This window comes from Kluyvera ascorbata ATCC 33433, assembly GCF_000735365.1.
Lineage (GTDB): Bacteria > Pseudomonadota > Gammaproteobacteria > Enterobacterales > Enterobacteriaceae > Kluyvera > Kluyvera ascorbata.
The window spans coordinates 1-57,671 of the sequence record NZ_JMPL01000011.1 but is presented as its reverse complement, the minus strand read 5'-3'; the positions used below and the strand labels follow the sequence as shown (position 1 = coordinate 57,671).

General features: G+C 53.6%; 49 protein-coding genes. 30 read left to right on the top strand and 19 right to left on the bottom strand.

Going from position 1 to position 57,671, the window contains the following annotated elements; genetic code table 11:
- Positions 1-75: 75 nt before the first annotated feature.
- Positions 76-1,749: a 30S ribosomal protein S1 gene (gene rpsA, locus GKAS_RS05160; RefSeq protein WP_035892436.1), complete on the top strand. Its 1,674-nt coding sequence runs from the start codon at positions 76-78 to the stop codon at positions 1,747-1,749.
- Positions 1,750-1,901: 152 nt separating this feature from the next.
- Complete coding sequence (gene ihfB / locus GKAS_RS05155) at positions 1,902-2,186, top strand: integration host factor subunit beta (RefSeq protein ID WP_015965094.1); 285 nt, start codon at positions 1,902-1,904, stop codon at positions 2,184-2,186.
- 60 nt (positions 2,187-2,246) lie between these two features.
- Here ihfB and GKAS_RS25075 read toward each other — a convergent pair whose 3' ends face one another.
- On the bottom strand, positions 2,247-2,501 hold the full coding sequence (locus tag GKAS_RS25075) for a hypothetical protein (protein ID WP_167540401.1): 255 nt from the start codon (positions 2,499-2,501) through the stop codon (positions 2,247-2,249).
- Between GKAS_RS25075 and GKAS_RS05150 the strand changes: the two genes are divergently transcribed.
- The 7 genes from GKAS_RS05150 (at position 2,416) to GKAS_RS05120 (ending at position 10,723) form a co-directional block, all read left to right on the top strand.
- On the top strand, positions 2,416-4,677 hold the full coding sequence (locus GKAS_RS05150; RefSeq protein ID WP_035892434.1) for a ComEC family protein: 2,262 nt from the start codon (positions 2,416-2,418) through the stop codon (positions 4,675-4,677). The genes GKAS_RS25075 and GKAS_RS05150 overlap by 86 nt on opposite strands.
- Positions 4,678-4,713: 36 nt before the next feature.
- A complete protein-coding gene (gene msbA / locus GKAS_RS05145) occupies positions 4,714-6,462 on the top strand; it encodes a lipid A ABC transporter ATP-binding protein/permease MsbA (protein ID WP_035892433.1) in 1,749 nt (582 codons plus the stop codon).
- Entirely contained in the window at positions 6,459-7,439 is a 981-nt protein-coding gene (lpxK, locus tag GKAS_RS05140; RefSeq protein ID WP_035892432.1) for a tetraacyldisaccharide 4'-kinase, read from the top strand. Before msbA ends, lpxK begins: the two co-directional genes overlap by 4 nt.
- A gap of 30 nt (positions 7,440-7,469) precedes the next feature.
- Positions 7,470-8,702, top strand: a complete 1,233-nt coding sequence (locus GKAS_RS05135; RefSeq protein ID WP_035892431.1) for a winged helix-turn-helix domain-containing protein — start codon at positions 7,470-7,472, stop codon at positions 8,700-8,702.
- Between the two features lie 51 nt (positions 8,703-8,753).
- Positions 8,754-8,936 (top strand): protein YcaR, encoded by a 183-nt coding sequence (ycaR, locus tag GKAS_RS05130; RefSeq protein ID WP_035892430.1) that lies wholly within the window; start codon positions 8,754-8,756, stop codon positions 8,934-8,936.
- Positions 8,933-9,679, top strand: a complete 747-nt coding sequence (gene kdsB, locus GKAS_RS05125; protein WP_035892428.1) for a 3-deoxy-manno-octulosonate cytidylyltransferase — start codon at positions 8,933-8,935, stop codon at positions 9,677-9,679. Before ycaR ends, kdsB begins: the two co-directional genes overlap by 4 nt.
- Positions 9,680-9,829: 150 nt before the next feature.
- Positions 9,830-10,723, top strand: coding sequence for a YcbJ family phosphotransferase (locus GKAS_RS05120; protein WP_035892427.1), 894 nt, complete (start codon positions 9,830-9,832; stop codon positions 10,721-10,723).
- Here GKAS_RS05120 and elyC read toward each other — a convergent pair.
- Positions 10,700-11,479, bottom strand: a complete 780-nt coding sequence (elyC, locus tag GKAS_RS05115; protein WP_035892426.1) for an envelope biogenesis factor ElyC — start codon at positions 11,477-11,479, stop codon at positions 10,700-10,702. The genes GKAS_RS05120 and elyC overlap by 24 nt on opposite strands.
- A gap of 124 nt (positions 11,480-11,603) precedes the next feature.
- Between elyC and cmoM the strand changes: the two genes are divergently transcribed.
- From cmoM to GKAS_RS05080, 7 genes are all read left to right on the top strand, one after another.
- Entirely contained in the window at positions 11,604-12,398 is a 795-nt protein-coding gene (cmoM, locus tag GKAS_RS05110) for a tRNA uridine 5-oxyacetic acid(34) methyltransferase CmoM (protein ID WP_035892425.1), read from the top strand.
- Entirely contained in the window at positions 12,391-13,713 is a 1,323-nt protein-coding gene (mukF, locus tag GKAS_RS05105; protein ID WP_035892424.1) for a chromosome partition protein MukF, read from the top strand. The genes cmoM and mukF overlap by 8 nt, the downstream gene beginning before the upstream one ends.
- Positions 13,694-14,398, top strand: a complete 705-nt coding sequence (gene mukE, locus GKAS_RS05100) for a chromosome partition protein MukE (RefSeq protein WP_035892423.1) — start codon at positions 13,694-13,696, stop codon at positions 14,396-14,398. The genes mukF and mukE overlap by 20 nt, the downstream gene beginning before the upstream one ends.
- Complete coding sequence (gene mukB / locus GKAS_RS05095) at positions 14,398-18,846, top strand: chromosome partition protein MukB (protein WP_035892421.1); 4,449 nt, start codon at positions 14,398-14,400, stop codon at positions 18,844-18,846. The genes mukE and mukB overlap by 1 nt, the downstream gene beginning before the upstream one ends.
- A gap of 229 nt (positions 18,847-19,075) precedes the next feature.
- Positions 19,076-20,860, top strand: a complete 1,785-nt coding sequence (gene ldtD, locus GKAS_RS05090) for a L,D-transpeptidase (protein WP_035892420.1) — start codon at positions 19,076-19,078, stop codon at positions 20,858-20,860.
- 184 nt (positions 20,861-21,044) lie between these two features.
- Positions 21,045-21,596, top strand: coding sequence for a peptidoglycan L,D-endopeptidase MepK (mepK, locus tag GKAS_RS05085; protein WP_035892419.1), 552 nt, complete (start codon positions 21,045-21,047; stop codon positions 21,594-21,596).
- Between the two features lie 65 nt (positions 21,597-21,661).
- Complete coding sequence (locus tag GKAS_RS05080; protein WP_035892418.1) at positions 21,662-22,309, top strand: MBL fold metallo-hydrolase; 648 nt, start codon at positions 21,662-21,664, stop codon at positions 22,307-22,309.
- Positions 22,310-22,393: 84 nt separating this feature from the next.
- Here GKAS_RS05080 and GKAS_RS05075 read toward each other — a convergent pair whose 3' ends face one another.
- The 4 genes from GKAS_RS05075 to pncB form a co-directional block, all read right to left on the bottom strand.
- Entirely contained in the window at positions 22,394-23,584 is a 1,191-nt protein-coding gene (locus GKAS_RS05075; protein ID WP_035892417.1) for an amino acid aminotransferase, read from the bottom strand.
- Positions 23,585-23,767: 183 nt separating this feature from the next.
- Complete coding sequence (locus GKAS_RS05070) at positions 23,768-24,946, bottom strand: porin (protein WP_035892416.1); 1,179 nt, start codon at positions 24,944-24,946, stop codon at positions 23,768-23,770.
- A 611-nt stretch (positions 24,947-25,557) separates the two neighbouring features.
- The gene (asnS, locus tag GKAS_RS05065; RefSeq protein WP_035892415.1) at positions 25,558-26,958 is read right to left on the bottom strand and encodes an asparagine--tRNA ligase; all 1,401 of its coding nucleotides are present in this window, start codon (positions 26,956-26,958) and stop codon (positions 25,558-25,560) included.
- Between the two features lie 167 nt (positions 26,959-27,125).
- Positions 27,126-28,328: a nicotinate phosphoribosyltransferase gene (gene pncB / locus GKAS_RS05060; RefSeq protein WP_035892414.1), complete on the bottom strand. Its 1,203-nt coding sequence runs from the start codon at positions 28,326-28,328 to the stop codon at positions 27,126-27,128.
- A 264-nt stretch (positions 28,329-28,592) separates the two neighbouring features.
- Between pncB and pepN the strand changes: the two genes are divergently transcribed.
- Positions 28,593-31,205, top strand: coding sequence for an aminopeptidase N (pepN, locus tag GKAS_RS05055; RefSeq protein ID WP_035892413.1), 2,613 nt, complete (start codon positions 28,593-28,595; stop codon positions 31,203-31,205).
- 124 nt (positions 31,206-31,329) lie between these two features.
- Here the strand turns inward: pepN and ssuE are convergent, their stop codons facing one another.
- Positions 31,330-31,905: an NADPH-dependent FMN reductase gene (gene ssuE, locus GKAS_RS05050; protein WP_035892412.1), complete on the bottom strand. Its 576-nt coding sequence runs from the start codon at positions 31,903-31,905 to the stop codon at positions 31,330-31,332.
- Between the two features lie 251 nt (positions 31,906-32,156).
- On the opposite strand from ssuE, the gene pyrD reads away from it, so the two are divergent.
- Entirely contained in the window at positions 32,157-33,167 is a 1,011-nt protein-coding gene (gene pyrD / locus GKAS_RS05045) for a quinone-dependent dihydroorotate dehydrogenase (RefSeq protein ID WP_035892411.1), read from the top strand.
- 164 nt (positions 33,168-33,331) lie between these two features.
- Entirely contained in the window at positions 33,332-33,874 is a 543-nt protein-coding gene (zapC, locus tag GKAS_RS05040; RefSeq protein WP_035892410.1) for a cell division protein ZapC, read from the top strand.
- Here zapC and GKAS_RS05035 read toward each other — a convergent pair.
- Positions 33,871-34,980 (bottom strand): YcbX family protein, encoded by a 1,110-nt coding sequence (locus tag GKAS_RS05035; RefSeq protein WP_035892408.1) that lies wholly within the window; start codon positions 34,978-34,980, stop codon positions 33,871-33,873. The two genes, zapC and GKAS_RS05035, sit on opposite strands and share 4 nt — an antisense overlap.
- A 98-nt stretch (positions 34,981-35,078) precedes the next feature.
- On the opposite strand from GKAS_RS05035, the gene rlmKL reads away from it, so the two are divergent.
- From rlmKL to rmf, 6 genes are all read left to right on the top strand, one after another.
- Complete coding sequence (gene rlmKL / locus GKAS_RS05030; RefSeq protein ID WP_035892407.1) at positions 35,079-37,184, top strand: bifunctional 23S rRNA (guanine(2069)-N(7))-methyltransferase RlmK/23S rRNA (guanine(2445)-N(2))-methyltransferase RlmL; 2,106 nt, start codon at positions 35,079-35,081, stop codon at positions 37,182-37,184.
- Between the two features lie 12 nt (positions 37,185-37,196).
- Entirely contained in the window at positions 37,197-39,104 is a 1,908-nt protein-coding gene (locus GKAS_RS05025; RefSeq protein WP_035892406.1) for an ABC transporter ATP-binding protein, read from the top strand.
- A 13-nt stretch (positions 39,105-39,117) separates the two neighbouring features.
- Positions 39,118-40,377: a membrane integrity-associated transporter subunit PqiA gene (gene pqiA / locus GKAS_RS05020; protein ID WP_035892405.1), complete on the top strand. Its 1,260-nt coding sequence runs from the start codon at positions 39,118-39,120 to the stop codon at positions 40,375-40,377.
- Positions 40,378-40,381: 4 nt separating this feature from the next.
- Positions 40,382-42,019, top strand: a complete 1,638-nt coding sequence (gene pqiB, locus GKAS_RS05015) for an intermembrane transport protein PqiB (protein ID WP_035892404.1) — start codon at positions 40,382-40,384, stop codon at positions 42,017-42,019.
- Positions 42,019-42,573, top strand: coding sequence for a membrane integrity-associated transporter subunit PqiC (gene pqiC, locus GKAS_RS05010; RefSeq protein WP_035892403.1), 555 nt, complete (start codon positions 42,019-42,021; stop codon positions 42,571-42,573). The genes pqiB and pqiC overlap by 1 nt, the downstream gene beginning before the upstream one ends.
- A 261-nt stretch (positions 42,574-42,834) precedes the next feature.
- Positions 42,835-43,002 carry a ribosome modulation factor gene (gene rmf, locus GKAS_RS05005; RefSeq protein WP_035892402.1) on the top strand — a complete coding sequence of 56 codons (168 nt, stop codon included), beginning with the start codon at positions 42,835-42,837 and terminating at the stop codon, positions 43,000-43,002.
- Between the two features lie 96 nt (positions 43,003-43,098).
- Here rmf and fabA read toward each other — a convergent pair whose 3' ends face one another.
- Positions 43,099-43,617 carry a bifunctional 3-hydroxydecanoyl-ACP dehydratase/trans-2-decenoyl-ACP isomerase gene (fabA, locus tag GKAS_RS05000; protein ID WP_035892401.1) on the bottom strand — a complete coding sequence of 173 codons (519 nt, stop codon included), beginning with the start codon at positions 43,615-43,617 and terminating at the stop codon, positions 43,099-43,101.
- 69 nt (positions 43,618-43,686) lie between these two features.
- Complete coding sequence (locus GKAS_RS04995; RefSeq protein ID WP_035892400.1) at positions 43,687-45,447, bottom strand: AAA family ATPase; 1,761 nt, start codon at positions 45,445-45,447, stop codon at positions 43,687-43,689.
- A gap of 184 nt (positions 45,448-45,631) precedes the next feature.
- Here GKAS_RS04995 and matP point away from each other — a divergent pair, with 184 nt between their 5' ends.
- Positions 45,632-46,087 (top strand): macrodomain Ter protein MatP, encoded by a 456-nt coding sequence (gene matP, locus GKAS_RS04990; RefSeq protein WP_035892399.1) that lies wholly within the window; start codon positions 45,632-45,634, stop codon positions 46,085-46,087.
- Positions 46,088-46,172: 85 nt separating this feature from the next.
- Here the strand turns inward: matP and ompA are convergent, their stop codons facing one another.
- Positions 46,173-47,228, bottom strand: coding sequence for a porin OmpA (gene ompA / locus GKAS_RS04985; RefSeq protein WP_035892398.1), 1,056 nt, complete (start codon positions 47,226-47,228; stop codon positions 46,173-46,175).
- Positions 47,229-47,582: 354 nt separating this feature from the next.
- Complete coding sequence (sulA, locus tag GKAS_RS04980) at positions 47,583-48,092, bottom strand: SOS-induced cell division inhibitor SulA (protein ID WP_035892397.1); 510 nt, start codon at positions 48,090-48,092, stop codon at positions 47,583-47,585.
- A gap of 218 nt (positions 48,093-48,310) precedes the next feature.
- Between sulA and GKAS_RS04975 the strand changes: the two genes are divergently transcribed.
- Positions 48,311-48,928: a TfoX/Sxy family DNA transformation protein gene (locus GKAS_RS04975; RefSeq protein ID WP_035892396.1), complete on the top strand. Its 618-nt coding sequence runs from the start codon at positions 48,311-48,313 to the stop codon at positions 48,926-48,928.
- On the opposite strand, the gene yccS is transcribed toward GKAS_RS04975, so the two are convergent.
- A complete protein-coding gene (yccS, locus tag GKAS_RS04970; RefSeq protein WP_035892394.1) occupies positions 48,918-51,044 on the bottom strand; it encodes a YccS family putative transporter in 2,127 nt (708 codons plus the stop codon). The two genes, GKAS_RS04975 and yccS, sit on opposite strands and share 11 nt — an antisense overlap.
- Before the next feature lie 18 nt (positions 51,045-51,062).
- Positions 51,063-51,509: a YccF domain-containing protein gene (locus tag GKAS_RS04965; protein ID WP_035892393.1), complete on the bottom strand. Its 447-nt coding sequence runs from the start codon at positions 51,507-51,509 to the stop codon at positions 51,063-51,065.
- A 122-nt stretch (positions 51,510-51,631) separates the two neighbouring features.
- Here GKAS_RS04965 and helD point away from each other — a divergent pair, with 122 nt between their 5' ends.
- Complete coding sequence (gene helD / locus GKAS_RS04960; protein WP_035892392.1) at positions 51,632-53,686, top strand: DNA helicase IV; 2,055 nt, start codon at positions 51,632-51,634, stop codon at positions 53,684-53,686.
- Positions 53,687-53,724: 38 nt separating this feature from the next.
- On the opposite strand, the gene mgsA is transcribed toward helD, so the two are convergent.
- Positions 53,725-54,183, bottom strand: a complete 459-nt coding sequence (gene mgsA / locus GKAS_RS04955) for a methylglyoxal synthase (RefSeq protein ID WP_035892391.1) — start codon at positions 54,181-54,183, stop codon at positions 53,725-53,727.
- A gap of 133 nt (positions 54,184-54,316) precedes the next feature.
- Here mgsA and GKAS_RS04950 point away from each other — a divergent pair, with 133 nt between their 5' ends.
- Complete coding sequence (locus GKAS_RS04950; protein ID WP_035892390.1) at positions 54,317-54,730, top strand: CoA-binding protein; 414 nt, start codon at positions 54,317-54,319, stop codon at positions 54,728-54,730.
- Between the two features lie 105 nt (positions 54,731-54,835).
- Here the strand turns inward: GKAS_RS04950 and hspQ are convergent, their stop codons facing one another.
- Positions 54,836-55,153 carry a heat shock protein HspQ gene (hspQ, locus tag GKAS_RS04945; RefSeq protein ID WP_035892449.1) on the bottom strand — a complete coding sequence of 106 codons (318 nt, stop codon included), beginning with the start codon at positions 55,151-55,153 and terminating at the stop codon, positions 54,836-54,838.
- 71 nt (positions 55,154-55,224) lie between these two features.
- On the bottom strand, positions 55,225-56,415 hold the full coding sequence (gene rlmI, locus GKAS_RS04940; RefSeq protein ID WP_035892389.1) for a 23S rRNA (cytosine(1962)-C(5))-methyltransferase RlmI: 1,191 nt from the start codon (positions 56,413-56,415) through the stop codon (positions 55,225-55,227).
- A gap of 144 nt (positions 56,416-56,559) precedes the next feature.
- Here rlmI and yccX point away from each other — a divergent pair, with 144 nt between their 5' ends.
- Entirely contained in the window at positions 56,560-56,838 is a 279-nt protein-coding gene (gene yccX, locus GKAS_RS04935) for an acylphosphatase (RefSeq protein ID WP_035892387.1), read from the top strand.
- On the opposite strand, the gene tusE is transcribed toward yccX, so the two are convergent.
- Positions 56,835-57,164 carry a sulfurtransferase TusE gene (gene tusE / locus GKAS_RS04930; protein WP_035892386.1) on the bottom strand — a complete coding sequence of 110 codons (330 nt, stop codon included), beginning with the start codon at positions 57,162-57,164 and terminating at the stop codon, positions 56,835-56,837. The genes yccX and tusE overlap by 4 nt on opposite strands.
- 87 nt (positions 57,165-57,251) lie before the next feature.
- On the bottom strand, positions 57,252-57,671 hold a 420-nt coding region (locus tag GKAS_RS04925; protein WP_035892385.1), incomplete at its 5' end, for a Bax inhibitor-1 family protein.

Genomic DNA, 57,671 nt, shown 5'->3' with positions numbered 1-57,671 from the left:
TGTGAGCGGGTATGTGAAACAACCCCATCCGGCATGAAGCCAGGTGGACGTTAAATCTAACTCTGAAGATTAAACATGACTGAATCTTTTGCTCAACTGTTTGAAGAATCCTTAAAAGAAATCGAAACCCGTCCGGGTTCCATCGTTCGTGGCGTTGTTGTCTCTATCGACAAAGACGTAGTCCTGGTTGATGCGGGTCTGAAATCTGAGTCTGCAATCCCTGCAGAGCAGTTCAAAAACGCAGCCGGCGAACTGGAAATTCAGGTCGGTGACGAAGTTGACGTTGCGCTGGACGCAGTAGAAGACGGCTTCGGCGAAACCCTGCTGTCCCGTGAGAAAGCTAAGCGTCACGAAGCTTGGATCACGCTGGAAAAAGCTTATGAAGAAGCTGAAACTGTGGTCGGTGTTATCAACGGCAAAGTTAAAGGTGGCTTCACTGTTGAGCTGAACGGTATTCGTGCGTTCCTGCCAGGTTCCCTGGTAGACGTTCGTCCAGTGCGTGATACTCTGCACCTGGAAGGCAAAGAGCTTGAATTCAAAGTCATCAAGCTGGACCAGAAGCGTAACAACGTTGTTGTTTCTCGTCGTGCCGTTATCGAATCCGAAAACAGCGCAGAGCGCGATCAGCTGCTGGAAAACCTGCAGGAAGGCATGGAAGTTAAAGGTATCGTTAAGAACCTCACTGACTACGGTGCATTCGTTGATCTGGGCGGCGTTGACGGCCTGCTGCACATCACCGATATGGCTTGGAAACGCGTTAAGCACCCAAGCGAAATCGTAAACGTTGGCGACGAAATCACTGTTAAAGTGCTGAAGTTCGACCGCGAGCGTACTCGTGTTTCTCTGGGCCTGAAACAGCTGGGCGAAGATCCATGGGTAGCTATCGCTAAGCGTTATCCAGAAGGTACCAAACTGACTGGTCGCGTGACCAACCTGACCGACTACGGCTGCTTCGTTGAAATCGAAGAAGGCGTTGAAGGCCTGGTTCACGTTTCCGAAATGGATTGGACCAACAAAAACATCCACCCATCCAAAGTTGTTAACGTTGGTGATGTAGTGGAAGTTATGGTTCTGGATATCGACGAAGAACGTCGTCGTATCTCCCTGGGTCTGAAGCAGTGCAAAAACAACCCATGGCAGCAGTTCGCAGAAACCCACAACAAGGGCGACCGCGTTGAAGGTAAAATCAAGTCTATCACTGACTTCGGTATCTTCATCGGCCTGGACGGCGGTATCGACGGCCTGGTTCACCTGTCTGACATCTCCTGGAACGTTGCAGGCGAAGAAGCAGTTCGTGAATACAAAAAAGGCGACGAAATCGCTGCAGTTGTTCTGCAGGTTGACGCAGAACGTGAACGTATCTCCCTGGGCGTTAAACAGCTCGCAGAAGATCCGTTCAACAACTGGGTTGCTCTGAACAAGAAAGGCGCCATCGTTAACGGTAAAGTCACTGCAGTTGACGCTAAAGGCGCAACCGTAGAACTGGCCGACGGCGTTGAAGGTTACCTGCGTGCTTCTGAAGCATCCCGTGACCGCGTTGAAGATGCAACTCTGGTACTGAGCGTTGGTGACGACGTTGAAGCTAAATTCACCGGTGTTGATCGTAAAAACCGCGCAATTAGCCTGTCCGTACGTGCTAAAGACGAAGCTGACGAGAAAGATGCAATCGCTACTGTTAACAACAAACAGGAAGAAGGCAATTTCTCCAACGCAATGGCTGAAGCATTCAAAGCAGCTAAAGGCGAGTAATCTTACGCATTTGGGTTTAACAACCTGAATTGTGATGAGTTTACTTGACAGATTGCAGGTTTAGGCCTGTAATCTAGCACAAAGGGCGGCTACGGCCGCCCTTGTTTAATAAGCTGTTAGCTAATTTTCCGTTAAAGGAAACCGGAGGAATCATGACCAAGTCAGAATTGATTGAAAGACTTGCCAGCCAGCAATCCCATATCCCTGCTAAAGCAGTGGAAGATGCGGTGAAAGAGATGCTGGAGCATATGGCTTCAACCCTGGCACAGGGCGAGCGCATTGAAATCCGCGGTTTCGGCAGCTTCTCTCTGCACTACAGAGCACCACGTACCGGGCGTAACCCGAAGACTGGCGACAAAGTGGAACTGGAAGGCAAGTACGTGCCGCACTTTAAGCCGGGTAAAGAACTGCGCGATCGCGCCAATATTTACGATTGAGTTTCTCCCGCGATCTGACGGTAAACTTGATTGAGAAAAAAGCACCTACGGGTGCTTTTTTCATTTCTGTCGTCCAGCTTTTTTTCTGTCATCTGGAATCAGCCTCCACACTTTTACTGCAACGCTTGCATGCTGCGAATGTTCTTCTGAATCCTTCTCGTAACCGCGACGGGTGATGCGCGACAACGCAAACGGTGTGCGCAACACTTCGGCCAACAAGGAGGTGTTGATGCGTCTACCCGAGCTTGCATGCTGCATACTGGCAGGTATTTTACCGCTTACTGTGCTACCGGCCTTACCGCCGCTTAATGCCATCTATATTGCCATTCCAATTCTGATTGTGTTGGGCACGTGCAGCAGGATGGGGCGGAGAGTAGGCATTACTGGTTTGGTCTTCTGCTGGGGTGTCCTGGCGGCGTGGCAGGTTCAATGGCCTGCTGAAGCTATTCCAGCGAAAAATCGGCAGGTCGAGATACTGCTCACGCAGACCGATGGGCAAACGGCACATCAGGGAAAGATTACGACGCTGGAAGGGCATCGGTTGTTTGTCAGCCCGGTAATTGCATTGTACGGCAGCTATCTGCCGCAACCGCCCTGTGCTGGCCAGCGTTGGCGTATGACGATTCGCGCCAGGGCGGTGCACGGTCAGCTCAATGATGGTGGGTTCGATTCTCAACGCTATGCGCTGTCTCAGCATCGATCGCTGACCGGGCGGATTATTGACGCGGAGGTGCTGGATAGTACCTGTAGCCTGCGGGCTCGTTATCTTAACTCGCTAAAAACTACGCTTGCTGATTTCTACTGGCGCGATGTGATGCTCGCACTAGGCATGGGCGAAAGGCTTTCCGTTTCTCCAGAGATTAAAGCGCTGATGCAGGAGACCGGAACATCACACCTGATGGCGATATCCGGCCTGCATATTACGCTAGGCGCATCCATTGGCTGGCTGCTTATTCGCGCGATTCAGTTTTTCCTGCCGGGCTGGCTGATTAACTGGCGCTTACCGCTGCTGGTCTCACTGTCAGGGGGATTTGCCTACGCCATGCTGACAGGCATGCAGCCACCCGCGCTGCGAACCGTTATCGCCGCGCTTGTCTGGTGCCTGCTGCGGCTCAGCGGCCTGCGCTGGACGGGGTGGGAGGTATGGCTATGCTGTCTGGCGACTATCGTATTCATTGATCCTCTGGCGGTACTCTCCGATAGTCTGTGGTTATCAGCATTTGCGGTTGCGACCTTAATATTCTGGTATCAGTGGTTTCCGTTGCGCACGGAGGGGTATCCGCGCCTGGTGCGGCCTTTGATGAGCCTTGTCCACCTACAGTTGGGGCTGATGCTACTACTGGCGCCGTTGCAGATTCTGCTTTTTCACGGCGTTAGCACGACATCACTCTTTGCCAACCTGATTGCAGTACCGGTCGTCACGTTTATTGCCGTGCCGCTGATTTTATGCGCAATGTTAATGCACTTATGCGGGCTTACTGTTATCGAGATGGCGGCCTGGCATAGTGGCGATTGGGTGATGTCGGTAGTCTTTGGCTATCTTAGGCTCCTGCCTACGGGATGGTGGAGGATTGGAAGCGCCTGGCTAGGTATGTCATTGGTGCCGTGGCTGGTGCTACTGATGTGGAAACTGAATGGCTGGCTTCGCTTTCCGGCGGTTGCTGCGTCGTTGTGCACGCTACTTTCATTCCCCGTCTGGCGACAAACGCCACCGGACCGCTGGCAGGTCACTATGCTTGATGTCGGCCAGGGTTTGGCCATGGTTATTTCCCGGGGAGATAACGCGCTTCTCTATGATACGGGACTGGCATGGCCCGATGGCGACAGCGGCGAACAGCTTATTATTCCCTGGCTGCGCTGGCACCAGCTTACGCCACAGGGGATTATTCTCAGCCACGATCATCTGGATCACCGTGGCGGGCTGCATTCGTTGCAAAAAGCCTGGCCTGGAATGTGGGTGAGAAGCCCACTGGGATGGCAGGGGCATCAACCCTGTGCCCGGGGCGAGCGCTGGCAATGGCAGGGGCTTACGTTTCAGGCGCTCTGGCCGTTACCCGGGCCACCAGCAAAAGGCAATAACGGCTCATGCGTGGTCAGGGTTGATGATGGCAAGAACAGTATCCTGCTGACCGGAGATATTGAATTACCGGCGGAAATGGCCATGATACGCCATTACTGGCAGCCGTTTGCGTCTACAATTATTCAGGTTCCACATCACGGCAGCTCGACATCATCGGGAATGGCACTGCTACAACGGGTGGGCGGCGTTGCCGCTCTGGCTTCCGCATCCCGCTATAACGCGTGGCGACTGCCTTCCACTAAGGTGAAGACGCGCTATCTACAGCAGCGATATGCCTGGTTTGATACCCCACATCAGGGGCAGATAACGGTGACATTTAGCGCAAATAGCTGGCGGATTGAAGGCTTACGAGATCAACTTTTACCACGTTGGTATCATCAGTGGTTTGGCGAGACTCGCGATAACGGGTAGAATATGCGGCTATTTCAACACAAGCTGGTTTTTTGAATGCAGAACGACAAAGATCTCTCCACGTGGCAGACCTTCCGCCGACTCTGGCCGACTATTGCACCGTACAAAGCTGGGCTGCTCGTGGCGGGCGTTGCGTTAATCCTTAACGCAGCCAGCGATACCTTCATGCTATCGCTTCTTAAACCGTTACTGGATGATGGTTTTGGTAAAACGGATCGCTCAGTGCTGCTGTGGATGCCGCTGGTCGTTGTTGGCTTGATGATCCTGCGTGGTATCACAAGCTATATCTCAAGCTACTGTATATCCTGGGTTTCCGGCAAGGTTGTCATGACCATGCGTCGCCGGTTGTTCGGTCATATGATGGGGATGCCGGTCTCTTTCTTCGATAAACAGTCGACCGGTACGCTGCTGTCGCGCATTACCTACGACTCTGAACAGGTTGCTTCTTCGTCATCAAACGCGCTGATTACCGTGGTGCGAGAAGGGGCGTCTATCATTGGCCTGTTCATCATGATGTTCTATTACAGCTGGCAACTGTCGATTATTCTGATTGTCCTGGCACCTATCGTTTCGATGGCTATCCGCATCGTCTCTAAGCGCTTCCGTAACATCAGTAAAAACATGCAGAACACCATGGGGCAGGTGACCACCAGCGCTGAGCAGATGCTGAAAGGGCATAAAGAAGTGCTGATGTTTGGTGGCCAGGAAGTGGAAACCAACCGCTTTGATAAGGTCAGCAACAAAATGCGTTTACAGGGCATGAAGCTGGTTTCTGCGTCTTCTATCTCTGACCCGATCATTCAGCTGATTGCGTCGCTGGCGTTAGCATTCGTGCTGTATGCTGCAAGCTTCCCGAGCGTAATGGAAACCCTGACCGCAGGTACCATCACCGTGGTCTTCTCGTCCATGATTGCGCTGATGCGTCCGCTGAAGTCACTGACTAACGTTAACGCCCAGTTCCAGCGCGGTATGGCTGCATGTCAGACGCTGTTCTCTATCCTGGATAGCGAGCAAGAAAAAGACGAAGGCAAACTGGATATTGACCGAGCAAAAGGCAACGTCGAATTCCGCAACGTAACCTTCACCTATCCTGGCCGCGATACGCCAGCATTGAAAAAGATAAGCCTGGCCATTCCTGAGGGTAAAACCGTTGCGCTTGTGGGGCGTTCTGGCTCAGGTAAATCCACCATTGCGAGCCTGTTGACCCGTTTTTACGATATCGATGAAGGAGAAATTCTGCTCGATGGTCACGACCTGCGCGAGTACAAGCTTTCCTCTCTACGTAACCAGGTCGCGTTGGTATCGCAAAATGTGCATCTGTTCAACGACACGGTGGCTAACAACATTGCCTATGCGCGTACGGATGAATTCAGCCGTGAGCAGATTGAAGAAGCAGCCCGCATGGCCTATGCGATGGACTTTATCAATAAGATGGATAACGGCCTCGATACCGTGATCGGCGAAAACGGCGTGCTGCTTTCCGGTGGCCAACGTCAGCGTATCGCTATTGCGCGTGCGCTGCTGCGCAACAGCCCAATCCTGATCCTTGATGAAGCCACCTCGGCGCTGGATACGGAGTCCGAACGTGCGATTCAGGCCGCGCTTGATGAGCTCCAGAAGAACCGCACTTCGCTGGTGATTGCCCACCGCCTGTCGACCATTGAACAAGCTGACGAAATTATCGTTGTTGAAGATGGACAGATCGTTGAACGTGGTAACCATAACGACCTGCTTGCCCATCGCGGCGTCTACGCGCAGCTGCACAAAATGCAGTTTGGCGAATGATAGCGAAAATCTGGTCAGGCGAATCGCCGCTTTGGCTACTGCTGCTACCGCTCTCCTGGCTGTATGGCCTGGTGAGCGGCATCATCCGTCTGTGCTATCAGCTTGGTATTAAGAAATCCTGGCGGGCGCCTTGTCCCGTTGTGGTGGTGGGAAACCTCACGGCGGGCGGCAATGGTAAAACGCCGGTTGTCATCTGGCTGGTGGAGCAGCTACAGCGTCAGGGGATTCGCGTTGGTGTAGTGTCGCGCGGCTACGGCGGTAAAGCCGAACGTTATCCGCTGTTGTTAACGGCGCAAACAACGACGGCTCAGGCCGGCGATGAACCTGTCCTTATTTTCCAGCGCACGGGGGCTCCCGTCGCTGTATCTCCGATCCGCGTCGATGCCGTGAAAGCTCTGCTGGCAGCGCACGATCTCCAGCTTATCGTCACCGACGATGGCCTGCAGCACTACCGCCTGGCACGTGATAAAGAGATTGTGGTTATCGACGGCGTACGCCGCTTTGGTAACGGCTGGTGGCTTCCCGCAGGGCCAATGCGTGAGCGAGCGTCAAGGCTGGATTCAGTCGATGCGCGTATTGTGAACGGCGGTGAAGCGCTATCGGGCGAAATTCCGATGCACCTTCAGCCTGGCGATGCCATTAACCTGTTAACCGGCGAGCGCCGGCCGGTATCAACTCTGCCGAATGTGGTCGCAATGGCCGGTATCGGCCACCCTCCACGCTTTTTCGCCACGCTTAACGCCTGCGGCGCGCATCCCGTGCGTACGGTGGCGTTAGCGGATCATCAAGCACTGGTCGAAGCCGACGTGCTGGCATTGGTTAACCCCGACCAGACGCTGATAATGACGGAAAAAGATGCGGTGAAATGCCGCCGCTTTGCGCATGAAAACTGGTGGTATCTGCCGGTGGACGCCGTACTGTCCGGTGACCGCGCACAGACGCTGCTTCAGGAATTGATTACCCTCGCACGACGCTAAACGGCCTCGGCGACAATTAGGGGAGTCCGCATGTCTAAGTTGCATCTTACCCTTCGTGCCGCACGCCATCTTCATCTCGCGGCACAGGGGTTGCTTAACCGCCCGCGCCGCTTGGCTAGGGCGGCCGATATTCTTCCTGCTATTCAGCAAATGTCCCTGTTGCAAATTGACACCATCAACGTGGTCGCGCGTAGCCCCTATCTGGTGCTCTTCAGCCGTCTTGGTGCTTATTCGCCAGCGTGGCTGGATGAGGCGCTTTCTCGCGGTGAATTAATGGAATACTGGGCGCATGAAGCCTGCTTTCTGCCGCGAAGTGACTTCTCCCTGGTCAGGCATCGTATGCTTGCCCCGCACAATATGGGCTGGAAGTACCACCAGAGCTGGATGGATGAACACGCCGATGACATCGCCGCGTTGAAATCCCATATTGCGCAGCATGGCCCGGTGCGTTCGGCTGATTTCGTTCACCCACGTAAGGGGGAGAGCGGTTGGTGGGAATGGAAGCCGCATAAACGTCATCTCGAAGGCCTCTTTACCGCTGGGGAAGTGATGGTTGTCGAACGCCGCAACTTCCAACGGGTCTACGATCTAACTGAACGCGTTATGCCTTGCTGGAACGATGAAACCGATGCGCTGGCCCAACCACAGGCTGAGACCGTTATGCTGGAGAACAGTGCTCGCAGCCTGGGCATTTTCCGCCCCGAGTGGCTGGCGGATTACTACCGTCTGCGCCGCCCCGATCTCGCTTTACTGCTGGCTGAGTGGCAGGAGCGCCAGTTGGTGGTGCCGGTTGACGTCGAACAGCTTGGTGAAATGTGGGTACACCAGAGCCTGCTGCCGGAATTGACGCGTGCGGCAGAGGGAAAGCTGAACGCGACGCATAGCGCCGTGCTTTCACCGTTTGATCCCGTGGTGTGGGATCGCAAACGTGCAGAGCAATTTTTCAACTTTACCTACCGCCTGGAGTGCTACACGCCAGCGCCGAAACGCCAGTACGGCTACTTTGTGCTGCCATTGCTGCATCGTGGGGAAATCGTTGGGCGTATGGACAGCAAGATGCATCGTACAGATGGGGTGCTGGAAATTTTTGCACTGTACCTGGAAACGGGCGTGCGGGTCAGTCAGCATCTGGAAAAGGGGCTCATTCAGGCCATTAACGATTTTGCCCGCTGGCAGGGTGCGACGCGGGTGAAACTCGGTGCGGTGGCTGAAAAACTCTTTAGTGAACAACGACACGGTTGGGAGATTGACGCAGACCGGTAGCGCTCTATGATATGCTGCACTGGTTTTCGATACGGCCCATCAGGAGGAACCATGGATCACCGTCTACTTGAAATTATTGCCTGCCCGGTTTGCAACGGCAAACTCTACTACAGCCAGGACAAGCAAGAACTGATTTGCAAACTTGATAATCTGGCGTTTCCCCTGCGTGACGGAATCCCCGTATTGCTGGAAAACGAAGCCCGCGTTTTAGCTGCTGAAGAGAATCGACCATGAGTTTTGTCGTGATTATTCCCGCTCGTTTTGCGTCTACGCGCCTGCCGGGAAAACCGTTACAGGATATCAACGGCAAACCGATGATTGTGCACGTATTGGAACGCGCGCGTGAGTCTGGAGCCGATCGCATCATTGTGGCAACTGACCATGCTGACGTAGCGAAAGCCGTTGAAGCGGCCGGTGGCGAAGTATGCATGACCCGTGCCGATCATCAGTCCGGAACCGAGCGTCTGGCTGAAGTGGTCGAAAAATGCGGTTTTAGTGATGATACCGTTATCGTTAACGTGCAGGGCGACGAGCCGATGATCCCGGCGGTAATTATCCGTCAGGTAGCGGAAAACCTGGCGGCCAGCCATTCCGGTATGGCAACGCTGGCGGTGCCGATCCATGATGCAGAAGAAGCTTTTAACCCGAACGCGGTAAAAGTGGTCATGGATAAAGACGGCTACGCGCTGTACTTCTCCCGAGCCACGATCCCATGGGATCGCGATCGTTTTGCCAACAGCCGTGAAGCGATTGGCGATACGCTGCTGCGCCATATTGGCATTTACGGCTACCGCGCTGGATTTATCCGCCGCTACGTCAACTGGGCGCCAAGCCCGCTGGAGCACATTGAGATGCTCGAACAGCTGCGCGTGCTGTGGTACGGAGAAAAAATTCACGTTGCGGTGGCAAAAGAAGTGCCGGGCACAGGGGTGGATACACCGGAAGATCTGGCCCGCGTTCGCGCTGAGTTGAAGTAATCCCGTCGCCCCCTCGTTCTGAGGGGGCAACATTATTGACTACATCTCGGGTATTTCCTGACTTTCTGTTTCAATTTTGATCTTGTCTGGTGAAATTCATATTTCATATGCTCATTATGAAAGCAATGGCTTTCATAGGGGTAATCTGACATGGAACAGCTACGTGCAGAACTCAGCCACCTGCTGGGAGAATCGCTCAGTCGTGTGGAATGTATTAACGAGCAGACGGATACCGCGCTGTGGTCGCTGTATGATGCCGAAGGAAATCCTATGCCGCTGCTGGCGAGGAGTTTTTCATCGCCAGGCGTAGCGCGCCAGCTGGCATGGAAAATCTCCACGCTGGCTCGTCACGGCACCGTGCGGATGCCGGTGGTATATGGGGTGATGACGCATGAAGAACACCCAGGACCAGACGTACTGTTGCTTGAGCGCCTGCGCGGCGTACCCGTTGAAGCGCCCACCCGTAACCCTCAGCGGTGGGACGCGCTAAAAGATCAAATCGTGGAAGCGCTGCTGGCATGGCATCGGGTAGACAGCTCAGGATGCGTCGGCTTTGTTGACGGCACGCAGGAAAATAGCTGGCCGCACTGGTATCGCCAGCGTATTGAAGTGCTGTGGGGAACGCTCAATCTTTACCAGAATACCGGGCTAACCATGCAGGATAAGAGGCTGCTGTTTCGCACCCGTGAGTGTCTCGATGCGCTGTTTGAAGGTTTTAGCGATAACTGCGTGCTGGTGCACGGGCATCTGACTTTGCGCAGCATGCTGAAAGATTCCCGCAGCGATCAACTGCTGGCGATGGTAGGACCGGGGGCGATTCTCTGGGCACCGCGGGAATATGAGCTGTTCCGGCTGCACGAGAGCGGGCAAGCGGAACAGCTGTTGTGGCACTATCTCCAGCGCGCGCCGGTCTCAGAGGCGTTTCTCTGGCGGCGCTGGCTATATCTGCTGTGGGATGAGGTTGAGCAGTTGGTTAATACCGGCAAATTCAGCCGGGCCAACTTCGATCTGGCCTCAAAATCACTGCTCCCCTGGCTCTCCTGAGTCCCCTTTCAACCACTGCCAGATTCGTCCCAGCGTCTCATATCCGACCCGGTCGCTGTGCATCAGCCAAACTGGGGAAGGGATGATACGCTCCCACGGGTTAAGCGGAGAGGTGATGGCCAACTGGTTGGCTGGCGCAGGCAGCGGGTGCAGCCCGGCGTGTTGAAAGAAGATCATCGCACGAGGCAAATGAGACGCTGATGTCACCAGCAGGAAAGGGGCGTCGCCGATGGCAGCCTTCACGGCGCTGGCCTCTTCTTCGGTATCTTTCGGAGTATCGAGCACGATGATTTCGCTGCGCGGTACGCCAAGGCTCTCAGCAACTCTGGCCCCCGCTTCTGCGGTGCTTACCGTATTCGTGGTTGCCCGTGCACCAGTGAAGATAATCTTCGCGTCCGGATTGGCCTGCCACAGACGAATACCTTCAGTAAGCCTTGGCAAACTGTTGTTGATAAGGTTTGAACTGGGCGCCCACTCCGGGTTCCAGGTATACCCGCCACCGAGTACAACAACGTACTTCACAGGTTCTTCACCGCGCCATGTCGGGTATTTATCTTCAATCGGTTTGAGTAATCCATCAGCGACCGGTTGAAGACTGAGCAGCAGCAGCGCCAGCCATCCTACGGTAATGGCCCCTTTGCCCAGTTTTTGAAAGCGGGTGAACCAGACCAGGAATATTCCCAAACCTATCAGCAACAGAAGCAGGGGCAGCGGCAGCATCATGCCGCCAATATACTTTTTCAGCGTAAAAAGCATTCGGCACCGTTCCTTTTTTAACCATCCGACCGTATGAATGCAGCGATATTACACCAGATAGCTTCATTATCGCCGTGGGTGTGACAAAATAGCCCCTTTGTCACTGGCGATGTGAGGATGTCCTGTGAAGGATCGCAATTTCGATGACATTGCGGATAAATTTTCCCGCAATATATACGGCACCACGAAGGGACAGCTGCGCCAGGCTATTCTGTGGCAAGATCTTGACGCGCTGCTGGCTAAAATGGGGCCGCAGCCGCTGCGTATCCTGGATGCCGGCGGTGGTGAAGGCCAGACGGCCATCAAAATGGCGGAGCGTGGTCATCACGTAACGCTATGCGATCTTTCCGAAGAGATGATCGCCCGGGCAACGCAGGCCGCCAGCGAGAAAGGTGTGAGCCACAACATGCATTTCGTACAATGCGCGGTCCAGGATGTGGCTGAGCATTTGGAAAGCCCGGTTGATCTGATATTGTTCCATGCTGTGCTGGAGTGGGTGGCCGAACCGCAGGACGTGCTTAACACGCTGTGGTCGGTGCTGCGTCCGGGCGGCGCATTATCATTAATGTTCTACAATGCAAACGGCCTGTTGATGCGTAACATGGTGGTCGGCAACTTCGATTACGTGGCGCTAGGCATGCCTAAAAAGAAAAGACGTACGCTGTCGCCGAACTACCCGCGCGATCCGCAACAGGTCTATCGCTGGCTGGAAGAGAGCGGCTGGCAAATTGACGGGAAAACCGGCGTGCGGGTGTTTCATGACTATTTGCGCGATAAACAGATGCAAAAAAACAGTTTTGATATTTTGCTGGAGCTTGAAACGCGCTATTGCCGCCAGGAACCCTATATTAGCCTGGGGCGTTATATTCATGTCACCGCGCTGAAGCCGCAGACAGAAACAAGGATAAACGATGAGTGAATTTTCCCAGACAGTCCCCGAACTGGTTGCCTGGGCCAGGAAAAATGATTTCGCCATTTCGCTACCCGTCGATAGGCTCTCGTTTTTGCTGGCTATTGCAACGCTGAACGGAGAACGACTGGAAGGTGAAATGACGGAAGGCGAGCTGGTGGACGCGTTTCGTCACGTCAGTGATGCGTTTGAGCAAACCAGTGAAACCATCGGGACTCGTGCCAATAACGCGATTAACGACCTGGTTCGCCAACGTCTGCTGAACCGCTTTACCAGCGAAATCACGGAAGGCAACGCCATTTATCGTCTGACTCCGCTGGGGATTGGCATCACCGACTATTATATTCGTCAGCGTGAATTCTCCACTCTGCGCCTCTCTATGCAGCTATCGATTGTTGCCAGCGAGCTCAAGCGCGCGGCGGATTCCGCCGACGAGGGTGGCGATGAATTTCACTGGCATCGCAACGTTTACGCACCGCTGAAATACTCAGTGGCCGAGATATTTGACAGTATCGATCTGACGCAGCGCATTATGGATGAGCAGCAGCAATCGGTGAAAGACGATATTGCCCAGTTGCTGAACAAAGACTGGCGCGCGGCTATCTCCAGCTGTGAGCTGCTGCTTTCTGAAACCTCCGGCACCCTGCGTGAACTGCAGGATACGTTAGATGCCGCGGGCGACAAGCTACAGGCCAACCTGCTGCGTATTCAGGATGCCACGTTGAGCCATAACGATCTGCACTTTGTGGACAGGCTGGTATTCGATCTGCAAAGCAAGCTTGACCGCATCGTGAGCTGGGGCCAGCAGGCAATTGACCTGTGGATTGGCTACGACCGCCACGTGCATAAATTTATCCGTACCGCTATCGACATGGATAAAAACCGCGTGTTTGCTCAGCGTTTGCGCCAGTCGGTACAGTCTTACTTCGACGCGCCGTGGGCGCTCACCTACGCCAGCGCCGACCGTCTGCTGGACATGCGTGATGAAGAGATGACGCTGCGCGACGAAGAGGTCACCGGGGAACTTCCGCCGGATTTAGAGTACGAAGAATTTAACGAAATTCGCGAACAGCTCGCCGCGCTAATTGAAGAACAGTTGGCTATCTATCGAACCAAACAGCTGCCGCTGGACCTCGGTCTGGTGGTGAAAGAATACCTGGTGCAGTATCCGCGCGCGCGTCACTTCGACGTCGCGAGAATCGTGGTAGACCAGGCGGTACGTTTGGGCGTGGCGCAAGCAGATTTCACAGGACTGCCGGCTAAATGGCAGTCGATTAATGATTACGGAGCCAAGGTACAGGCGCATGTCATCGATAAATATTGAACAAGTGATGCCGGTTAAACTGGCACAGGCCCTGGCCAACCCCCTTTTCCCGGCGCTGGATAGCGCGTTGCGCGGTGGTCGCCACATCGGTCTGGATGAACTGGACAACCACGCCTTTTTAATGGATTTCCAGGAATATCTGGAAGAGTTTTATGCCCGCTATAACGTGGAGCTGATTCGTGCGCCGGAAGGGTTCTTCTATCTGCGCCCGCGCTCTACTACGCTGATTCCTCGCTCGGTCTTATCCGAACTGGACATGATGGTCGGCAAAATTCTTTGCTACCTGTACCTGAGCCCGGAACGTCTGGCGAATGAAGGCATCTTCACCCAACAGGAGCTCTACGATGAGCTACTGTCGCTGGCCGACGAAGCCAAACTGCTGAAGCTGGTGAATAACCGCTCAACCGGTTCTGATCTTGATCGTCAGAAGCTGCAAGAGAAAGTCCGCTCCTCGCTGAACCGCCTGCGCCGTCTTGGGATGGTGTGGTTTATGGGGCATGACAGCAGCAAATTCCGCATTACCGAATCGGTGTTCCGCTTTGGCGCCGACGTTCGCTCCGGCGATGACGCGCGTGAAGCGCAACTGCGCATGATTCGCGATGGCGAAGCGATGGCGATTGAAAACCATCTGCAGCTCAATGACGAGAACGACGACAATCAGCAGGATAGCGGGGAGGAAGAGTAATGATCGATCGCGGTAAATTTCGTTCGCTAACGCTGATTAACTGGAACGGGTTCTTCGCCCGTACCTTCGATTTAGATGAACTGGTGACCACGCTTTCGGGCGGTAACGGTGCCGGTAAATCCACCACCATGGCGGCTTTCGTCACGGCGCTGATCCCTGACTTAACCCTGCTGCACTTTCGTAACACCACGGAAGCCGGGGCCACCAGCGGTTCTCGCGATAAAGGCCTGCACGGTAAGTTAAAAGCCGGCGTCTGTTACTCTGTGCTGGACGTGATGAACTCACGCCATCAGCGCGTGGTGGTGGGCGTGCGTCTACAGCAGGTTGCCGGGCGCGACCGTAAAGTTGACATCAAGCCATTTGCGATTCAGGGCCTGTCAACCTCCATTCAGCCAACGCAGCTGCTGACTGAAACGTTGAATGAACGCCAGGCGCGCGTACTGAGTCTGCAAGAGCTGAAGGACAAGCTTGATACCATCGAAGGCGTGCAGTTCAAGCAGTTCAACTCGATTACGGATTACCATGCGCTGATGTTCGATTTGGGCATCGTGGCCCGTCGCCTGCGCTCCGCGGCGGACCGTAGCAAGTTCTACCGCCTGATTGAAGCCTCGCTGTACGGCGGTATTTCCAGTGCGATTACTCGCTCGCTGCGTGACTATCTGTTGCCGGAAAACAGCGGTGTGCGTAAAGCCTTCCAGGATATGGAAGCGGCGCTGCGTGAAAACCGCATGACGCTGGAAGCGATTCGCGTCACTCAGTCTGACCGTGACCTGTTTAAACATCTGATTTCTGAAGCCACCGACTACGTGGCCGCCGACTACATGCGCCACGCTAACGAGCGTCGTGTGCATCTTGATAAAGCGCTGGAATACCGTCGCGAACTGTATACCTCTCGCTCTCAGCTGGCGGCAGAGCAGTACAAACACGTCGATATGGCCCGTGAGCTCCAGGAACACAACGGTGCAGAAGGGGATCTGGAAGCCGACCACCAGGCCGCCAGCGATCATCTGAACCTGGTGCAGACGGCGTTGCGTCAGCAAGAAAAAATTGAACGCTATGAAGCGGACTTAGATGAGCTGCAAATTCGTCTGGAAGAGCAGAACGAAGTGGTGGCCGAAGCCGCCGAGCAGCAAGAAGAGAACGAAGCGCGCGCGGAAGCCGCCGAACTGGAAGTGGATGAGCTGAAAAGCCAGCTCGCTGACTACCAGCAGGCGCTGGACGTCCAGCAAACCCGCGCCATTCAGTACACGCAGGCGCTACAAGCGCTGGAGCGTGCGAAAGCGCTGTGTCATTTGCCGGACTTAACGCCGGAAAGCGCGGGCGAATGGCTGGAAACCTTCCAGGCCAAAGAGCAGGAAGCAACGGAAAAACTGCTGACCATCGAACAAAAAATGAGCGTGTCGCAGACCGCGCACAGCCAGTTTGAACAGGCGTTCCAGATTGTTGAGGCCATTAACGGCCCGCTGGCGCGTAACGAAGCCTGGGAAGTGGCGCGTGAACTGCTGCGCGACGGCGTCAACCAGCGTCATCTGGCGGAGCAAGCGCAGCCGCTGCGCAGCCGTCTGAACGAACTGGAACAGCGTCTGCGTGAGCAGCAGGAAGCCGAGCGTCTGCTGGCTGATTTCTGCAAGCGTCAGGGCAAACAGTACGGTATCGACGAACTCGAAAAGCTGCATCACGAGCTGGAAGCGCGTATCGCTGCGCTGAGCGACTGCGTGACCGATGCCCGCGAACAGCGTATGGCGCTGCGTCAGGAGCAGGAACAGCTGCAATCGCGCATCTCCGCGCTGATGCATCGTGCGCCGGTATGGCTGGCGGCACAAAACAGCTTAAGTCAGCTGTGTGAGCAGAGCGGCGAGCAGTTTGAGTCCAGCCAGGATGTAACCGAATACCTGCAACAGCTGCTGGAACGTGAACGTGAAGCCATCGTTGAACGCGACGAAGTTGGTGCGCGTAAACGTGCCGTCGATGATGAAATTGAGCGTCTTAGCCAGCCAGGCGGTTCTGAAGACCAGCGCCTTAATGCGCTGGCAGAACGTTTTGGCGGCGTGTTGCTGTCCGAAATTTATGATGACGTTAGCCTCGACGATGCGCCGTATTTCTCCGCGTTATACGGGCCGTCTCGCCACGCTATCGTGGTGCCGGATCTGTCGCAGATCGCCGAGTATCTGGAAGGGCTGGAAGATTGCCCGGAAGATCTCTATTTGATTGAAGGGGATCCGCAGTCCTTTGATGACAGCGTATTCAACGTCGATGAACTGGAAAAAGCGGTGGTGGTGAAAACCTCCGACCGCCAGTGGCGTTATTCACGCTTCCCATCGGTACCGCTGTTTGGTCGTGCTGCGCGCGAAAGCCGCATTGAGAGCCTGCACGCCGAGCGTGAAGGGCTGTCCGAACGTTTTGCGACCCTGTCGTTCGACGTACAGAAAACCCAGCGTCTGCACCAGGCGTTCAGCCGTTTTATCGGCAGCCATCTGTCGGTAGCGTTTGAGGACGATCCGGAAGCGGAAATCCGCAAACTGAACGCCCGTCGCAACGAGCTGGAACGTGCGCTCAGCAGCCACGAAAGCGATAACCAGCAGCAGCAGGCACAGTATGAGCAGGCGAAAGAGGGCGTGGCCCTGCTTAACCGTCTGCTTCCGCGCCTGAGCCTGCTTGCCGACGAGACGCTGGCTGACCGCGTTGAAGAAATTCAGGAACGCCTGGACGAAGCTCAGGAAGCCGCGCGCTTCATTCAGCAACACGGCAATCAGCTGGCGAAGCTGGAGCCGATCGCTTCTGTTCTGCAGAACGACCCGGAGCAGTTTGAACAGCTGAAAGAAGATTATGCCTGGTCACAGCAGGTGCAGCGTGAAGCGCGTCAGCAGGCGTTTGCCCTGACGGAAGTGGTACAGCGTCGCGCGCACTTTGGCTATTCCGATTCGGCGGAGATGCTCTCCGGCAACAGCGATCTCAACGAAAAACTGCGTGAACGTCTGGCGCAGGCGGAAAGTGAACGTAGCCGCGCTCGTGAAGCAATGCGTACTCACGCAGCGCAGGTTAGCCAGTACAGCCAGGTGCTGGCATCGTTGAAAAGCTCTTATGACACCAAAAAAGAGCTGCTTAACGATCTCTATAAAGAGTTGAAAGATATTGGCGTTCGCGCCGATGCCGGTGCAGAAGAGCGCGCGCGTATCCGCCGCGACGAGCTGCATGCCCAGTTAAGTAACAACCGTACGCGCCGTAATCAGCTGGAAAAAGCGCTGACCTTCTGCGAAGCGGAAATGGATAACCTGACCCGTAAGCTGCGTAAACTGGAACGTGATTATCTCGAAATGCGCGAGCAGGTGGTGAGCGCGAAAGCGGGCTGGTGCGCGGTGATGCGTCTGGTGAAAGACAACAACGTTGAACGTCGTCTGCACCGTCGCGAGCTGGCTTATCTCTCTGCTGACGATCTGCGCTCGATGTCGGATAAGGCGCTGGGTGCGCTGCGTCTGGCCGTGGCGGATAACGAACACCTGCGCGATGTGCTGCGCATGTCGGAAGATCCAAAACGTCCGGAACGTAAGATCCAGTTCTTTGTCGCCGTTTACCAGCACCTGCGCGAACGTATTCGTCAGGATATCATCCGCACCGACGACCCGGTTGAAGCCATCGAACAGATGGAAATCGAGCTGAGCCGCCTGACGGAAGAGCTGACCAACCGCGAACAGAAGCTGGCGATAAGCTCCCGAAGCGTGGCGAACATTATCCGCAAAACCATTCAGCGCGAGCAGAACCGTATCCGCCAGCTGAACCAGGGTCTGCAGAGCGTGTCGTTTGGTCAGGTGAACAGCGTGCGTCTGAACGTGAACGTCCGTGAAACCCACTCGACGCTGTTGGACGTGCTGTCTGAACAACACGAGCAGCATCAGGATCTGTTCAACAGCAATCGCCTGACCTTCTCGGAAGCGCTGGCGAAGCTGTATCAGCGTCTGAACCCACAAATTGACATGGGCCAGCGCACGCCGCAAACCATTGGTGAGGAGCTGCTCGACTACCGTAGCTATCTTGAGATGGAAGTTGAGGTTAACCGTGGTTCCGACGGCTGGCTGCGTGCGGAGTCCGGCGCGCTGTCTACCGGGGAAGCTATCGGTACCGGGATGTCAATTCTGGTGATGGTGGTGCAGAGCTGGGAGGATGAAGCGCGTCGTCTGCGTGGTAAAGACCTGTCTCCGTGCCGTCTGCTGTTCCTTGATGAAGCCGCACGTCTGGATGCCCGCTCCATCGCGACGCTGTTCGAACTGTGCGAGCGTCTGGAAATGCAGCTGATTATCGCGGCGCCGGAAAACATCAGTCCGGAGAAAGGTACGACCTACAAACTGGTGCGTAAAGTGGTACAAAACCACGAACACGTTCACGTTGTCGGTCTGCGAGGCTTCGCCGCCCAGCTGCCGGAAACCTTGCCCGGGACCGCCGACGCATCGTAGGTGTAGCATGTCGCCCGGGCGAGCATAGCGAACCCGGGAAATGACACTTAATCCGAAAACAGAATCTAAGGCGACATTTATGTCGCCTTTTTTGTTATCCGTATTTAGCCTATAGCGCGTTATTATCTTTAGACTTCTTTACATTTGAACGGGCAAAAAAGTTTTTGTCTTTATATACTGAAGGTGAGCCCACGTTACGGGTCTTCGTATATTTAACAGGGGGCAAGGGATGTTGCTGAAAAAAGAAAATGGTCGTCGGTTGTCAGCGGTAAGTTTGTGTCTGGCAATGGCGTTTGCTCCACTGTTTACGGCTGTTGCAGGCGAGCCAGAACTGGTGCCGTCTGACAGTAGCGCACTGCCTGCAGAACCTTCTCCGGTACTGCTCCAGCCGGGCGCGCAATCGCCTGTGATGGCAAACCTTGTCGGTACTAAGCCACTGGCGGACGGTGCAGCGGCAAAAAGCCGCGCTGAGATCCAGTCGATACTGCCCGCTGGCTACCAACCCGTCTACATGAACCCGCTGGTAACGCTCTACGCTGCCCGCGAGATGAAACCGATGTGGGAGAACCGCGAGGCGGTTCGCGCTTTCCAGCAGCAGCTTGCGGAAGTGGCCATCGCCGGTTTCCAGCCACAGTTTACCAAATGGGTTGAACTGCTCACTAATCCTAACGTCAGCGGCATGGCGCGCGATGTCGTGCTCTCCGATGCGCTGATGGGCTATCTGCATTTTATCAGCGGTATCCCGGTTCAGGGTAATCGCTGGCTATATAGCGATAAACCTTACACGCTGGCGACACCGCCGCTGTCGGTGATGAATAAGTGGCAGACGGCGCTGGATAATGGTTCTCTGGTGCCGTTTATTGCCTCACTGGCACCGAAGCATCCGCAGTATGCGGCGATGCATCAGGCGCTGTTAGCGCTGGTGGGGGATACCCGCCCTTGGCCTAAGCTAACATCGACGGCGTCATTACGACCAGGTCAATGGAGCAGTGATGTTCCGGCACTGCGTGAAATCCTCCAGCGTAATGGCATGCTGGATACCAGTCCGGCGATCCCGTTGCCGGGTGATAACGTCGGCAAAACAAAAAAAGTGGCGAAAAGCGGCCCTGCGGCCTACGACCGTCAACTGGTTGATGCGGTTAAGCGGTTCCAGGCGGCGCAAGGTCTCGGCGCTGACGGGGTTATTGGTACCTCAACTCGCGACTGGCTGAACGTCTCTTCTGCCGAGCGTGCTGGCGTACTGGCGCTGAATATTCAGCGTCTGCGTTTGCTTCCTGGGAAAGTCTCTACCGGGATTATGGTGAATATTCCGGCATATTCGTTGGTCTATTACCTGAACGGTAATGAAGCGCTGGCCTCACGAGTGATTGTCGGTCGTCCCGATCGCAAAACACCGATGATGAGCAGCGCGCTGAACAATGTGGTCGTCAACCCGCCGTGGAACGTACCGCCGACGCTGGCACGCAATGACATTCTGCCAAAGCTGCGCAATGACCCAGGTTATCTGGAACGCCATAACTATACCGTGCTGCGCGGCTGGAACAGTAAAGAAACCATCGACCCGTGGCGCGTGGACTGGTCAACGATCACGCCGTCGAATTTGCCGTTCCGTTTCCAGCAGGCGCCGGGAGATCATAACTCATTGGGCCGCTATAAGTTTAATATGCCAAGCTCAGACGCTATTTATCTGCATGATACGCCTAACCATAATCTGTTCCAGAAAGATGCTCGGGCATTAAGTTCCGGATGCGTGCGGGTTAATAAAGCATCTGATTTAGCAAATATGCTGTTACAGGATGCCGGCTGGAATGACACGCGTATATCTGATGCGTTGAAGGAAGGTAATACCCGTTACGTTAATATCCGGCAGAATATTCCGGTTAATCTCTATTATCTGACCGCCTTTGTTGGCGCTGATGGTCAGACACAATATCGAACAGATATTTACAATTACGACGTTACGGCGCGATCCGGCGCACAAATTTTGCCAAAAGCGGAACAATTAATCAGATAAATGAAGTAGTTCAGGTAATGTAGTGGTCGAATAAAAAGCGTAGGGACCAGCCCCGAACGTCTGGGGTTGGTCTTTCTGCGCTACAGGCCGCCTTGACGCTGGCTTTGATGCCCGGTAAGGTGCAAGACGTGCGCCAGAAGTGCATATATTTCGATCACATTTACTGACTGTAGACCTGATTATCATGGACAAATTTGACGCTAATCGCCGCAAACTGCTGGCGTTAGGTGGGGTTGCGCTGGGCGCTGCCGCCATCTTACCCACGCCCGCGTTTGCGACCCTCTCGACCCCTCGTCCGCGTATTTTAACGTTGAGTAATCTACATACGGGTGAGTTGCTAAAAGCCGAATTTTTTGACGGCCGAAGCTATATTCAGGATGAATTAGCAAAACTAAACCATTTTTTCCGTGACTATCGCGCGAATAAAATAAAGAGCATCGATCCTTCTTTGTTTGATCAGCTCTATCGCCTTCAGGGATTATTAGGAACAAATAAGCCTGTGCAATTAATCTCCGGATATCGTTCCATCGATACCAATAATGAGTTGCGAGCGCACAGCAGTGGGGTAGCGAAAAAGAGCTACCACACGAAAGGTCAGGCAATGGATTTCCATATTGAAGGTATTTCGTTAAGTAATATACGCAAAGCAGCGTTATCTATGCGCGCAGGTGGTGTAGGATATTACCCTCGTAGCAACTTTGTGCATATTGATACCGGTCCGGTTCGGCACTGGTAACTCTACGCCCGACAGTTCAGGTTCACTGATGTATCTGAGCGGTGATGAGTATAAACAGGAGCAGCATGAATTATCGTATTATTCCGGTCACGGCGTTCGCGCAAAACTGTTCATTGATTTGGTGTGAGCAAACCAAACTGGCGGCCCTGGTCGATCCCGGCGGTGATGCTGAAACCATCAAACAGAAGGTCGCCGAAGCTGGCGTGACGTTGCAGCAAATTTTGCTGACCCATGGTCATCTCGATCATGTGGGTGCGGCGGCTGAACTGGCTCAGCATTATGGTGTGCCGGTTATCGGGCCGGAAAAAGAAGATGAATTCTGGTTGCAGGGTTTGCCGGCGCAAAGCCGGATGTTTGGCCTTGACGATTGTCAGCCGCTGACGCCAGATCGCTGGCTTAACGAGGGCGACACCGTCAGCGTAGGCAACGTGAAGTTACAGGTGCTGCACTGCCCTGGCCATACGCCGGGACACGTCGTGTTTTTTGATAACGAGGCACGACTGCTCATTTCCGGCGACGTGCTGTTTAAAGGCGGCGTAGGGCGCAGCGACTTCCCGCGTGGTGACCACGCGCAGCTGATTGATGCGATTAAGCGTAAACTGCTGCCGCTTGGCGATGACGTGAAGTTTATTGCCGGGCATGGGCCGATGTCGACGATTGGATACGAACGTCAACATAACCCGTTCCTGCAGGATGAACTTCCTGTCTGGTAAATAATAAAAAAGGCGCTGATGCGGCCTTTTTTTATGTCTATCCGGTAGCCCTGCGTCACTTCGTTCGGCCGGGCTACTCGAATTTTACAGCACGGCGACGATAGCTTCGCACAGCGGCGCCATGTTGTCTGGGGTCATCCCGGCAACGTTAATGCGGCCAGAGGCCACGGCGTAAACGCCAAATTCTTCACGCAGACGCAGAACCTGTTCTTTGGTCAGGCCGCTGAAGGAGAACATACCGTTCTGTTTGGTGATAAAGCTGAAGTCGCGGTTGGCACCTTTTTCTTGCAGCGTATTCACAAACAGCAGACGCATGCGCTGAATGCGTTGACGCATATCGGTCAGCTCCTGTTCCCAGATAGCGCGCAGGGCATCGTTGCTGAGAATGGTTGCGACAACGGATGCACCGTGAGCCGGTGGGTTGGAGTAGTTGGCGCGAATAACGGCTTTCATCTGGCTGAATGCGCGATCGGCAGTTTCCGCATCCGCGGTCACCAGCGTACAGGCACCCACTCGTTCGTTATAGAGACCAAAGTTTTTGGAATAGGAGCTCGCCACAATCAGCTCTTTGTGCAGCGCAGCAAACGCGCGCAGGCCTTCTGCATCTTCTTCCAGACCGCGGGCAAAGCCCTGGTAAGCGAAGTCAAACAGCGGCAGCCAGCCTTTTTCGATAGAGAGCTGAGCCAGCTGTTGCCATTGCTCAAGCGTTGGATCAATGCCGGTCGGGTTATGGCAGCAGCCGTGGAACAGCACTACATCGCCCGCCTGGGCTTCGTTCAGGCTTGCCAGCAGCGCGTCGAAATCTAACGCATGTTTTTCTGCGCTGTAATAGTTGTATTCACGTACTTCGAGGCCCGCAGCGCCAAAGACGCTTTTGTGGTTCGGCCAGCTAGGGTTGCTGACCCAAACGCGCTTCACGTCGGTATTTTTAGCAAGGAAATCCGCTGCGACGCGCAGTGCGCCGGTACCGCCTGGAGTTTGCGCGGTGCGAGCACGCTTATCGCTAACGATAGGGCTACCTTTACCAAACAGCAGTTCCTGCGTGCAGCGACCAAACTCAGGAATACCATCAATGCCGAGATAGTTCTTGGTGGTTTCATTTTCCAGCAGATACTGTTCAGCTTTTTTTACGCTGGTCAGAACCGGCGTCTTCCCGGTTTCATCTTTATATACACCAATCCCGAGATTGATTTTGCTCGGGCGGTCATCGGCACGAAACAGATCGGCCAGGCCCAGAATCGGGTCGGCAGGGGCGGCTGTAATGTTCTCAAACATGACGAGGTTCCATTTATAAGTTCGGGGGAAATCCGCTATCAGGTTAACGGTAGATTTACAAAATGCCAACCGTTAGAGACTAAAAGCGCGAAGGTTTTCAAAAGATACGATCTTCATCTTAGGAACGTAAAAAAGCAGGACCGAGGTCCTGCTTTCTAGGCATTTACAAAGAGGGTGTGCTGATTAGAACTGGTAAACGATACCAACCGCAGCCTGATCGTCGGTCGCCAGACCGGATTCAGCTGAGTAAGTGTTGTCGTCCAGCAGGTTGAACTTGTACGCCGCGTAGACGTTCATGTTCTTGTTGAAGTAGTACCAGGTACCCACTTCGATGTATTTAACCAGATCAGCATCGCCGCCTTTGAAATCGCCACGAGCGATCAGGTCTTTACCTTTAGACTGTACGTAGCCGATGGATGGACGCAGGCCGAAATCGAACTGGTATTGAACCACAGCTTCAAAGTTCTGAGTTTTGTTCGCGAAGTTGTTGTCTGGCTCGCGAGTCATGTTCAGGGTTTCAGCGTACATTACTGCAGCGTAGACGTTGTTCGCGTCGTATTTAGCAGCAGTAGACCATGCTTCTGCTTTGCTACCGCCAGCGCTTGCCCAAGTGTGTGTTACGCCAGCAACAGTGGTGCTGCCTGGGTTAACCTGGTCGTTGGTACGGTCTGCAACTTCATAACCTGCGGCCAGCGCGATGCCGTTGCCGAAGTCATATTGTGCAGAGGTGCTGAAACCGTCGCCATTCGCTTTTGCGCCGTTACCGCCGTAACCAACATCTTTAACGGTACCGTCAGAGTTGAAGGTGGTAACTACTGGGTTGCTGCGCTCGTTTTTACCCTGGTACTGCAGCGCGAAGCTCAGACCATCAACCAGACCGAAGAAGTTGTTGTTACGGTAGGTCAGCAGGCCGGAAGAACGACCGTTCATGAAGTTGTCGGTAGCAGCCCAGGAGTCGCCGCCCCACTCAACCAACATATCGGTGTAAGCTGCGACGTCGTAGATAGCGCCGTAGTTACGACCGTAGTCCAGAGAACCCGCATCGCCAAATTTCAGACCAGCGAACGCCAGACGAGTTTTGGTGCCCTGGGAGCCTTCCGCGTTGGAGGCGTCCATGTTGTATTCCCACTGACCGTAACCCACCAGCTGATCGTTGATCTGAGTTTCGCCTTTGAAACCGATACGTGCATAGGTGGTGTCGTCGCTGGCGGTGTCACCGTTGGTGGTCCAAATGTGCTTACCAACTGCTTTACCGTAGAAGTCCAGTTTGTTGGCATTCTTGTTATAGATTTCAGCAGCATTAGCTGCGCCAGCTACCAGCAGGGCAGGGATTACCACTGCCAGGATATTACGCTTCATCATTATTTATTACCCTCATTAGGTTTTTTTTTATAGACACTCGCCACTGCCGCCAATTACTTCCGTAAATAAAAATTTACGGAACTATTGATGATAGTTTGGTGTCTTTATGTGTCTGAGAGGCATCTTTCCATCCAAAACGTTCTTCCGCCAGCCTGAAAATGCTACAAACATCGAGAATAAGTAAGAAAAAGAAATTATGTGTAACATTTTGTGAATTTTAAGGAACTTTGTGAACTATCTCAAAGTTCTGATACAGGTGCGGGAGAATTGAACCGTTCCTTATCTATCAATATGAATTTCTTATCTTTTATTTGTATAACACCTTTTCTTATCACCAATGTATGCGACGCAAACTTTTTGCTATGGCCATTTTTAGCCATCCGGATAGCTGTGTGTTTGTTCAATAAATATGCTAAGGGATTAGTGAAATCTGAACTGCAATAGTTTATAGGCTAAATTTCGTACAGAGTTGTTGCAATGACATGGGTTGTAACAAACGTCACCAGGGAGGGGGTTGATGTTTAATTTTGTTAAATTTAAAAAAAAGGTTTCTTTACAGTTGCGGGCAAAAAAAGGCCAGCGCGATGGCTGGCCTTTAGCAGACAATAAACTTAGAACGTAGCGCTGCGTGGCGTTCTTGGGAATGGGATAACGTCACGAACGTTCTGCACGCCGGTAACGTAAGCGATCAGACGCTCGAAGCCCAGACCAAAGCCAGAGTGTGGAACGGTGCCGTAGCGACGCAGGTCGCGGTACCACCAGTAGTCTTCTTTATTCAGACCCATTTCAGCCATACGCGCATCCAGAACGTCCAGACGCTCTTCACGCTGAGAACCACCGATGATTTCGCCGATGCCCGGAGCCAGAACATCCATTGCGGCAACGGTTTTCCCGTCGTCGTTCAGGCGCATATAGAACGCTTTAATCTCTTTCGGATAGTTTTTCACAACGACCGGCGCTTTGAAGTGTTCTTCGGCCAGATAACGTTCGTGTTCAGAAGAGAGATCCACGCCCCAGTAGACTGGGTTTTCAAACTGCTTACCGCAGTTTTCCAGAATGGTCACGGCATCGGTGTAATCCACCTGCGCGAAATCGGCGGTCACGAAACGTTCCAGGCGGTCGATGGCATCTTTATCTACGCGCTCAGCGAAGAACTTCATGTCGTCCGCGCGTTCGGTCAGCACAGCGTTGAAGACGTACTTCAGCATCGCCTCTGCCAGACGGGCGTTATCCTCCAGATCGGCGAATGCCACTTCCGGCTCCAGCATCCAGAACTCTGCCAGGTGGCGGCTGGTGTTGGAGTTTTCCGCGCGGAAGGTTGGGCCGAAGGTGTAGATTTTCGACAGCGCACAGGCATAGGTTTCGCCGTTCAGCTGGCCGGAAACGGTCAGGAAGGCTTCTTTGCCGAAGAAATCTTTGTCGTAATCGACTTTGCCCTGATCGTTACGCGGCAGGTTTTCCATATCCAGCGTGGAAACGCGGAACATTTCACCTGCGCCTTCGGTATCGGAAGCGGTAATCAGCGGGGTAGAAACCCAGAAGAAACCTTGCTCATCGAAGAAACGATGCAGCGCCTGCGCCAGCGTATGACGTACGCGGGCAACTGCGCCAATCAGGTTGGTACGTGGACGCATATGCGCGACTTCACGCAGATACTCGATGCTGTGGCGTTTTGCCGCCATCGGGTAGGTGTCCGGATCTTCAACCCAGCCGGTCACTTCAATGCTGGAAGCCTGAATTTCAAAGCTCTGACCTTGACCCTGAGAGGCGACGATCTTGCCGGTGACAATCACGGAGCAGCCGGTGGTCAGACGCAGCACTTCCTGATTGTAATTGGGCAGAGAATTATTAATAACGGCCTGTACAGGATCAAAGCAGGAACCGTCATAGACGGCGAGGAAGGAAAAGCCAGCTTTTGAATCTCGGCGGGTACGTACCCAGCCGCGCACGGTGACTTCGCTGTCAACGGCTACGCGGCCCTGGAGTACGTCGGCTACAGGCACAACGCTCATAATAGTCTCTCTATTCGTAGTCCAATAAAAAAATCGTTTTCCCCGGAACGGCGGGGGGATATCTATGTTACCTGTCATCTTCTATCAGACAAGCAGAATTAGCATCGAGAAGGGCTGTTTTCAGAAATAAATAAAGAAGAAGGGAGCCATGTGGCTCCCTTTGGTGATTAACTCGCCTTTTTGATCTGCGGAAGATCAAATGCTTTACGTAAAGCGCGAACAAACGCTTTATCGTGACAGATAGTTTTACCTGGGCTGTCAGAGAGTTTTGCCACCGGTTTGCCGTTGCACTCCACCAGCTTAATAACAATATTTAGCGGTTTAACCTGAGGAATATCACAGGTCAGGCGGGTACCGATGCCAAAGCTCAAATTGATGCGCGACGAGAAATGGCGATATAACTCGACGGCTTTGGTTAAGTCGAGGTTATCAGAGAACACCAACACTTTACTCAGCGGATCGATGCCAAGTTTTTTATAGTGCTTAATGGCTTTCTCGCCCCACTCAAACGGGTCGCCAGAATCATGGCGCAGCCCCTGGTAACGGGTGGCGAATTCCGGGCCAAAATCACGCAGGAAGGCGTCCATAGTAATACAGTCGGTTAATGCGATGCCGAGCTGGTCTGGATACTCTTCAAGCCAGGCGGCCAGGGCGGCGCGCTGGCTGGTGGCGAGATCGGGGCTGATTTGCTGATGCGCCTGGAACCATTCGTGCGCCTGCGTCCCCATTGGGGTGAGCGACAGACGACGCGCCAGGTCATAGTTGCTGGTGCCGGTAAACCAGGACTCCTGCTGCAGGCGGCCCACAATGGCCTCCTGAACTTCACGGGAGAAGCGGCGGCGGGTACCAAAATCCATCAGCTTGAAAGCGGACATATCAATGTCGGCAGTCAACTGGTTAAAGTCGACTAGCTTACGCTCCAGCATTTCCAGCGCCTGCGGCACGCCGTTTTCCGGCGAGCGGTAGTGATGAACTATCTCGCTAATCACCGCCAGCAGCGGGACTTCCCACATGATAACTTCGCGCCACGGGCCCTCAAGGCGAATATTCAGCTTGCCGTTATCGTTGGTGACGGTGACCTGCTGCGGATCGTAGCGAAAATCACGTAGCCAGTTCAGGTAATCCTGTTTAAAGAAAGGAAGTCCGGAGAGCCAGTGGTATTCGTCATCCTGCAGGGTGAGTGAACGCATGGCTTCGACTTGTTCGCGAATAGCGTCAGCATAAATGCCCAGCAGATCGTCACCACGGCAGCGGAATTCAGCCGCTACGTTTACGTCGTAGTAGTGGTGAAACACAGCCTGCTGCATATGCAGTTTGTAGGCATCTGTGTCTAGCAGCGAGTGCAGCACAGGAGAAGCGAATTGTGTCATGGTGCGCAGTAGCATCCTCTCACAGGAGCGTTTAGTACAATAAACAACAGGGGAGAATCGCTGGAGTATACCTTGTTTATCGATTTATTGAACCCCGATCACACCATAAGGCACGAAGAGTCACCATGGCGTTTTGTGCGGTGTGTTACGCAAATGTATCATTTTTCCCTATTTGACTGGAAAAGATGAAGATTCTGCGTAGCGCGTTTAACACAACAGGAATAGACTGGAGGTCACATTTACAAAAGATGCTAAAGGTTTTTTATGACACAACAGCCCCAAGCCAAGTACCGCCACGACTACCGTGCGCCGGACTACCTGATTAGTGATATTGACCTGGCCTTTGACCTGGATGCCGCAAAAACCATCGTGACTGCGGAAAGCCAGGTTTCCCGCCACGCAGCGTCTGATGTACCGCTACGTCTGAACGGTGAAGATTTAACCCTTATCTCCCTTCACGTTAACGGCGAGCCGTGGGATAACTATAAAGAAGAAGATAACTACCTGGTTATTGCTGGCCTGCCAGAACGTTTCACGCTGAAGATTGTGAATGAAATCAGCCCAGCGGCGAATACGGCGTTAGAAGGGCTGTATCAGTCTGGCGAAGCGCTGTGCACCCAGTGTGAAGCAGAAGGCTTCCGCCACATAACCTGGTATCTTGACCGCCCGGACGTGCTGGCGCGCTTTACCACCAAAATTACCGCTGATAAAACCAAATATCCGTTCCTGCTCTCTAACGGCAACCGCGTTGCCGAGGGTGAGCTGGAAAATGGCCGTCACTGGGTACAGTGGCAGGATCCGTTCCCAAAACCATGCTATCTGTTTGCGCTGGTAGCCGGTGATTTTGACGTACTGCGTGATACCTTCAAAACGCGTTCTGGTCGTGAAGTGGCGCTGGAGCTGTTCGTTGACCGCGGCAACCTGGACCGCGCGCCGTGGGCGATGACCTCGCTGAAAAACTCCATGAAGTGGGATGAAGATCGCTTCGGCCTCGAGTATGACCTCGACATCTATATGATTGTCGCCGTCGACTTCTTTAATATGGGCGCGATGGAGAACAAAGGGCTGAACGTCTTTAACTCCAAATACGTGCTGGCGCGTACCGATACCGCAACGGATAAAGACTATCTCGACATTGAACGCGTGATTGGCCACGAGTATTTCCACAACTGGACCGGTAACCGCGTTACCTGCCGCGACTGGTTCCAGTTGAGCCTGAAAGAAGGCCTAACCGTTTTCCGTGACCAGGAATTCAGCTCTGATTTAGGTTCACGCGCCGTGAACCGCATCAGCAACGTGCGCACCATGCGCGGCCTGCAGTTTGCGGAAGACGCGAGCCCGATGGCGCACCCAATCCGTCCGGACAAAGTTATCGAAATGAATAACTTCTACACCCTGACGGTGTATGAGAAAGGGGCAGAAGTTATCCGCATGCTGCACACCCTGCTGGGTGAGACCAACTTCCAGAAAGGCATGCAGCTGTACTTCGAACGTCACGACGGCAGCGCCGCAACCTGTGATGACTTCGTGCAGGCGATGGAAGACGCGTCCAACGTTGACCTGTCTCATTTCCGCCGCTGGTACAGCCAGGCCGGTACGCCGATTGTCAGCGTGCATGACGACTACAACCCGGAAACCGAGCAGTATACGTTGACCATCCGTCAGCGTACGCCAGCGACCGCTGAGCAGGATGAAAAATTCCCGCTGCATATTCCGTTCGACATTGAACTGTACGATAACGAAGGCAAAGTGATCCCGCTGCAGAAAGACGGGCACCCGGTGCATCACGTGCTGAATGTGACCCAGGCCGAGCAGACCTTTGTTTTCGATAACGTCTACTTCCAGCCGGTACCATCGTTACTGCGTGAATTCTCAGCGCCGGTGAAACTGGAATATAAATGGAGCGATCAGCAACTGACGTTCCTGATGCGTCATGCACGTAATGACTTCTCTCGCTGGGATGCGGCGCAGAGCCTGCTCGCAACCTATATCAAGCTGAACGTTGCCCGCCATCAGCAGGGCCAGCCGCTGTCGCTGCCGGTCCACGTGGCCGACGCGTTCCGCGCGATTCTGCTTCATGAGCACATTGACCCGGCGCTGGCGGCTGAAATCCTGACGCTGCCATCAACGAGCGAAATTGCCGAGCTGTTCGAGATTATCGATCCTATCGCCATTGCCGCGGTGCGCGAAGCGCTGACCCGTACGCTGGCGACTGAGCTGGCCGATGAATGTCTGGCGGTTTATAACGCCAACAAGCTCGACAGCTATCGCGTAGAGCATGCCGACATTGGCAAGCGTTCGCTGCGCAATACCTGCCTGCGCTACCTGGCGTTTGGTGACCGTGAGCTTGGCGATAAGCTGGTGAGCGAGCAGTACCATAATGCCGATAACATGACGGATGCGCTGGCGGCGCTGTCTGCTGCTGTAGCGGCTGAACTGCCATGCCGCGACGCGCTGATGCAAGAGTATGATGACAAATGGCATCATGACGGGCTGGTGATGGATAAATGGCTGATTCTGCAGGCAACAAGCCCGGCGGATGACGTGCTGGCAACGGTACGTAAGCTGCTGAACCACCGCTCATTCAGCATGAATAACCCGAACCGTATTCGTTCACTGATTGGTGCCTTTGCGGGCAGTAACCCGGCGGCGTTCCATGCGGCAGACGGTAGCGGCTATCAGTTCCTGGTAGAAATGCTCACCGTGCTGAACAGCAAAAACCCGCAGGTGGCTTCGCGTCTGATTGAGCCGTTGATCCGCCTGAAACGTTACGATGCGAAGCGTCAGGCGTTAATGCGTGCCGCGCTGGAACAGCTGAAAGGGCTGGAAAACCTGTCCGGAGATCTGTACGAGAAGATTGCGAAAGCATTAGCCTGATACGTAGCTCGGACGAGGCGTTAACGCCGACTCCGGGATTTTCCCGGCGTCGCGTTGCTCGGCCGGGCTACTTTATCGATACAAACAAAAACGCCGCTGGGTTATCCCTGCGGCGTTTTTTTTATCAAACATGTTCGGTGAGTCGTGCGGCACTTAACGTGGGAACCTGGATGTCCCGCCGATGCAATGCCTGCCAGAATGTCTCCAGCGCGCTGTCCAGTCGCGTGTGCAGATTCGGGCTGAACTGGGGCTTATGCTGATAATCGGTCACCTGGCTATCATCGGCAAAGACCCCCTGTAGGATCTCCTGGGCCTTCAACGCATTGAGCACTGGTTTCAAGGCGTAATCCACCGCCAGCATATGTGCCACCGTGCCGCCAGTTGCCAGTGGCAGCACAACTTTGCCTTCAAGCGCACGCTCAGGCAGCAGATCCAGCAGCGCTTTTAATGCGCCAGCGAATGATGCCTTATAGACCGGCGTGGCGATAATCAAGCCATCGGCGTGTGCCAACTGCTCGGTTAAGGTTTGCAGCGCGGGACTGTCAAAGCGGGCGTGAAACAGATCTTCGGGGTCGAAGTTCTGCAAATGCCAATGAAAAACTTCAACGTCGGCGGCAGAGAGTTTCTCCCGGGCATACTCCAGCAGGGCGCTGGAGCGAGAAGGAAAACGGGGGCTGCCTGCTAAAGTAATGACGCGCATGGTCTCTCCTTATAACTAAAAACAAACATTAATCTAAAATTGATAACATTTGCATCAGTGTGTCAGAGGGGAAACCCAGGGCGAAATACTTTTTCTGATGATGAATTACCAGAAAATGCATATGCGGAGTGACGTAGGGGTTGAATGGAGGGAAAACGATTGCGTTTTTTTTGCCATAGGTCAATTCCATTTTTGAGCGTTATCGCACATAATACGCCCCCGGTTTGCACACCGGGAATCCAGGAGAGTTCATGTACTATCCCTTCGTTCGTAAAGCACTTTTTCAGCTCGATCCAGAGCGCGCTCATGAATTAACGTTCCAACAATTACGTCGCGTCACCGGCACTCCGCTGGAAGCACTCGTGCGTCAAAAAGTACCGGAAAAACCGGTGACCTGCATGGGACTGACGTTTAAAAATCCGCTGGGTCTGGCCGCAGGTCTGGATAAAGACGGCGAATGTATTGATGCCTTAGGGGCGATGGGATTCGGCTCTATTGAGATTGGAACCGTCACGCCGCGTCCACAGCCGGGTAACGACAAGCCACGCTTGTTCCGCCTGGTTGATGCCGAAGGGTTGATCAACCGCATGGGCTTCAATAACCACGGCGTTGATAACCTGGTCGAGAACGTAAAAAAAGCGCATTTCGACGGAATTCTGGGTATTAATATTGGTAAGAATAAAGATACGCCAGTAGAGCAGGGCAAAGATGACTATCTGATTTGTATGGAAAAAATCTACGCTTATGCGGGCTATATTGCGATTAATATCTCCTCACCAAATACCCCAGGGCTGCGTACGCTGCAATATGGTGATGCGCTTGACGATCTCCTTTCCGGTATTAAAAATAAGCAATCTGAACTTGAACAAAAGCATCATAAATATGTTCCAGTGGCGGTGAAGATCGCGCCGGATCTTTCTCATGAAGAGTTGATCCAGGTGGCCGATAGTTTAGTTCGCCATAATATTGATGGGGTGATTGCGACCAATACCACATTGGATCGTTCTTTGGTTCAGGGGATGAAAAATTGCGATGAAATGGGTGGTTTAAGTGGTCGTCCATTACAATTAAAGAGCACCGAAATTATTCGTATGCTGTCAGCCGAATTAAAAGGCCAATTACCTATTATTGGCGTTGGCGGTATCGACTCGGTGATTGCCGCGCGCGAGAAGATGGCAGCAGGTGCGTCTCTGGTACAGATTTATTCCGGTTTTATTTTTAAAGGCCCGCCGCTGATTAAAGAAATCGTTACCCACATCTAGTATTTTTCCCAGTATTGTGATCCAGGGCTTTATTTCCGGCCCTGGTTGCATTATATTCCCGTATTGTTGCTTATTTAAACATATTGGTCTTTTATTATTTAAGGCAAAGTAACGCAGCGGAAGAACAGACAATGCATTGGATGCGAATATGATGGGAGAGAAAAATGCGAATTAAACCTGATGATAACTGGCGTTGGTATTATGATGAAGAGCACGATCGAATGATGCTCGATTTAGCCAATGGTATGTTGTTTCGTTCGCGTTTTGCTCGCCGAATGTTAACGCCCGATGCTTTTGCGCCAACCGGTTTTTGCGTTGACGATGCCGCGCTTTATTTCTCCTTTGAAGAAAAATGTCGTGACCTTGTGCTCTCGAAAGAACATCGTGCTGAGCTGATTCTTAATGCCCTCGTCGCCATTCGCTTCCTCAAACCCCAAATGCCGAAAAGCTGGCATTTCCGCGCGCACGAAGATAGCTGGTCTCCGGTGACCGGTGATGCCGCAGCCGTTTGGTTAAGTGACGATGACAGCCAGGTGAATTTGCTGGTGGTAGAGCCAGGCGAAAACGCCGCGCTATGCCTGCTGGCACAGCCTGGGCTGGTACTGGCCGGGCGCACCATGCAGCTTGGCGACCCTATCAAAGTGATGAACGACAGGCTGCAACCTCAGCCAGGGCTGGACGGTTACAGCCTGGAACAGGCGGTTTAAAGCTTCAGCTTCAGTGCGGTTTTCGGCACACAGCTACAGCTAAGAATCGTACCATCGTTAGCTATCGCACTCTTTTTTAGCGGGCTCACTTCTCCGTCCAGTAGCGTCACGCGGCAGCTGCCGCAGATACCCGCGCGGCAGGAATAGGGGACGCGAATACCCTGTTGCTCTAGCTGTTCCAGTAAGATCTGTTGATTATTCCCGGTAAAGGTATTGCCTTCCCAGTCAATCTCCACGAGCGCATCCTGCTGCGTCTGCGGGTCCAGCGCCTCGTCGCTTTTCCCTGCACCATACACGATGGCCGGGCCGGTGGTGAGAATTTCCACTTCATCGCCCACGCGAACCACGCCACTGTTGCGGGCAATCAGGTTTTGACCGAAATCCACATCGCCGTTGGCGGGGTTAGTGCGAAATGACTGTAGCGTGCTCAGCGGTTCTGCTGCCGGGTGTTTTTGCCCTTTTTCTGGGCTGATAGTAGTGAAGATACAGCGGCTGCATGGCTTCACGACATCGAAGACCACGTCGCCAATGCGCAGCGTCTTCCAGCTGTCTTCTTCCCAGGCCTGCGCGCCGGTTACCACCAGATTAGGGCGGAACTGTTCCATGCGAACGCTGGCGCGGCAGCGCTGTTGCAGGTCGCGCAGCGAAGCTTCGTTGGTGAGCAGGAACGGAAAACCATCGGCGAATGAGAGCGGTACCGCATCGTGGCGCTTAACGCGACGGGTGAGGTCATCACCCAGCCAGCGAAGCTGGACATCGCGTTTAAAGAACGGCGTGAGCCACTGATTGATGGCGTCAGGCGCAATACGCGAGGTAAAATGGTTGCCCCAAACTTCGGTTGGCGACGGCTGACCGACGAAATCCGCAAAACGGACTAACGCACTGCTGCCGTCGGGCGCGGTGAGGTGTAAACCATCGTGAAGGACCGCAGGGGTAAAGCGCACCATCGCCGGGAACTGACGGGCGGTAATAAAGGTGCCATCAGGCTCGGTGATCATGAAAATGCGGTCAAACGCCATCCCGCTAATATCGGCAAAGGCGTGCGTAAGCCCGATGCCGCGCATAGATTTCACCGGATGTATAAAAAGCCGCGATAATGTAGCCACAACGCTGTCCCTGAGTCGAAAATAAGCCTTTAACTTTATGACATGGGGCGCAGATTGGCTATAATGCGCAACAATTTTCTGCGAGTAAAAGTGACGATATGAATTCTCTGTTTGCCAGTACGGCCCGTGGGCTGGAAGAGCTGTTAAAAACTGAACTGGAAGGCCTGGGCGCCCAAGAGTGCCAGATTGCCCAGGGCGGCGTCCATTTCCAGGGCGACACGCAGCTTCTGTACAAAAGCCTGATGTGGAGCCGCCTGGCGTCGCGCATCATGATGCCGCTGGGAGAATGTAGCGTCTGGAGCGATCTCGATCTTTATCTTGGCGTACAGGCTATTGACTGGACCGCTATCTTCACCCCGGATGCTACCTTTGCGGTGAGCTTCGGCGGCCTGAACGATAGCATTCGTAACAGCCAGTACGGTGCGTTGAAGGTAAAAGATGCGATCGTCGATGCCTTTACGCGCAAAAATCTACCGCGTCCTAACGTCGATCGCGACAATCCGGATCTGCGTATTAACGTGCGCCTCAACAAAGAGACCGCCTATATCTCTCTCGATCTGAGCGGCGAAGGCCTACACCTGCGCGGCTACCGCGATCGCACCGGTATGGCGCCGATCAAAGAGAACCTGGCGGCCGCTATTGTCATGCGTTCCGGCTGGGTGCCGGGCACGCCGCTGCTCGACCCAATGTGTGGTTCCGGCACGCTGCTGATTGAAGCAGCAATGTGGGCGACTGACCGTGCACCAGGGCTGCATCGCGGCCATTGGGGCTTCAGCGGTTGGGCACAGCATGACGACGCGGTCTGGAAAGAGGTCAAAGCTGACGCCCAGACTCGCGCCCGTGCCGGCCTTGCTGCCTATGAATCTCGCTTCTTTGGTTCCGACATCGACAGCCGTGTCGTTGAGCTGGCGCGAAGCAACGCCCGCCGTGCGGGGATTGGCGAGCTTATCACCTTTGAAGTGAAAGACGTGGCGCAGCTGACCAACCCGCTGCCGAAAGGCCCTTACGGTACCGTTATCAGCAACCCGCCATACGGCGAACGTCTGGAAAGTGAACCGGCGTTGATTGCGATGCACAGCCTGCTCGGCCGCAATATGAAAAACCACTTTGGCGGCTGGAATCTGTCGCTGTTTAGCGCCTCTCCGGAGCTGTTAAGCTGCCTGCAGCTGCGCGCTGAGCGTCAGTTTAAAGCCAAAAACGGCCCGTTGGACTGTGTACAGAAAAACTACCATCTGACCGAAACCACCGGCGAGAAGCCTGCTTCTCTGGCAGAAGATTACGCCAACCGTCTGCGTAAAAATCTGAAGAAATATGAAAAGTGGGCGAAACAGGAAGGGATTGAATGCTACCGCTTGTACGACGCTGACCTGCCGGAATACAACGTGGCCGTTGACCGCTACGCCGACTGGGTAGTGGTGCAGGAATATGCGCCGCCGAAAACCGTCGATGCCAATAAAGCGCGTCAGCGTCTGTTTGATATTATCGCCGCGACCATCGCCGTGCTCGGTATTGCGCCGAACAAGCTGGTGCTGAAAACCCGTGAGCGTCAGAAGGGTAAAAACCAGTATCAGAAGATGAACGAGAAGGGCGACTTCATGCAGGTGAGCGAATACAACGCGCGCCTGTGGGTCAACCTGACCGATTACCTCGATACCGGTCTGTTCCTCGACCACCGCATTGCCCGCCGCATGCTGGGTGAGATGAGTAAAGGCAAAGACTTCCTGAACCTCTTCTCCTATACCGGCAGCGCTAGCGTGCACGCGGGTCTGGGCGGCGCGCGTTCGACCACTACCGTGGATATGTCGCGTACCTATCTGGAGTGGGCAGAGCGTAACCTGCGCCTTAACGGCTTAACCGGTCGTGCGCATCGTCTGATGCAGGCGGACGTGCTGGCGTGGCTGCGCGATACCGATGAACAGTTCGACGTTATCTTTATCGATCCACCCACCTTCTCAAACTCCAAACGTATGGAAGATGCGTTTGACGTTCAGCGCGATCATCTGCGTCTGATGAAAGATCTGAAACGTCTGCTGCGTAAAGGCGGCACCATCATGTTCTCCAACAACAAACGCGGTTTCCGTATGGACCACGACGGCCTGGCAGAACTGGGACTGAAAGCACAAGACATTACCCAAAAAACACAGTCTCAGGATTTCGCCCGTAACCGTCAGATCCACAACTGCTGGCTGATTACCGCGGCCTGAAAGGAATAAAGAATGTCATTAATTAGTATGCACGGTGCGTGGCTGTCGTTCAGCGATGCGCCGCTTCTTGATAATGCAGAGCTGCATATCGAGGATAACGAGCGCGTCTGTCTGGTCGGCCGTAACGGCGCGGGCAAATCCACGCTGATGAAGATCCTCAACCGTGAGCAGGGTCTGGACGACGGTCGTATTATTTACGAACAGGATCTGGTTGTGGCGCGTCTGCAGCAGGATCCACCACGTAACGTGCAGGGCAGCGTCTACGACTTTGTCGCCGAAGGTATCGAAGAGCAGGCGGTATATCTCAAACGCTATCATGATATCTCGCACCTGGTGATGACCGATCCAAGCGATAAAAACCTGCAGGAGCTGGCGAAGGTTCAGGAACAGCTGGATCACCACGGTCTGTGGCAGTTGGAAAACCGCATCAACGAAGTGTTGGCACAGCTGGGTCTGGAGCCGGATATGGAGCTGGCGGCGTTGTCCGGCGGCTGGCTGCGTAAAGCCGCATTAGGTCGTGCGCTGGTTAGCGCGCCACGCGTGCTACTGCTCGACGAACCGACGAACCACCTGGATATTGAAACCATCGACTGGCTGGAAGGCTTCCTGAAGACCTTCAAAGGTACGATTATCTTTATCTCCCACGACCGTTCCTTTATCCGCAATATGGCGACCCGTATTGTCGATCTCGATCGCGGCAAGCTGGTGACCTACCCGGGCAACTACGATCAGTACCTGCTGGAAAAAGAAGAAGCGCTGCGCGTTGAAGATCTGCAAAACGCCGAGTTCGATCGCAAGCTGGCGCAGGAAGAAGTGTGGATCCGCCAGGGCATCAAAGCACGTCGTACTCGTAACGAAGGCCGCGTGCGCGCGCTGAAAGCGATGCGTAACGAACGCAGCGCTCGCCGTGAAGTGATGGGCAGCGCGAAAATGCAGGTCGAAGAAGCGTCTCGCTCCGGCAAAATCGTCTTCGAGATGGAAGACGTTAACTACCAGGTTAACGGCAAAGTGCTGGTGAAAGACTTCTCGGCGCAGGTTCAACGCGGCGACAAAATTGCGCTGATTGGCGCGAACGGCTGCGGCAAAACCACATTACTGAAGCTGATGCTTGGCCAGTTAGAAGCCGATAGCGGACGTATTCACGTCGGCACCAAGCTGGAAGTGGCTTACTTCGACCAGCACCGTGCTGAGCTGGATCCGGACCGAACGGTGATGGACAACCTCGCCGAAGGGAAGCAGGAAGTGATGGTTAACGGCAAGCCTCGCCACGTGCTGGGCTATCTGCAGGACTTCCTGTTCCATCCGAAACGTGCGATGACCCCGGTTCGCGCGCTGTCCGGTGGTGAACGTAACCGCCTGCTGCTGGCAAGATTATTCCTGAAGCCAAGTAACCTGTTGATTCTCGATGAACCAACCAACGACCTGGATGTCGAAACGCTCGAACTGCTTGAAGAGTTGATTGATGGTTACCAGGGTACCGTCATGCTGGTTAGCCACGATCGTCAGTTTGTTGATAACACCGTGACCGAATGCTGGATCTTCGAAGGTGAAGGCCGTATTGGTCAATATGTCGGCGGCTATCACGACGCGCGCGGTCAACAATCGCAGTCACGGGCGCAAAAACAGACGACCGAGAAAAAAAGCGCGGAAGTGGCTCAGCCAAAAGCAGAAACTGTCAAACGAACCAGTGCCAAACTAAGCTATAACCTGCAGCGCGAACTGGAACAGCTGCCGCAGAAGCTGGAAACGCTGGAAGCGAACCTTGAGGCGTTACAGACTCAAGTTGCCGATGCGTCTTTCTTCAGCCAGCCTCACGACCATACCCAAAAGGTATTGGCCGATATGGCTCAGGCTGAGCAAGCGCTGGAAGAAGCGTTTGAGCGGTGGGAATATCTCGAAGCATTAAAAAACGGCGCCTGATTGAGGAGTATTCATGTGCGATCAACATCATGCTGCGCAGCATATCCTGTGTCCACAATGTGACATGCTGGTGGCGTTGCCGCACCTTGAACACCGACATAAGGCGAACTGCCCACGCTGTGGTACGACGCTAACCACCGCGTGGGATGAGCCCCGTCAGCGTCCGACGGCCTATGTTCTGGTCGCGCTTTTTATGCTGGTGTTGGCGAACCTGTTTCCCTTCATCAGTATGAATGTAGCGGGGGTCAGCAGTGAAATTGAGCTGCTGGAAATCCCGGGCGTTATGTTCTCGGAAGACTACGCCAGCCTTGGCACCTTCTTTCTGCTGTTTGTCCAGTTGGTACCCGCATTCTGTCTGATAACCATCCTGCTGTTGGTTAACCGGGTGCGTATGCCGCTCCGACTGAAGGTGGTTCTGGCGCGCATTCTGTTCACGCTAAAAACCTGGGGGATGGCGGAAATTTTCCTCGCCGGGGTGCTGGTGAGCTTTGTGAAGCTGATGGCTTACGGCGATATTGGTGTTGGCAGCAGCTTCTTGCCCTGGTGCCTTTTCTGTCTGTTACAGTTGCGTACCTTACAATGCGTTGATCGTCGCTGGCTGTGGGACGATATTGCCCCGATGCCCAAACTTGAACAGCCGCTGAAACCCGGCGTGACGGGCATTCGTCAGGGGTTACGCTCCTGCGCGTGCTGCACGGCGATTTTACCGGCCGACCAGCTTGAGTGCCCGCGCTGTCACAGCAAAGGCCACGTCCGGCGCAAAAACAGTCTGCAGTGGACGATGGCGCTGCTGGTGACATCGATTCTGCTTTATCTCCCAGCCAATATTCTGCCTATCATGATTACCGATTTATTGGGCGACAAGATGCCGTCGACCATTCTTGCCGGGGTCGTGTTGCTGTGGAGTGAAGGGTCGTATCCCGTGGCGATGGTCATTTTCCTCGCCAGTATTATGGTGCCGACGTTGAAGATGATCGCCATCGCCTGGCTATGTCTGGATGCGAATGGCATGAAGCGTAAACATCGGGACAGCGAACGAATGCACCTTATTTATGAAGTGGTGGAATTTGTTGGTCGCTGGTCGATGATCGACGTCTTTGTTATCGCAGTACTTTCAGCCCTGGTACGTATTGGGGGCTTAATGAATATCTATCCGGCGATTGGCGCGCTGATGTTTGCGCTGGTCGTCATAATGACCATGTTCTCGGCAATGACATTTGATCCGCGTCTTTCGTGGGATCGGGAACCTGAATCAAGCCATGAGGAGTCGTAAAAGCATGGAAACCAAGAGTGGGGAGGCAAAGGTGCAGAAAGTGAAAAACTGGTCTCCCGTCTGGATCTTCCCGATCGTCACGGCGCTGATTGGTGCCTGGATCTTATTCTATCACTACAGCCATCAGGGGCCGGAGGTGACGCTTATCACCACCAATGCTGAAGGTATTGAAGGTGGTAAAACAACGATCAAGAGTCGCAGCGTGGACGTTGGCATTGTCGAAAGCACCACGCTGACCGACGATCTCACGCACGTTGAAATTAAAGCGCGACTGAATTCGGGCATGGAAAAGCTGCTGCATAAAGACTCAGTATTCTGGGTGGTGAAGCCGCAGATTGGCCGTGAAGGTATCAGTGGCTTAGGAACACTGCTGTCGGGCGCTTATATCGAGCTGCAGCCAGGAACTAAAGGTTCTGCACCGAATGACTATCAGCTTCTGGATTCACCGCCGCTTGCACCACCAGATGCAAAAGGTATCCGTGTGCTGCTTGATAGTAAAAAAGCAGGGCAGCTCAGTCCGGGCGATCCGGTGCTGTTCCGTGGCTATCGTGTGGGGTCCGTTGAGACGAGTACTTTTGACTCGCAGACCCGTACTATCAGCTATCAGTTGTTTATCAGCGCGCCAAACGATCGACTGGTTACCAGCAACGTACGTTTCTGGAAAGACAGCGGCGTAGCGGTCGACCTGACCTCCGCAGGGATGCGCGTAGAAATGGGATCGCTGTCGACGCTCTTTAGCGGTGGCGTCAGCTTTGACGTGCCGGAAGGCGTCGACCTGGGCCAGCCAATTGCTGAGAAAACGGAGTTCAAACTCTACGACGATCAGAAAAGTATCCAGGATTCGTTGTATACCGATCACATCGATTATCTGATGTTCTTTAAAGATTCTGTTCGTGGGTTGCAACCTGGCGCACCGGTCGAATTCCGCGGTATTCGTCTTGGAACCGTGGCGCAGGTGCCTTATTTTGTGCCGGGCTTACGTCAGGCGTTGAACGACGATTATCGTATTCCGGTGTTGATCCGCATTGAACCAGAGCGTCTGGCGAGCGAGCTTGGAGAACAACCTGATGTTGGCGCTCACTTAACGAGCCTTATCCAACGTGGTCTGCGCGGTGCGCTGAAAACGGGTAACCTGGTGACGGGTGCGCTTTACGTTGACCTTGATTTTTATCCAAAAGATCCGCCAGTGACCGGCATGCGTGAGTTTGGTGGTCACATGATAGTACCGACTGTCAGCGGCGGTCTGGCGCAGATCCAGCAGCGCCTGATGGATACGCTTGATAAGATCAACAACCTGCCGCTGACCCCAATGGTTGAGCAGGCGACGAATACGCTGAGCGAAAGCCAGAACACTATGCGCCGTCTGCAGACGACGCTGGATAATCTGAATAAGATTACCGCCAGCCAGTCAGCACAGCAGCTGCCAGCCGACATGCAGAAAACGCTGCGTGAGCTTAACCGCAGTATGCAGGGCTTCCAGCCGGGTTCCGCCGCTTATAACAAGATGGTGGGCGACATGCAGCGTCTGGATCAGGTTCTGCGTGAACTGCAGCCGGTGCTGAAAACGCTGAATGAGAAGAGCAACGCGCTGGTGTTCGAAGCGAAGGATAAAAAAGATCCAGAGCCTAAGAGGGCGAAATAATGAAAAAGTGGATAGTTCTGGCCGCGGTGTGTCTGTTAGCTGCCTGTAGCAGCACGGAGAATAAAACCTACTATCAGCTGCCGCAAGCAACGGGGACGGTGCAAAATAGCGCGAGCTCCAGCCAACGTTTGCTGTGGGTGGAACAGGTTAACATCCCTGATTTCCTTGCAGGCAGCGGCGTGGTTTATCAGACCAGCGACGTACAGTATGTGATTGCCAGCAATAATCTGTGGGCAAGCCCGCTGGATCAGCAGCTGCGAACGACGCTGGTGGCGAACCTCAGCAATCAGCTACCGGGTTGGGTAGTCTCCTCGCAACCGTTAGGCAGCGACCAGGATACGCTCAATGTCTCGGTTAACGGCTTCCATGGCCGTTACGATGGTAAAGTGATAGTGAGCGGTGAATGGTTGCTTAACCATCAGGGGCAGCTGACTAAACGTCCGTTCCATATTGAACTGGCGCAGCAGCAGGATGGTTATGACGCAATGGTGAAAGTGTTGGCACAGGCCTGGAGTCAGGAAGCGACCTCGATAGCTCAGACCATCAATCGCTAACCATAAGTAGAATTAATAGTTCTAAAGACCGTCGACGGTGCAAAACCTCGGCGGTTTTTTTTATGCCTACGCTCAATTGCTTACTTAACCCGCTTCACATTTTTTGTACAAATGATCTTCTGAGTAGCTCACAAATATGACATTGGTATGAATTCTGCGCATTGACGGGAAGATTATTTAGCGGTATTCGTATTGTGTGGCTGCACACTTTGTAACCACTGTTTTCTTTTCCACCAGACCAAGATATGAGGGAAACGAGGCATGAAGAGACAAAAACGAGATCGCCTGGAGCGGGCACATCAGCGTGGGTATCAGGCCGGGATTACCGGGCGGCCAAAAGAAATGTGTCCATACCAGACCATTAACCAGAGGTCTTACTGGCTGGGAGGCTGGCGAGAAGCCATGGAGGACAGGGCGGTAGTCGCCTGACACTGTCTCTTTAAAAAGAAACCTCCGCATAGCGGAGGTTTCGCCTTGAAATTCTCAACGCTTATCCGTCGTTAGATCCTCTAACGACAAGCAGTATCAGAATGCAGAAGTGTCCTGGAACAGGCCCACTTTCAGATCGTTAGCAGTGTAGATCAGACGACCATCCACCAGTACTTCACCATCCGCCAGACCCATGATCAGACGACGGTTAACAATGCGCTTGAAGTGAATACGATAGGTCACTTTCTTCGCGGTTGGCAGAACCTGACCGGTGAATTTAACTTCACCCACGCCGAGCGCACGGCCTTTGCCTTCACCGCCCAGCCAGCCGAGGTAAAAACCAACTAACTGCCACATTGCGTCCAGACCCAGACAGCCTGGCATTACTGGATCGCCGATAAAGTGGCAACCAAAGAACCACAGATCTGGATTGATATCGAGCTCAGCTTCAACAAAACCTTTGTCAAAGTTGCCGCCGGTTTCGGTCATTGAAATGACACGATCCATCATCAGCATGCTCGGAGCTGGCAACTGCGGGCCTTTAGCGCCAAACAGTTCACCGCGACCAGAGGCAAGAAGATCTTCTTTAGTATAGGATTCGCGTTTATCTACCATGTTTTAAGTAAGCCTTATTTTGAGTTCGGGACGCAGGATAGCTAACACGTGTACGCTGAACAAGTCCGATCAGTTGGAAGCTGAACGATTTAACCAGCGTAACGGCCACGGATAGCGGTAGCGAGGCTCCTGCTGTGTGGCTTGTGCGATACGTTCCTGAATAGTTTGCAGCAGCGTCTGACCTTCTCCGTCCCAGTTCAGCTGCGTAAGAAGCGGCAGCGCATCAGTGACATCATCAATGGCCCAGATTGAGAATTCTCCTGCTTCTACCGCTTCCTGCACCTCAGCCGCAAGGCTCAGATGACGCACGTTGGCGGAAGGAATGATGACCCCTTGTTTCCCACTCAAACCGCGTTGGGCGCAGATGGCAAAGAAGCCTTCGATTTTTTCATTCAGGCCGCCAACCGGCTGAGCACGACCAAACTGGTCAACGGAACCGGTCATGGCGATGCTTTGATTAATCGGAACGTTTGCCAGGGCGCTGATAAGCGCGCAGAGCTCGGCCATAGAGGCGCTGTCGCCGTCAACTTCACTGTATGACTGTTCGAAGGTGATAGAGGCAGAGAACGGGAGCTGCTGGTCTAGATCCAACTCGGCCATTAAGAAGGCCTGCATCAGCATCATCCCTTTGGCGTGAATATTGCCACCAAGTTCCGCCTTGCGTTCAACGTCGGTAAACTCGCCGTCGCCAATATGTACGACGCAGCTGATTCGTGACGGCTCACCGAATGGGCGAGGGTGGCCAGGGAAATCAATGACCGACAGGGCGTTGATCTGACCGATGCATTCGCCTTCGGTTTCAATCAGGATCTGCTCAAGCAGAATTTCATCCTGCATACGTTCGGCCAGGAATCCTTCACGCCACTGGCGCTGTACCAGCATCGTTTTCAACTGTTCGGCATTGATGGTGTTGTCCGTGGTGAACGGTGCGGCTTCGCGTAGCTGGCGGCTAATCCACAGCGGGCAAAGCGGCATAATTTCCTGGTCACCGCTGTAACGTGCGCCTTCCTGCATCAGGAGCGGCCAGGCATCAGCGGCAAGCTTCGGCAGGGATTTCTCACGGGCTACGCCTGATACCCACTGACACCACTGTCTGAGCGCCTCTTCGTCTGTCAACTGCAGGCTGTCTTCAAACTCGCTGTACAGTGAGGATTCAGCTAACTCAGGCTCCATCTCCTGAAAGTCAGCCAGTGACTCGCGTTCACCGACCAGCATGACCTTAAGCGTTAACGGCATAGAAGGGATGCTCACCGGCAGCGGACGCGCATCATCAAAGGTGAGCCACTCAAAGCGCTGCTGTGTGACAATATTCTTTAAACGCATCCACAGTAGTGGCTGTGACATCAGCGTTCGTAAAGAGAGGATGAGAATGCCGCCGTTAGCCTGATGGACCAGACCTGGCTGCAGGCTGATTTCGCCATTAAACTGACGAACACAGCCAAAGAGTTGTTCAGCTTCGGCCCAGTCGGCAAAAATGATGGGGCCGGTACTGGCGAAATTATCCTCTGCACTTTTGGCTGGCTGCATCGTGACTTTGCCACCGATAGCCTGATAATCAACGCCCGTAAGAGCGGATTCATCGCTATTGCGCAGAGAGAGGGCCGTTTGCGAGAGCAGCTGTAGGTACTCTTTTTCCTCTGGGGCTTTAACCAGTAAGAAGGGTGAGATCCCCTGTGGGTGGAGAAACTGCTCCAGCGCGTAGTGTAAACGGGCCTGGAGTTCGCTGAATAATGCGTCGTTTTCTGAGGCTAAGTCAGGCTGGGCAAATAGCGCCTGGTAAGCTTCAGTCGCGGGGGCGAGAAAGCGCCGGGAAAGAGTATTTATAGTCAATGTCGCTATTTTTAGTCAGATGTAAAGTCCGTGATTATACCTGATGCCGCAGGGAAGCTCACGGAGAATAGGGAAGTATCTTCGGCCCTTGGCTTTATCCATATCACAGTTGCAGATTTCTTCTCAGCACATTGAGAAAAAACTGTTATCCTGAAAAGAGTTACACGGTCACACTGAGATCGCAATGAAATATCAACAACTGGAAAATCTTGAAAGCGGCTGGAAGTGGAAATACCTGGTGAAAAAACATCGGGAAGGTGAACCCATTACCCGCTACATTGAAGCCAGCGCCGCACAAGAGGCTGTCGATGTTTTGCTGAAACTGGAAAATGAACCGGTTCAGGTGAATGGCTGGATTGCTCAGCACATCAACCCGCAGCTGGTAAACCGTATGAAGCAGACGATTCGTGCACGCCGTAAGCGACATTTTAACGCCGAGCATCAGCATACCCGCAAAAAGTCTATCGATCTCGAGTTTGCCGTCTGGCAGCGTCTAGCAGGGCTTGCTCAGCGCCGGGGTAAAACGCTGTCTGAAACGGTGGTTCAGCTTATCGAAGATGCCGAGAACAAAGAAAAGTATGCGACGAAGATGTCTAGTCTGAAACAGGACCTTGAGGCGATGCTGGGAAAAGAGAAGTAGCCGCTACCCGTATCTCAATAGCTTGCCTGATAAAATTCAGGACAAAAAAAACCCCGCAGCGCGGGGTTTTTTATTAGACGGGAACTTAAGCCTGAGGCTGAGTTACAACGTCTTTGCTACCTTTAACTTCGATCTCTACGCGACGATCTGGTGCCAGGCAGTCGATCAGCGCAGCTTTCGCTTTCACGCCGTCACAGGTGTTGCCAGTAACTGGGTTAGATTTGCCCATGCCACGTGCGGAGATTTTGTCAGCTGGGATACCTTTAGATACCAGGTAATCAACAACGGACTGTGCACGTTTTTCGGACAGACCCTGGTTGTAAGCGTCAGAACCGATACGGTCGGTGAAGCCCAGAACCACTACGGAACCTTCTTTAGGATCCAGGTTGCTCAGCTGGGAGTACATCTGATCCAGAGCCTGTTTGCCTTCTGGTTTCAGAGTTGCTTTGTTGAAGTTGAACAGAACGTCAGACTTCAGAGTGAAGTGTTTGGTCTGTACTTCTGGAGCTGGAGCTGGAGCTGGCGCGATAACTGGCGCTGCTGCATCCTGCTGGCCGAAACGATAGGAAACACCTACGCTCAGCATGCCGTTGTCTGGACGTACGCCAACGCTGTTTGCGTCGCCGATGTTGTTAACCCACTGGTATTCCAGACGGGTAGCGATGTCACGAGTAACAGCCCACTCAACGCCGCCAGCGAATACTGGGGAAACGCCAGTGTCGTGGTTGTCACCGATTTGGTTGTTGCTGGAATCAGCACGCCATACCATACCACCCAGACGAGTGTAGATATCCAGATCGTCAGTTACTGGGTAACCCAGTTTAGCGGTCAGCTGTACGCCCTGAGCTTTCAGTGCGCCATTGGTCTGGCTACCGGTGTATTTCATACGGCCCAGCCAGTCGTAACCCATTTCGAAACCAACATACGGGTTAACCTGGTAGCCACCGAACGCGCCTGCGCCCAGCTGGCTGTTGTGGGTAGAACCGTTGTTGTTCAGAGCGCTGTCATACCAGCCGGTGTCATGGTACTGGGACCAACCCAGTTTACCACCTGCGTACCAGGTGTTGTCTTGCGGAGCGGCTTGCGCTACGGAAGCGAAACCTGCCAGTGCCACTGCAATCGCGATAGCTGTCTTTTTCATTTTTTGCGCCTCGTTATCATCCAAAATTTGCCATGAAGTTCTAAATAGACTCACGGTTAAATCCTTCCACCGGGGGCGTGGCTTAGTAATTACTCAGCAGATATCTGCGGTGTTAAGCTGAGCACCCCTGGCGATGTAAAGTCTACAACGTCGCTGGAAACTTACAAGTGTGAACTCCGTCAGGCTTATGAAAAAAAAAGAGTTGTATACGCAATATTTAACAAATATGTCGAAAATTTAAACGATGTAAAACACCCGGAACCGCACCAGACAAGCGTTCCACTTAAAATCATTCATAAAATCGAGGAGATAAAAAAACTGCAAAAAAAAGGCCAGGAAAATTCCTAATTTTATTCAATGATACAAATTTGAGTGAATTTTTAGCCCATTAAATTGTCCAGCACAACGAGATGCAGAGTGAACTGGTCGCATAATAAACACCATTGCGTTACCGTCTTCGGCAGCTTGTTGTAATCGAGCATGTTCTTCCGCTGATAGATCTTCCGTCAACCAGCCGATAACCACACTATAATTCCCCGTACGAGATGCGCGAACCATGGAGTCGAGCATGTCGCCTGGAGGCATCTGACGTAGCTGCATCACTTTTGTCAGCGGTAGGCCAGATGCTTGCACCCACTGGCGGCTGAGCTTTTGCTGCGGTGTTAACCACAGCTGCCAGCGAGACTGCTGACCGAGCTGCTGTAGCAGGGGCAGTAGCAATAGCTGCGCCATCATCGGCTGATCTTCCCGATAAAGCACTTCGCTAACCAAAGCGGTTGAGGAATCTTTTACTGATGTAAAAGTATGGGAAGCGGTAGTCGAGACCGCAGCAGAAGAATGATTTACAACACCAGAAGTATACATAGTTAATCCAGCCCTGTGGGTTACTGTATGAATATACAGTACTACCCCGAAGATTAAAGATCAACCTCATTTTCTGAAAGCAACTCGCAAAATTGCACTCTAAATGCCTACAAAGGCAAATTCACCTTGCCGTGTCGAACGAACGCGCCTATGTTGCTTGTTATGTCTTCCATTAACAAATTTAATGCATCCATGTCCATGATTATTAAGGATTAATCATGAAGAAAATATCATATAAACGGATTTATCAGTCCCAGAAATATTTTTCGCTGTTGGGCAAAATCAAGTCGCGGGCGCTGTTTGGTGGCTATAGTCTTGCCGTCAATGATGCGGTATTTGCAATGGTCTCTGAAGGGGAACTCTACCTGAGGATGTGCGAGGAAAGTGCGACCTATCAGGCTCAGCATTCGCCTCCATTACTGACATTACGTAAGCGAGGGTGTTCACAGCAGTTAAAGTATTTCCATGTTGGCGAACGGCTCTGGTCTGACGAACCGGTCTTACTTCAGCTTGGCAAATTTTCTCTCGAGGATGCGCTTCGAGAAAAGAAACAACAGAAATCATTACGGATAAAAGATCTGCCTAATCTCTCATTTCATATGGAGCTGTTGTTAAGTGAAGCGGGAATTAAAGATGCTCAAATGCTTCAGCATCTGGGGGCAGAAATGGCATGGATTCGGCTGCGTAAGATTCGTAAGCAGCTGAGTATTAATGTGCTGTATTCTCTGGAAGGGGCGATTATGGGCGTTCACTCAGCCGCGCTCCCGGCGCAACGGCGCCAGGAGCTACAGGAATGGGCGTTAGCCCACGTGAAAACGGAGGGGGTCAGGCCATAACCTGTTTTTGCAAACGGCAGATTTCAGGTAGCAACGAAATCATCAGGCCAATTTGTTGTAAGACCAATGGCTCTTTGCTGTCCGGGCGAGGTTCGAGATGTTGGATTCGTGCGGCTAAGTTAGATAAAGCTTGCTGCACCCGTTCCTCATCAGAAGGCTGGTGGTGTAGCGCATCATCGACATAGCACACTGCATCGTCCAGAAGAGCCAGTATTTCTGCTGTAGCCAGTTTTTCCCGATGGGCACCTAAAGCGGAAATATAGCTGGTCAGGGTGTGGTTGAGGCAGAGCAGCCGAAACGCAGTTTCTCGCATTTCCGGGGTGACCTTAGGTTCCGTCGACATGTTTGAGACCACTGAGGCGAGCTCTGCATCCCGGTTATGCGCATCACGACGTGCAATTCGATAGGCCAGACGGTTATCGCGCCCCTGGTGATACTGTTCCAGAATTGCGTCCAGGTAGCGGCAGTTTGCGTCAACTGCGCGCTCCAGCACGCGAGGCAGATTGCGGAATTTCCAGTCAGGCCAGATAAAACTGACGGCAACCCAGGCAATACCGCATCCAATCAGCGTATCCACCACACGCGGCAATGCTACTTCGAAGCCCTCTCCAAGCAGGTTAAAGCACAGCAGAACCAGCAGCGTGATAAACATCGTCGCGTGCGCGTATTGAACGTTGCGAAAAGCGAAGAAGAGAACCCCGGTGATGACAATCAGTGCCAGTTGTCCCTCAAGCGAAGGGACCAGCCACAAAATCGGCAGACCTAGCGCCACGCCGACCAGCGTACCGATGATACGCAGCGCCAGGCGGTGACGGGTGGCGTTATAGTTGGGCTGACAGACAAACAGGCTGGTGAGCAGGATCCAGTAGCCGTGTTGCAAACCGGTAAACTGAATAAATGCGTAACCTGCGCAGAGTACCAATGACATACGCACCGCATGGCGAAAAAGCGCCGACTCCGGTGACATATTACGACTCAGACGCGACTGAATATCGGCAAAACCATGCAGGCTATCGTCTGCCAGCAAGGTTTCCGTCTCGCTTTGCGCCTGTGATTGCAGTTGCTCAGACTCGATAGTCGCAAGCTGGGCGTCAATAGCGCGCAAATTGTTCAGTAAAAAACCAAGTGCTTTCATCTGTTCTGGCGCGGCACCACTGGCGCGTACGCGGTCTAACGCAGCATCGAGATGGGAGAATGCGCGCTCAAACCGGGCATCGTGCTGGTAGGGGGTACGGAGCAAAATTGATTTTGCCAGATCCTGACAGGCGATGGACTGCATCGAGAGCAGGCGCTGGAAGCGAAACATGACATCGCTGTAGCGGAAGTTATCGCGCAGAGCCTGGTACTGGATATGCGATGAACTGGCTCGTTCGTGAATATCCTGGGCGACGAAATAGTAATGTAACGTTCTTCGGGTACTACGCTGGCCCCGGTCGCCGCGCAAACGCGTTAATAGCGACACTTTGGTTTGGTTAAGCGTTGCCATCAGTTGCCCATTTGCCAATGCCAGCTCATAAAGTGGCGCCTGGTCTTCGTCATCGAGGTCCGGGTCAAACAATCGGGATTTCAACTCGAGATAACGAGAAAGCTGTTCGTAGCTACGGGCGAGGTTATCCTGCAGTGGACGGATAGGGAAGATGAGGTGCCCGGTCAGAGTCAATAGGTTATACCAGACGGCACCGGCAATCAGCAGCAACGGTTGCTGATACCAGTGCGCGTAAAGCGATACCCCCAGCATGGTATAAATAGCAATAAGCAGCGCACCAAATGCGATGGTGGCGTAGCGCTGACCAAGGCCGCCGAGCAGGATAAACCCGATCGTCGAAATCGTTAAACCCAGCGCAAACAGCCATGGCCACGGAAACAGCAACTCCACTGATGCCGAGGCAATGAAGAAACAGATAAGCGTGATAACCAGGTTGCGTAACCGTCCGGTGAGTCGATCGTCGAGGTCGGTCAACGCCGCGGCGACCACGCCCAGGGTTAGCGGAATGGTGAGTTTAGCATCGCCCAGCCACCAGGGCAGGGCGGTAGTACCGACAAGCGCAATAAAGATTCTGGCGTTATAAAGCCAGGTACTGTTCCATGTATAGCGGCGAAGCAAAGGGCTTAGCATAGCGTGTATTCGTCCTGATTACTGAAAACGGCGGCGTGCATTTGCTTCGCGAGCCGCGCGCGCTACTTCCACGGGAACCACACGACGGCCAACCGGCCAGAGTGCGATGGCGGCAATTTTAAAGTTAGCGATGCCAACAGGAATACCAATGATAGTCACGCACTGCGCAATCCCGGCGAGAATATGAGTCAGACACAGCCACCAGCCGAACAGTACGAACCAGACAATATTAAGCACGGTTCCGCCCGCATTCATCACGCTGCTTTTTGTTCCTGGCTCCAGTTCATCAACATGAACGGCCTCATTACCGTAAGGCAGCAGTGAGAGTTTGGTGATTTCCCAGCAGGAGCGAGTGAGCGGTAAGGTAATAATCAAAATGATGCTGACCAGCGTTGCAAGCAGCCAGCCTAGCGTTGTCAGAAATCCACCTAACACAAAATTCAAAATATTCAGAACTGTACGCATAAACCCTCTGTGTAGCACTGTGAATAATAAGACCTGATGATTGTAACGTTTTTTTACGCTGGAGCACCTATTCTCTGGCGGTTACACTGTGAGGTATCGAAAAAGTCAGGATTCGACACGACATGGAATTAAAATCAACAACGCTGGGCAAGCGCATGGCGCAGCATCCTTATGACCGGGTTGAGATCCTCAACGCCGGCGTCAGGGTCTCCGGCCCTCAGCATGAGTATCTCATTCCTTTCAATCAGCTTCTGGCCATCAACTGCAAACGCGGTCTGGTGTGGGGGGAGCTGGAGTTCGTTTTGCCTGAAGATAAAGTCGTACGCCTGCACGGAACCGAATGGGGAGAAACGCAGCGCTTCCACCGCCATTTGCTGGGGCTCTGGCAGCAATGGGGCGAAGAAATGAGCGCGATTGCCGCTGAACTTCTCGAAAAGCAGCTAGCGGTAATTGCAGGCAGCAGCGCAGAAACCCAATGGCTCACCCGCCAACAGGCGCAAAAAATACGCCAGCAGGTGGTCACGACGCTGGAAGGGCTACCGTTACCGACCGAACGTCTTGAAGCATTTGATAACTGCTGTGATGCCTGGCGTCAATGTCAGGCATGGCTGACCGATAAAGAAAACGGTCGTGCGCAGCATAATCAGCGATACACCGAAGCGATGCTGGAAAAGTACGCTGAATTTTTCGAACAGATTGAGTCATCGCCACTTAATACTTCTCAGGCACGAGCGGTGGTGAATGGTGAACGTTCGCTGCTGGTGCTGGCCGGGGCTGGCAGCGGAAAAACGTCCGTGCTGGTGGCGCGGGCGGGTTGGCTGCTTGCGCGGGGTGAAGCGTCGGCGGAGCAAATCCTTCTGCTGGCCTTTGGTAAAAAAGCCGCGCAGGAAATGGATGAGCGCCTGCAAACGCGGCTGCATACGGACGCCATTACCGCACGTACTTTCCACGCCCTGGCGCTGCACATTATTCAGCAGGGTAGCAAAAAAGTTCCGGTTGTTAGCAAGCTGGAGAACGATTCCTCTGCCCGCTACGCGCTATTTACCCAATGCTGGCAGCAGCAGTGTCGGGAGAAAAAGGCGCAGGCTAAAGGCTGGCGTTTGTGGCTGCAGGATGAGATGGGTTGGGACGTCGCCGAAGATAATTTCTGGGAAGATGAAAAACTCATTAAACGCATGGGGAGCCGACTCGATCGCTGGGTAAGCCTGATGCGTATGCACGGCGGTTCACAGGCAGAGATGATTGCTGGCGCGCCGGAAGAGGTACGCGACCTGTTTGGTAAACGCGTGAAGCTGATGGCGCCGCTGCTGAAGGCGTGGAAAACGGCGCTCAAAGACGAAAACGCCGTCGACTTTTCCGGGCTTATCCATCAGGCCATCAATATTCTGGAAAAAGGTCGCTTTGTCAGCCCGTGGAAACATATTCTGGTGGATGAATTTCAGGATATCTCTCCGCAGCGAGCCGCGCTGCTGGCGGCGCTGCGTAAGCAGAACTCACAAACCTCGCTCTATGCCGTGGGCGATGATTGGCAGGCCATCTATCGCTTCAGCGGTGCGCAGCTTTCGCTGACCACCGCGTTTAACCACTATTTTGGTGAAGGCGATAACTGCGCACTGGATACCACCTACCGCTTTAATAGCCGTATTGGCGAGATAGCCAATCGGTTTATTCAGCAAAACCCGCACCAGCTCAGTAAACCACTCAATAGCCTGACCGCGGGCGATAAACATGCTGTGACGCTGCTGGAGGATGACAAGCTTGATGCGCTGTTTGATAAGCTCAGCGGTTACGCCACTGAGGATCAACGAATCCTGGTGCTGGCGCGTTACCATCATCTGAAGCCTGCCGCGCTTGATAAGGCCGCTACGCGCTGGCCTAAGCTCAATATCGATTTTATGACCGTTCACGCCAGCAAAGGCCAACAGGCGGACTACGTCATCGTGCTGGGGCTTAAAGAAGGGTTTGACGGTTTCCCGGCGCCTGCACGCGAGTCGATTATGGAACAGGCGCTGCTGCCTGCGCCGGAAGATTTCCCGGATGCCGAGGAGAGACGTTTACTGTACGTGGCCATTACTCGCGCGCGTTTACGTGTCTGGCTGCTGTTTAATCAGCAACAGCCGTCGCCGTTTGTGGATATTGTGAAGCAGCTGTCAGTGCCGGTGGCGCGAAAACCTTAAGATAAGCCGGAGTCATGACTCCGGCTTGCTTCTGGTGCTTATTTCAAGCGCTCAGCGAGGTAGCGTTGGTAGTCCGGAATTAGGATATCGACCGGCTCGCTGAAGTTCGGTGACTGGATAATAAAATCAGCGGTGGAGGCGTTGGTAGCAACCGGGATATTCCAGACGGTTGCCAGACGGAGCAGCGCCTTGACGTCAGGGTCGTGCGGAACGGCGTTGAGCGGGTCCCAGAAGAAGATCAGGACGTCGATTTTACCTTCTGAAATCAGTGCGCCTACTTGTTGATCGCCGCCCATCGGGCCGCTCAGCATAGCTTTCACTTCCAGGCCGGTGGCGCGTTGCACCAGGTTACCGGTGGTGCCGGTGGCCGACAGCGTATGCTGCGCCAGACAATCCCGGTGGCGCTCTACCCATTTCATTAGCATATCTTTGCAGTGGTCGTGCGCAACCAGCGCAATGTGTTTACGCGCCGGTAAGGTGCGAGTGGTGAGTTCCATAAACCATTCCCTATATGTGTAATCCAGACAGATTACTGCAAGCGAATCAGCCTGCAAGCTCTGATTAGCAAAAATTTGACGCGCGACATCGGCGTGCTCGCGTACACTTAAACGATTAGCCAGGAGGATAATGATGACAGAACATGATATTGCCAACATTTTGACCACTACCCACACCATTGCGCTGGTTGGGGCAAGCGATAAACCTGACCGCCCAAGCTATCGGGTCATGAAATATCTGCTGGATCAAGGCTATCGCGTGATCCCAGTGTCACCGAAGGTAGCTGGCGGCACGTTGCTGGGCCAGAAAGGCTATGCCACGCTTGCCGATGTGCCGGAAAAGGTCGATATGGTTGATGTCTTCCGCAACTCTGAAGCGGCGTGGGGTGTGGCACAGGAAGCTATCGCGATTGGCGCTAAAACGCTGTGGATGCAGCTTGGAGTGATTAACGAGCAGGCGGCGGTGCTGGCGCGCAATGCGGGTCTGCAAGTGGTGATGGATCGCTGCCCGGCAATTGAGATCCCGCGTTTAGGCCTGGCAAAATAATCAGGACTGCACGAGGGCATTCCCGGCGTCGCTTCGCTCGGCCAGGCTACTGGTTCGATATAATAAAAAACCCCGCAGTGCGGGGTTTTAGCATTAACGCGGCGGTTAGTTACGCAGCCGCGGTGCCTGTAGCTGTCGGCGGATGGTACGCGCCAGTTCATCCATCGTAGGTTGCTCTGGGTGATCTTCGCGCGGTTCGCTGCTCAACTGGGCTTCGGCCAGATAGGTATGTACCGGCTGACCATCGTCATCTTCCATCACCACGTGATACCAGGGCAACGCGCGAAGCTCATCGTTGGCCGCAAGATCGTCGGGATCAGGATCGTCAAGCGAGTAAACCGGGTCGATATCTACCACCACGCCCAGGTAGCCCAGCAGGGAGTGACGCACCTGCTGGCCAATACCGAATTTGCTGGTAATCATCATACTCACCTCCCGGGAAATGGCGTTATCTCTGTATCTCTACATATATAGACACCATTTCGCTTTTCAAGTTACATGATGCGGCAGGCAAATCCTTTCAGGTACAGTCCTTCCGGGTAGGTTGCAATCACCGGGTGATCGGCTGCCTGACGGAACTGCTCTATAAATTGTACATCACGACCAGCATCTACTGCGGCATCAGCAATGATTTTCTGGAACAAATCTGAGGTCATCAGGCCGGAGCAGGAGAAGGTCAGCAGCACACCGCCCGGGTTCAGCAGCTGAATAGCCAGCATGTTGATGTCTTTATAGCCGCGGCAGGCACCCATCAGCTGGCTTTTATTTTCCACAAATTTCGGTGGGTCCATAACGATCACATCGAACTTCTCGCCCTGGTCGCGATATTTACGCAGCAGTTTGAAGACATCGTCGCGAACGAATTCGGCTTTGCTCAGATCCAGTTTGTTCAGCTCGACGTTTTGACGTGCCACGTCCAGCGCTTCCTGGGAAGTATCTACGCTGGTGACCTGGCTGCATCCGCCCATCAGCGCAGAGACCGCAAAGCCTCCGGTGTAGGAGAAGCAGTTCAGAACGCGTTTATCCGCCACGTAGCGACGAGTCGCCAGACGGCTGTCGCGCTGGTCAAGGTAATAGCCGGTTTTATGGCCACCCCGAATATCTACCAACAGCTTCATGCCATGTTCTTCAATAGGCAGCAGGGCAGGTGGCAGTTCGCCGGTGACTGGCCCTTGAGTCAGTTCCATACCTTCTTTTTTACGCACGGCAACGTCGCTACGATCGTAAATCGCACATTGCGGGTACAGCGTTTGCAGTGCGCTAATCAGCGCTGCACGCTGGTATTCCGCACCGGCGCTCAGCAACTGTAGCACCAGGAAGGAACCAAAGCGGTCAATGGTGACGCCAGGCAGGCCGTCAGACTCACCGGCGATCAGACGATAGCTGTCCAGCCCGTCTTTCTGCGCCAGCCAGTCGCGCCAGGTTTGTGCTTGCTGCAGGCGACGCACGAAAAAGTCGATATCGATGGTTTCCTTGGCATCGAACGTCCACACGCGAGCGCGGATTTGCGAAGCTGGAGAATATGCGCCGCGAGCTAACCATTTCCCCTGATGGTCGACAATATCAATGGTCTCGCCGAGGCTGGCTTTGCCTTCCATGCGCGCAACCGCACCGGAAAAGACCCAGGGATGACGGCGCAGCAATGATTTTTCGCGCCCTTTGGCTAACACTAAACGTACACTCATAGTTTTTTTATCTGACTATATAGGAAGGGATCAGGCTGCATTTTCCCGACTTCCCTGCATAAATGCAACGAACAGCGGAAGAATGTCAGGCCAATTGACGCTAAAGTGGAATAAATCGTCTGAACTATACCGGAGGAAAGCCGCATGGATAAATGCGTAATTTGTTGGGTTTACGGCCAGGTACAGGGCGTCGGTTTTCGCTTTTTTACCCAGCAGGAGGCCGTGCGTCTGGGCCTGCGAGGCTACGCGCTGAATCTGGATGATGGCAGCGTGGAGGTTGTCGCCTGCGGCAGCGAAGAGCAGGTCGAGAAGCTACTGGCGTGGTTGAAAGCGGGCGGGCCGCGCAGCGCCCGGGTTGATAAAGTTCTGGCGGAACCCCATCAACCCGAAAAAGCGTGGAGCAACTTCAGTATTCGCTATTAGATGCACTTCACTGGCTTAGGCAGGCCCGCGATTTTGGTGGCCTGTTTGGCCGGGCCTTTCGGGAACAGGCGATACAGGTAGCGGCTGTTGCCTTTCTCTTCGCCGAAGGTATTCGCCATTGCTTTGACCAGCATACGAATTGCCGGAGAGGTGTTGAACTCCAGATAAAACTCACGCACAAAGCGTACGACTTCCCAATGTTCGGGGCTCAGTTCAATACCTTCATTGGCGGCAATTACCGTTGCCAGGCCTTCGCTCCACAGCGTAGTGTCTTTGAGATAGCCTTCGCTATCGGTCTCGATTTCGGTGTTTTCGTAGATAAGCATAATATTTCACGCAACAAACAGATGGCGGCAAGTGTAGCAAATAAAAAGGCCCCGCATAAGCGAGGCCTTGGGTCCGTTGAGCTGGGATTAATCGCGGCTTGCGAAGCCCAGAATGCTCAGCAGGCTGACAAAGATGTTGTACAGCGAGACATACAGGCTAACGGTAGCACGGATGTAGTTGGTCTCACCGCCGCGGATGATGTTGCTGGTCTCATACAGGATGGCCCCGGAGGAGATCAGGATAAACACCGCGCTAATTGCCAGGTGCAGGGCAGGCAGCTGCAGGAAGATGTTCGCCACCATACCAATCAGCACCACCACGATACCGGCCATCAGCATACCGCCGAGGAAGGACATGTCCTTACGGGTTGTCAGCACGTAGGCCGAGCAACTGAAGAACACCAGCGCGGTACCGCCCAGCGCCATACCGATAACGTCGCCCATGCCCGCAGACAGATAGGCGTTCAGAATCGGCCCCAGGATGTAACCCAGGAAGCCCGTAAAGGC

Excerpts from the sequence above, each read along its gene's own strand:
- pepN (WP_035892413.1), top strand. The coding sequence starts at position 28,593 with ATGACACAACAGCCCCAAGCCAAGTACCGCCACGACTACCGTGCGCCG.
- pqiC (WP_035892403.1), top strand. The coding sequence starts at position 42,019 with ATGAAAAAGTGGATAGTTCTGGCCGCGGTGTGTCTGTTAGCTGCCTGT.
- mepK (WP_035892419.1), top strand. The coding sequence starts at position 21,045 with ATGGACAAATTTGACGCTAATCGCCGCAAACTGCTGGCGTTAGGTGGG.
- lpxK (WP_035892432.1), top strand. The coding sequence starts at position 6,459 with ATGATAGCGAAAATCTGGTCAGGCGAATCGCCGCTTTGGCTACTGCTG.
- ihfB (WP_015965094.1), top strand. The coding sequence starts at position 1,902 with ATGACCAAGTCAGAATTGATTGAAAGACTTGCCAGCCAGCAATCCCAT.
- GKAS_RS04965 (WP_035892393.1), bottom strand. The coding sequence starts at position 51,509 with ATGCGTACAGTTCTGAATATTTTGAATTTTGTGTTAGGTGGATTTCTG.
- GKAS_RS05135 (WP_035892431.1), top strand. The coding sequence starts at position 7,470 with ATGTCTAAGTTGCATCTTACCCTTCGTGCCGCACGCCATCTTCATCTC.
- GKAS_RS05120 (WP_035892427.1), top strand. The coding sequence starts at position 9,830 with ATGGAACAGCTACGTGCAGAACTCAGCCACCTGCTGGGAGAATCGCTC.
- elyC (WP_035892426.1), bottom strand. The coding sequence starts at position 11,479 with ATGCTTTTTACGCTGAAAAAGTATATTGGCGGCATGATGCTGCCGCTG.
- yccX (WP_035892387.1), top strand. The coding sequence starts at position 56,560 with ATGGATAAATGCGTAATTTGTTGGGTTTACGGCCAGGTACAGGGCGTC.
- rlmKL (WP_035892407.1), top strand. The coding sequence starts at position 35,079 with ATGAATTCTCTGTTTGCCAGTACGGCCCGTGGGCTGGAAGAGCTGTTA.
- ssuE (WP_035892412.1), bottom strand. The coding sequence starts at position 31,905 with ATGCGCGTCATTACTTTAGCAGGCAGCCCCCGTTTTCCTTCTCGCTCC.
- rlmI (WP_035892389.1), bottom strand. The coding sequence starts at position 56,415 with ATGAGTGTACGTTTAGTGTTAGCCAAAGGGCGCGAAAAATCATTGCTG.
- tusE (WP_035892386.1), bottom strand. The coding sequence starts at position 57,164 with ATGCTTATCTACGAAAACACCGAAATCGAGACCGATAGCGAAGGCTAT.
- mukE (WP_035892423.1), top strand. The coding sequence starts at position 13,694 with ATGTCATCGATAAATATTGAACAAGTGATGCCGGTTAAACTGGCACAG.
- ldtD (WP_035892420.1), top strand. The coding sequence starts at position 19,076 with ATGTTGCTGAAAAAAGAAAATGGTCGTCGGTTGTCAGCGGTAAGTTTG.
- ycaR (WP_035892430.1), top strand. The coding sequence starts at position 8,754 with ATGGATCACCGTCTACTTGAAATTATTGCCTGCCCGGTTTGCAACGGC.
- GKAS_RS04975 (WP_035892396.1), top strand. The coding sequence starts at position 48,311 with ATGAAGAAAATATCATATAAACGGATTTATCAGTCCCAGAAATATTTT.
- pqiB (WP_035892404.1), top strand. The coding sequence starts at position 40,382 with ATGGAAACCAAGAGTGGGGAGGCAAAGGTGCAGAAAGTGAAAAACTGG.
- rpsA (WP_035892436.1), top strand. The coding sequence starts at position 76 with ATGACTGAATCTTTTGCTCAACTGTTTGAAGAATCCTTAAAAGAAATC.
- sulA (WP_035892397.1), bottom strand. The coding sequence starts at position 48,092 with ATGTATACTTCTGGTGTTGTAAATCATTCTTCTGCTGCGGTCTCGACT.
- GKAS_RS05070 (WP_035892416.1), bottom strand. The coding sequence starts at position 24,946 with ATGATGAAGCGTAATATCCTGGCAGTGGTAATCCCTGCCCTGCTGGTA.
- mgsA (WP_035892391.1), bottom strand. The coding sequence starts at position 54,183 with ATGGAACTCACCACTCGCACCTTACCGGCGCGTAAACACATTGCGCTG.
- zapC (WP_035892410.1), top strand. The coding sequence starts at position 33,332 with ATGCGAATTAAACCTGATGATAACTGGCGTTGGTATTATGATGAAGAG.
- GKAS_RS05075 (WP_035892417.1), bottom strand. The coding sequence starts at position 23,584 with ATGTTTGAGAACATTACAGCCGCCCCTGCCGACCCGATTCTGGGCCTG.
- ompA (WP_035892398.1), bottom strand. The coding sequence starts at position 47,228 with ATGAAAAAGACAGCTATCGCGATTGCAGTGGCACTGGCAGGTTTCGCT.
- helD (WP_035892392.1), top strand. The coding sequence starts at position 51,632 with ATGGAATTAAAATCAACAACGCTGGGCAAGCGCATGGCGCAGCATCCT.
- GKAS_RS05150 (WP_035892434.1), top strand. The coding sequence starts at position 2,416 with ATGCGTCTACCCGAGCTTGCATGCTGCATACTGGCAGGTATTTTACCG.
- GKAS_RS25075 (WP_167540401.1), bottom strand. The coding sequence starts at position 2,501 with ATGGCATTAAGCGGCGGTAAGGCCGGTAGCACAGTAAGCGGTAAAATA.
- pncB (WP_035892414.1), bottom strand. The coding sequence starts at position 28,328 with ATGACACAATTCGCTTCTCCTGTGCTGCACTCGCTGCTAGACACAGAT.
- fabA (WP_035892401.1), bottom strand. The coding sequence starts at position 43,617 with ATGGTAGATAAACGCGAATCCTATACTAAAGAAGATCTTCTTGCCTCT.
- pyrD (WP_035892411.1), top strand. The coding sequence starts at position 32,157 with ATGTACTATCCCTTCGTTCGTAAAGCACTTTTTCAGCTCGATCCAGAG.
- GKAS_RS05080 (WP_035892418.1), top strand. The coding sequence starts at position 21,662 with ATGAATTATCGTATTATTCCGGTCACGGCGTTCGCGCAAAACTGTTCA.
- hspQ (WP_035892449.1), bottom strand. The coding sequence starts at position 55,153 with ATGATTACCAGCAAATTCGGTATTGGCCAGCAGGTGCGTCACTCCCTG.
- msbA (WP_035892433.1), top strand. The coding sequence starts at position 4,714 with ATGCAGAACGACAAAGATCTCTCCACGTGGCAGACCTTCCGCCGACTC.
- mukF (WP_035892424.1), top strand. The coding sequence starts at position 12,391 with ATGAGTGAATTTTCCCAGACAGTCCCCGAACTGGTTGCCTGGGCCAGG.
- yccS (WP_035892394.1), bottom strand. The coding sequence starts at position 51,044 with ATGCTAAGCCCTTTGCTTCGCCGCTATACATGGAACAGTACCTGGCTT.
- rmf (WP_035892402.1), top strand. The coding sequence starts at position 42,835 with ATGAAGAGACAAAAACGAGATCGCCTGGAGCGGGCACATCAGCGTGGG.
- kdsB (WP_035892428.1), top strand. The coding sequence starts at position 8,933 with ATGAGTTTTGTCGTGATTATTCCCGCTCGTTTTGCGTCTACGCGCCTG.
- pqiA (WP_035892405.1), top strand. The coding sequence starts at position 39,118 with ATGTGCGATCAACATCATGCTGCGCAGCATATCCTGTGTCCACAATGT.
- GKAS_RS04950 (WP_035892390.1), top strand. The coding sequence starts at position 54,317 with ATGACAGAACATGATATTGCCAACATTTTGACCACTACCCACACCATT.
- GKAS_RS05025 (WP_035892406.1), top strand. The coding sequence starts at position 37,197 with ATGTCATTAATTAGTATGCACGGTGCGTGGCTGTCGTTCAGCGATGCG.
- matP (WP_035892399.1), top strand. The coding sequence starts at position 45,632 with ATGAAATATCAACAACTGGAAAATCTTGAAAGCGGCTGGAAGTGGAAA.
- mukB (WP_035892421.1), top strand. The coding sequence starts at position 14,398 with ATGATCGATCGCGGTAAATTTCGTTCGCTAACGCTGATTAACTGGAAC.
- asnS (WP_035892415.1), bottom strand. The coding sequence starts at position 26,958 with ATGAGCGTTGTGCCTGTAGCCGACGTACTCCAGGGCCGCGTAGCCGTT.